This window comes from Sphingobium limneticum, from assembly GCF_008710165.1.
Taxonomy (GTDB): domain Bacteria; phylum Pseudomonadota; class Alphaproteobacteria; order Sphingomonadales; family Sphingomonadaceae; genus Sphingobium; species Sphingobium limneticum.
In genome coordinates, this window is the sequence record NZ_VYQA01000005.1 from 230687 (window position 1) to 275488 (window position 44802).

Annotated in this window: 54 protein-coding genes and 2 pseudogenes (1 of these 56 running past the window's edge); 27 read left to right on the forward strand and 29 right to left on the reverse strand. The window is 56.7% G+C overall.

Annotated features, from left to right (window positions below; genetic code table 11):
• From F4U95_RS09040 to F4U95_RS09055, 4 genes are all read right to left on the reverse strand, one after another.
• A protein-coding gene (locus F4U95_RS09040) for a tail tape measure protein (RefSeq protein WP_150425440.1) crosses the window boundary here: on the reverse strand, positions 1-371 show its 5' portion. 184 nt of this gene lie to the left of the window's left edge; the window shows 371 of its 555 coding nt (coding positions 1-371); it begins with the start codon at positions 369-371; its stop codon lies off the left edge, out of view.
• A gap of 86 nt (positions 372-457) precedes the next feature.
• Complete coding sequence (locus F4U95_RS09045; RefSeq protein WP_150425441.1) at positions 458-655, reverse strand: phage tail assembly chaperone; 198 nt, start codon at positions 653-655, stop codon at positions 458-460.
• Entirely contained in the window at positions 652-966 is a 315-nt protein-coding gene (locus tag F4U95_RS09050) for a gene transfer agent family protein (protein ID WP_150425442.1), read from the reverse strand. Before F4U95_RS09050 ends, F4U95_RS09045 begins: the two co-directional genes overlap by 4 nt.
• Entirely contained in the window at positions 963-1370 is a 408-nt protein-coding gene (locus tag F4U95_RS09055; RefSeq protein WP_150425443.1) for a phage major tail protein, TP901-1 family, read from the reverse strand. The genes F4U95_RS09050 and F4U95_RS09055 overlap by 4 nt, the downstream gene beginning before the upstream one ends.
• Before the next feature lie 137 nt (positions 1371-1507).
• Between F4U95_RS09055 and F4U95_RS09060 the strand changes: the two genes are divergently transcribed.
• Entirely contained in the window at positions 1508-1831 is a 324-nt protein-coding gene (locus tag F4U95_RS09060; protein WP_120250367.1) for a hypothetical protein, read from the forward strand.
• An 80-nt stretch (positions 1832-1911) separates the two neighbouring features.
• Here F4U95_RS09060 and F4U95_RS09065 read toward each other — a convergent pair whose 3' ends face one another.
• The 8 genes and pseudogenes from F4U95_RS09065 to F4U95_RS09090 form a co-directional block, all read right to left on the reverse strand.
• Positions 1912-2253, reverse strand: a complete 342-nt coding sequence (locus F4U95_RS09065) for an endonuclease domain-containing protein (RefSeq protein ID WP_150425444.1) — start codon at positions 2251-2253, stop codon at positions 1912-1914.
• 75 nt (positions 2254-2328) lie between these two features.
• Positions 2329-2745 (reverse strand): tail completion protein gp17, encoded by a 417-nt coding sequence (gene gp17, locus F4U95_RS09070; protein ID WP_150425445.1) that lies wholly within the window; start codon positions 2743-2745, stop codon positions 2329-2331.
• Positions 2742-2918 carry a hypothetical protein gene (locus tag F4U95_RS24580; protein WP_161600385.1) on the reverse strand — a complete coding sequence of 59 codons (177 nt, stop codon included), beginning with the start codon at positions 2916-2918 and terminating at the stop codon, positions 2742-2744. The genes gp17 and F4U95_RS24580 overlap by 4 nt, the downstream gene beginning before the upstream one ends.
• An 11-nt stretch (positions 2919-2929) precedes the next feature.
• The gene (locus F4U95_RS09075) at positions 2930-3466 is read right to left on the reverse strand and encodes a head-tail connector protein (RefSeq protein WP_150425446.1); all 537 of its coding nucleotides are present in this window, start codon (positions 3464-3466) and stop codon (positions 2930-2932) included.
• 5 nt (positions 3467-3471) lie between these two features.
• Positions 3472-3750: a phage fiber-tail adaptor protein gene (locus tag F4U95_RS09080; protein ID WP_150425447.1), complete on the reverse strand. Its 279-nt coding sequence runs from the start codon at positions 3748-3750 to the stop codon at positions 3472-3474.
• Entirely contained in the window at positions 3747-3911 is a 165-nt protein-coding gene (locus tag F4U95_RS24775) for a hypothetical protein (protein ID WP_170267483.1), read from the reverse strand. The genes F4U95_RS09080 and F4U95_RS24775 overlap by 4 nt, the downstream gene beginning before the upstream one ends.
• On the reverse strand, positions 3898-5526 hold the full coding sequence (locus F4U95_RS09085) for a tail fiber domain-containing protein (RefSeq protein WP_150425448.1): 1629 nt from the start codon (positions 5524-5526) through the stop codon (positions 3898-3900). The genes F4U95_RS24775 and F4U95_RS09085 overlap by 14 nt, the downstream gene beginning before the upstream one ends.
• A 139-nt stretch (positions 5527-5665) precedes the next feature.
• Positions 5666-5881: pseudogene (locus F4U95_RS09090) on the reverse strand (phage major capsid protein); the annotation flags it as partial.
• 55 nt (positions 5882-5936) lie between these two features.
• Between F4U95_RS09090 and F4U95_RS09095 the strand changes: the two are divergent.
• Positions 5937-7526 carry a recombinase family protein gene (locus tag F4U95_RS09095; RefSeq protein ID WP_150425449.1) on the forward strand — a complete coding sequence of 530 codons (1590 nt, stop codon included), beginning with the start codon at positions 5937-5939 and terminating at the stop codon, positions 7524-7526.
• A gap of 33 nt (positions 7527-7559) precedes the next feature.
• Here F4U95_RS09095 and F4U95_RS09100 read toward each other — a convergent pair whose 3' ends face one another.
• Positions 7560-8123: a hypothetical protein gene (locus F4U95_RS09100; protein ID WP_150425450.1), complete on the reverse strand. Its 564-nt coding sequence runs from the start codon at positions 8121-8123 to the stop codon at positions 7560-7562.
• Positions 8124-8140: 17 nt separating this feature from the next.
• On the reverse strand, positions 8141-8746 hold the full coding sequence (locus tag F4U95_RS09105) for a hypothetical protein (RefSeq protein ID WP_150425451.1): 606 nt from the start codon (positions 8744-8746) through the stop codon (positions 8141-8143).
• A 47-nt stretch (positions 8747-8793) separates the two neighbouring features.
• Here F4U95_RS09105 and F4U95_RS09110 point away from each other — a divergent pair, with 47 nt between their 5' ends.
• The 3 genes from F4U95_RS09110 (at position 8794) to F4U95_RS09120 (ending at position 10613) form a co-directional block, all read left to right on the forward strand.
• Positions 8794-9144, forward strand: a complete 351-nt coding sequence (locus F4U95_RS09110) for a hypothetical protein (protein ID WP_150425452.1) — start codon at positions 8794-8796, stop codon at positions 9142-9144.
• A 145-nt stretch (positions 9145-9289) separates the two neighbouring features.
• Complete coding sequence (locus F4U95_RS09115; protein WP_150443122.1) at positions 9290-9886, forward strand: terminase small subunit-like protein; 597 nt, start codon at positions 9290-9292, stop codon at positions 9884-9886.
• A 166-nt stretch (positions 9887-10052) separates the two neighbouring features.
• Positions 10053-10613: a recombinase family protein gene (locus tag F4U95_RS09120; protein ID WP_150425454.1), complete on the forward strand. Its 561-nt coding sequence runs from the start codon at positions 10053-10055 to the stop codon at positions 10611-10613.
• A 209-nt stretch (positions 10614-10822) separates the two neighbouring features.
• Here the strand turns inward: F4U95_RS09120 and F4U95_RS09125 are convergent, their stop codons facing one another.
• Positions 10823-11731, reverse strand: coding sequence for a hypothetical protein (locus F4U95_RS09125; protein ID WP_150425455.1), 909 nt, complete (start codon positions 11729-11731; stop codon positions 10823-10825).
• A gap of 103 nt (positions 11732-11834) precedes the next feature.
• Here F4U95_RS09125 and F4U95_RS09130 point away from each other — a divergent pair, with 103 nt between their 5' ends.
• Both F4U95_RS09130 and F4U95_RS09135 read left to right on the forward strand, forming a co-directional pair.
• On the forward strand, positions 11835-12212 hold the full coding sequence (locus F4U95_RS09130; protein WP_211364654.1) for a hypothetical protein: 378 nt from the start codon (positions 11835-11837) through the stop codon (positions 12210-12212).
• Positions 12205-12573: a hypothetical protein gene (locus tag F4U95_RS09135; RefSeq protein ID WP_150425457.1), complete on the forward strand. Its 369-nt coding sequence runs from the start codon at positions 12205-12207 to the stop codon at positions 12571-12573. Before F4U95_RS09130 ends, F4U95_RS09135 begins: the two co-directional genes overlap by 8 nt.
• 35 nt (positions 12574-12608) lie before the next feature.
• Here F4U95_RS09135 and F4U95_RS09140 read toward each other — a convergent pair whose 3' ends face one another.
• Positions 12609-12893 carry a hypothetical protein gene (locus F4U95_RS09140; RefSeq protein ID WP_150425458.1) on the reverse strand — a complete coding sequence of 95 codons (285 nt, stop codon included), beginning with the start codon at positions 12891-12893 and terminating at the stop codon, positions 12609-12611.
• A 4-nt stretch (positions 12894-12897) separates the two neighbouring features.
• Complete coding sequence (locus tag F4U95_RS09145) at positions 12898-13209, reverse strand: hypothetical protein (RefSeq protein WP_150425459.1); 312 nt, start codon at positions 13207-13209, stop codon at positions 12898-12900.
• 233 nt (positions 13210-13442) lie between these two features.
• Here F4U95_RS09145 and F4U95_RS09150 point away from each other — a divergent pair, with 233 nt between their 5' ends.
• Complete coding sequence (locus F4U95_RS09150; protein WP_150425460.1) at positions 13443-14090, forward strand: hypothetical protein; 648 nt, start codon at positions 13443-13445, stop codon at positions 14088-14090.
• A 30-nt stretch (positions 14091-14120) separates the two neighbouring features.
• Here the strand turns inward: F4U95_RS09150 and F4U95_RS09155 are convergent, their stop codons facing one another.
• On the reverse strand, positions 14121-14318 hold the full coding sequence (locus F4U95_RS09155; protein ID WP_150425461.1) for a hypothetical protein: 198 nt from the start codon (positions 14316-14318) through the stop codon (positions 14121-14123).
• A 65-nt stretch (positions 14319-14383) separates the two neighbouring features.
• Positions 14384-15154, reverse strand: a complete 771-nt coding sequence (locus F4U95_RS09160) for a hypothetical protein (protein WP_211364655.1) — start codon at positions 15152-15154, stop codon at positions 14384-14386.
• A 4-nt stretch (positions 15155-15158) separates the two neighbouring features.
• On the opposite strand from F4U95_RS09160, the gene F4U95_RS09165 reads away from it, so the two are divergent.
• Both F4U95_RS09165 and F4U95_RS09170 read left to right on the forward strand, forming a co-directional pair.
• Entirely contained in the window at positions 15159-15713 is a 555-nt protein-coding gene (locus F4U95_RS09165; protein ID WP_150425463.1) for a hypothetical protein, read from the forward strand.
• Positions 15714-15723: 10 nt separating this feature from the next.
• A complete protein-coding gene (locus F4U95_RS09170) occupies positions 15724-16098 on the forward strand; it encodes a hypothetical protein (protein WP_150425464.1) in 375 nt (124 codons plus the stop codon).
• A gap of 14 nt (positions 16099-16112) precedes the next feature.
• Here F4U95_RS09170 and F4U95_RS09175 read toward each other — a convergent pair whose 3' ends face one another.
• From F4U95_RS09175 to F4U95_RS09215, 9 genes are all read right to left on the reverse strand, one after another.
• Complete coding sequence (locus tag F4U95_RS09175) at positions 16113-16295, reverse strand: helix-turn-helix domain-containing protein (protein WP_150425465.1); 183 nt, start codon at positions 16293-16295, stop codon at positions 16113-16115.
• The gene (locus F4U95_RS09180) at positions 16292-17704 is read right to left on the reverse strand and encodes a DEAD/DEAH box helicase family protein (protein WP_150425466.1); all 1413 of its coding nucleotides are present in this window, start codon (positions 17702-17704) and stop codon (positions 16292-16294) included. The genes F4U95_RS09175 and F4U95_RS09180 overlap by 4 nt, the downstream gene beginning before the upstream one ends.
• 806 nt (positions 17705-18510) lie before the next feature.
• Complete coding sequence (locus tag F4U95_RS09185; protein WP_150425467.1) at positions 18511-19029, reverse strand: DUF6891 domain-containing protein; 519 nt, start codon at positions 19027-19029, stop codon at positions 18511-18513.
• Entirely contained in the window at positions 19026-19922 is an 897-nt protein-coding gene (locus F4U95_RS09190; protein ID WP_150425468.1) for a hypothetical protein, read from the reverse strand. Before F4U95_RS09190 ends, F4U95_RS09185 begins: the two co-directional genes overlap by 4 nt.
• On the reverse strand, positions 19919-20233 hold the full coding sequence (locus F4U95_RS09195; RefSeq protein WP_150425469.1) for a hypothetical protein: 315 nt from the start codon (positions 20231-20233) through the stop codon (positions 19919-19921). Before F4U95_RS09195 ends, F4U95_RS09190 begins: the two co-directional genes overlap by 4 nt.
• Positions 20230-20766 (reverse strand): hypothetical protein, encoded by a 537-nt coding sequence (locus tag F4U95_RS09200; RefSeq protein ID WP_150425470.1) that lies wholly within the window; start codon positions 20764-20766, stop codon positions 20230-20232. Before F4U95_RS09200 ends, F4U95_RS09195 begins: the two co-directional genes overlap by 4 nt.
• A 286-nt stretch (positions 20767-21052) precedes the next feature.
• The gene (locus F4U95_RS09205) at positions 21053-21385 is read right to left on the reverse strand and encodes a PDDEXK family nuclease (RefSeq protein WP_150425471.1); all 333 of its coding nucleotides are present in this window, start codon (positions 21383-21385) and stop codon (positions 21053-21055) included.
• A complete protein-coding gene (locus F4U95_RS09210; protein WP_150425472.1) occupies positions 21382-21807 on the reverse strand; it encodes a D-Ala-D-Ala carboxypeptidase family metallohydrolase in 426 nt (141 codons plus the stop codon). Before F4U95_RS09210 ends, F4U95_RS09205 begins: the two co-directional genes overlap by 4 nt.
• A 102-nt stretch (positions 21808-21909) precedes the next feature.
• Positions 21910-22269, reverse strand: a complete 360-nt coding sequence (locus tag F4U95_RS09215; RefSeq protein ID WP_150425473.1) for a hypothetical protein — start codon at positions 22267-22269, stop codon at positions 21910-21912.
• A gap of 168 nt (positions 22270-22437) precedes the next feature.
• Between F4U95_RS09215 and F4U95_RS09220 the strand changes: the two genes are divergently transcribed.
• From F4U95_RS09220 to F4U95_RS09300, 17 genes are all read left to right on the forward strand, one after another.
• Entirely contained in the window at positions 22438-23781 is a 1344-nt protein-coding gene (locus tag F4U95_RS09220; RefSeq protein WP_150425474.1) for a phage terminase large subunit, read from the forward strand.
• Positions 23782-23854: 73 nt separating this feature from the next.
• On the forward strand, positions 23855-24208 hold the full coding sequence (locus F4U95_RS09225; RefSeq protein ID WP_150425475.1) for a DUF2958 domain-containing protein: 354 nt from the start codon (positions 23855-23857) through the stop codon (positions 24206-24208).
• Positions 24209-24358: 150 nt separating this feature from the next.
• The gene (locus F4U95_RS09230) at positions 24359-25792 is read left to right on the forward strand and encodes a DUF4055 domain-containing protein (RefSeq protein WP_150425476.1); all 1434 of its coding nucleotides are present in this window, start codon (positions 24359-24361) and stop codon (positions 25790-25792) included.
• Positions 25792-26853, forward strand: a complete 1062-nt coding sequence (locus F4U95_RS09235) for a minor capsid protein (RefSeq protein WP_150425477.1) — start codon at positions 25792-25794, stop codon at positions 26851-26853. Before F4U95_RS09230 ends, F4U95_RS09235 begins: the two co-directional genes overlap by 1 nt.
• An 88-nt stretch (positions 26854-26941) precedes the next feature.
• Positions 26942-27562, forward strand: coding sequence for a hypothetical protein (locus F4U95_RS09240; protein ID WP_150425478.1), 621 nt, complete (start codon positions 26942-26944; stop codon positions 27560-27562).
• 115 nt (positions 27563-27677) lie between these two features.
• Positions 27678-28664 (forward strand): hypothetical protein, encoded by a 987-nt coding sequence (locus F4U95_RS09245; RefSeq protein ID WP_150425479.1) that lies wholly within the window; start codon positions 27678-27680, stop codon positions 28662-28664.
• Between the two features lie 77 nt (positions 28665-28741).
• Complete coding sequence (locus F4U95_RS09250) at positions 28742-29116, forward strand: hypothetical protein (RefSeq protein WP_150425480.1); 375 nt, start codon at positions 28742-28744, stop codon at positions 29114-29116.
• A complete protein-coding gene (locus tag F4U95_RS09255; RefSeq protein ID WP_150425481.1) occupies positions 29113-29469 on the forward strand; it encodes a hypothetical protein in 357 nt (118 codons plus the stop codon). The genes F4U95_RS09250 and F4U95_RS09255 overlap by 4 nt, the downstream gene beginning before the upstream one ends.
• A complete protein-coding gene (locus tag F4U95_RS09260; protein WP_150425482.1) occupies positions 29466-29777 on the forward strand; it encodes an HK97 gp10 family phage protein in 312 nt (103 codons plus the stop codon). The genes F4U95_RS09255 and F4U95_RS09260 overlap by 4 nt, the downstream gene beginning before the upstream one ends.
• Positions 29778-29812: 35 nt before the next feature.
• Positions 29813-30193 (forward strand): hypothetical protein, encoded by a 381-nt coding sequence (locus F4U95_RS09265; RefSeq protein ID WP_150443123.1) that lies wholly within the window; start codon positions 29813-29815, stop codon positions 30191-30193.
• Between the two features lie 90 nt (positions 30194-30283).
• The gene (locus tag F4U95_RS09270) at positions 30284-31195 is read left to right on the forward strand and encodes a phage tail tube protein (protein ID WP_150425484.1); all 912 of its coding nucleotides are present in this window, start codon (positions 30284-30286) and stop codon (positions 31193-31195) included.
• Positions 31196-31311: 116 nt separating this feature from the next.
• On the forward strand, positions 31312-31785 hold the full coding sequence (locus tag F4U95_RS09275) for a hypothetical protein (RefSeq protein ID WP_150425485.1): 474 nt from the start codon (positions 31312-31314) through the stop codon (positions 31783-31785).
• Positions 31786-31793: 8 nt separating this feature from the next.
• Positions 31794-32141: a phage tail assembly chaperone gene (locus F4U95_RS25535; RefSeq protein ID WP_425505050.1), complete on the forward strand. Its 348-nt coding sequence runs from the start codon at positions 31794-31796 to the stop codon at positions 32139-32141.
• A gap of 237 nt (positions 32142-32378) precedes the next feature.
• Positions 32379-36167 carry a tape measure protein gene (locus F4U95_RS09285; protein WP_150425487.1) on the forward strand — a complete coding sequence of 1263 codons (3789 nt, stop codon included), beginning with the start codon at positions 32379-32381 and terminating at the stop codon, positions 36165-36167.
• A gap of 26 nt (positions 36168-36193) precedes the next feature.
• Complete coding sequence (locus tag F4U95_RS09290; protein WP_150425488.1) at positions 36194-36547, forward strand: hypothetical protein; 354 nt, start codon at positions 36194-36196, stop codon at positions 36545-36547.
• Positions 36544-37293, forward strand: coding sequence for a hypothetical protein (locus F4U95_RS09295; protein WP_150425489.1), 750 nt, complete (start codon positions 36544-36546; stop codon positions 37291-37293). The genes F4U95_RS09290 and F4U95_RS09295 overlap by 4 nt, the downstream gene beginning before the upstream one ends.
• A 37-nt stretch (positions 37294-37330) precedes the next feature.
• Positions 37331-44680, forward strand: a complete 7350-nt coding sequence (locus tag F4U95_RS09300; RefSeq protein WP_211364656.1) for a hypothetical protein — start codon at positions 37331-37333, stop codon at positions 44678-44680.
• Here F4U95_RS09300 and F4U95_RS09305 read toward each other — a convergent pair.
• Positions 44672-44802: pseudogene (locus F4U95_RS09305) on the reverse strand (IS5/IS1182 family transposase); the annotation flags it as partial. The gene F4U95_RS09300 and the pseudogene F4U95_RS09305 sit on opposite strands and share 9 nt — an antisense overlap.

Genomic DNA, 44802 nt, shown 5'->3' on the forward strand with positions numbered 1-44802 from the left:
ACCATATAGGCCCGCCCCGGCGCCACCGGCCCACCGGTGGCCCGCCCCGGCAGACCCAGCGCCGACGTCAGCAACGACGCCCCCAGGCTCACCAGCCCACCGGCACCACTGCCGCCGCCACCCACCGCCGACCGCAAGGCACTGGCCGCAATCTCGTCCAGCACGCTGACGGCCATCCGCCGCAGATCCTCGAACCCGAACTTGCCGGTCCGCACCGCCCGCATCAGCCCCTGCTCGATCCGCCGCCCGGCCCGGTCCGCCCCCTCACCCAGCGGCCCCTCCAGCCCCGCGCGCATCGCCTCGACATCCCGGCTCAGCCCCTGCGTATCGGCCCGCACCCGCACCACCAAAGTCTCGATGTCCTCGTCCATATGACTGCCTCTCAACCTGAAAAGCCCCTCCCCATATGGGGAGGGGTTGGGGTGGGGGCGTGCCCCACACATTCACCGTCATGCCCTCAATCCGGCATTACCCCCATCAACCGCCCCAACTCCGCCCCATCCACCCCGGCCTCCACCGCTTCCTCCCCCCGCGCCGCGCGCAACACCGCCGCCAGTTCCGCCGGGGTCGCGCCCCAGAACTCATCGGGCCGCCAGCCCAGCAGCCACCCGGCCACCCCCGCCAGCCGCCCCGCCGCATCGGCAAAGCGCGTCATTTTCCCGCCAATATCTGTTGCAAAATGGCTTTCAGCACCGGCGTCACCTTCGCCAGCCCCACCGCGACGATCGCCTCGCCCAGCGCCTCGCGGCTCAGCGCGTCGCGATCCACCAGACAATGCCAGAACAGCGCAACCAGATCGGCCAGCGACAATTTCCCGTCCGCCGCCCGCTCGACCAGATCGAACAGCGGCCCCAATTCCTGTTCCGCCGCCACCAGCGCCCCGAAACTCGGCCGCAGCGCCAGCCGCTCCCCGCCCAGATCCAGCGCCGCTTCCCCGCGTTCGGGATTCGCTGCCCCGGCGCTCATTCGCTCACCACCGGACCTGAGCTTTCCAGGCTCAGCGCATAATTGCGCTCGCCATTATAATCGCCGGCATAGTCGAGCCGCGTGACCAGAAAGCGCCCGCGCATCCGCTCGCCGCTTTCGAAACTCAGCTCATATTGCTCGATCGTCCCGGCCAGCGCATGGCCGCGCACCCGCACCTCGGCCGCAGAGCCCGTGAACAACCCCGCCGCCGATACGCTGACCGACCGCACCCCTGCGCCCGACAGCAATTCGCGCCAGCCGCCCGAATCCTTGCTGGTGATGTTCACCGCCTCGCCATTGACGGACAGTTGCGTTGTCCGCATGCCGGCCACCGTCGCATATGTTGCAGGCATGTTGCCATCGCCCACTTTCAACAGAAACGCACTTCCCTTTTCGACGCCCATGGCGCATTCTCCCGACAAGCGATCCCGACACGCGGAACACCCTGTTCCCACCCGGAAAATCGCGAAAAATTAGGGGACTCGGCGCCGGCCCGACCATCAGGTCGCAACCGTCCTGCGCCGCTTATGGAGAGGTCTGTATGATTGTTGCTGCTTCGCTCATGATGATGCTGGCCACCGCGCCGTCCGCCGACGCGGTCGGCACCGGGCGCAAGGATTTTTCCAAATGCCTGAGCGCCCAGGTCCAGCCCGCCCTCGACAAGAAGCTGGCCGTCGGCGATTTCCAGTCGGCAGCCAAAAAGGCCTGCGCCGACAAGGAAGCCGCCTTCCGCTCGGCGATCGTCGCCTCCGACAAGGCCGACAAAATGTCGGACGCCGCCGCCAATTCGGACGCGGACGACCAGATCAGCGAATATGTCGACAAGATCACCAGCGAATATGAAGAAAGCAGCCAGCCCCGCTGACCTCGTTTCTCTCCCCGCCAAGAGGGGAGATTGCAAAGCCCTCTCCCGCCTTCGCGGGAGAGGGTTGGGTGAGGGTCTTCTTACTGGATCAGCGCCAGACGGATGGCCTCAATTGCGCCATCAAAATTCTGGATCGCATCGTGGTTCCAGATACGCAAAAGTCGATAACCCTGGGCCAGCAACCATGTCGATCGCGCTACATCCCTGTCTTCGTTATGTTGGCCACCATCGAGTTCGATGATCAATCGCCGCTCCACGCACAGAAAATCGACAATGAATGGACCGATTGTTGCCTGACGACGAAATTTGAAGCCATCCAATTGGCGATTGCGAAGAGCGGCCCAGAACTTTTGTTCGACATCCGTCGCGTCACGGCGCAGTCGCGCCGCGTGTGGGCTGATCTGACGTCGGACGGGCTGCATCCTTCTATCGTACAGGAAGAAAGACCCTCACCCAACCCTCTCCCGTGAAAAACGGGAGAGGGCCAGTATAAGCCCTCACCCCTCCCGCACCATCCGCAACCGATAGTCGATCACCGCCCGCCATCCCGCAGGCGCCCGTCCCCCGTCGCGCCCTTCATCCCGCGCCACCCGCGATCGCACCAGCCGGGCTGTGACGATCCGCCACCCGTTCTGCACGCTCAGCCCCGCCACCACCGCATCGATCCGCGCGATCATGTCGCCCAGCCGCCGCGCCACCTCATCCCCCACGCGCAGCGCGAGACTGATCCGCACCTCCCGCCCGTCCATATCCTTCCCGCCCCAGTCCGCCCCGATACAGGCGTCGACATAGGCATAGGGCACGCTCGCCCGCCCCGGATCGCCATCGAACAGGCCGTTCAGCCCATCCATCAGCGCCCCGTCCGCCCGCAATGCCGCGATCACCGCCGCCCGCGCCACCACTTCCGCGCTCATATCTGCCCTCTCCCCACATCCCGAAACGCCCGATCCCGCCACCAGCGCCCCATCAGCCCAGCCCCGGACGCCCGCACATCCTCCCCCTCCACCACAGCCTCGACGCCCATATCCCCCAGCACCGCCGCAATCCGCGCCCGCCGCGCCGCCGCCCGCGCCTCCAGCAAGGCCACCAATCGCCCCCTCACGCCAGCCGCATCCGCCGGAACGGCCGCCACAGCGCGCTCACCACCGCCGGCGGCGCCGCGCTCTCGGCCCCCCGCGCCGAAAAATGCTCCGCCGCCAGCCGCACGATCCCCTGCCGCAGCGGTTCCGGCAGCCCATTCATCTCCGCCGCCAGCCCGGCCCGGTATCGCACCTTCAACCGCTCGCCCGCCCGCGCCCGCGTCGATCGCACCCATCCGTCGCCCGCTGCGTCGATGTCGATCGCATAGGCCTCCACCGGCAACGCCAGCACCACGCCCTCGCCATCCACCGCCTCGACCTCGTCGATCGCCGCCACCGGCCGCGCCGCCAGCCTTTGCCAGCTGCCATCGCATGCCACCGTCTCGCCCACCGCGCGCCGCACCAGCCACTGCCCGGTAAACTGCTCGCACAAGGCCGCCGCACTGCGCAGCAACCCCGCCAGCACCGCATCCTCGCCCGCCGTCTCGATCCGCAAATAGGCTTTCAACTCCGCCAGCGATGCCGCCAGCGCCCCGCTCTCGCTCTCGTCCACCATCGCTTTCAGCGCTCCTCCACCCGCATCGTCACCGACCGTTCATCCACCTGCCCGTCGGACAAGGTGACGCGATTGGTCAGCCGATAGACGCGCCCGACAATTCCACCGTTCACCCGCGCGCTGCTGCGCTGCGCCTCGAACGCGCTCGCCTCGATCGCCAGCCCGCCTTCTTCCTGCGGCGCCACAGTCCACAGGCTCGCCACCAGGCTCTGCCCCGCCAGATAGGCGGACCAGTCGATCGCATGATCCACCCGCGCCTGCGGGTCTTTGACAGTCAGGCTCATCGCACCTTGCTCCCCTTATTCGCCTCCGGCCGCATCGCGCCGTCCCGCATGCCCACGCGCGCCTCCAACCCCGGCCGCACGCCCCATCCCCATGGCCCCCGCCATGTCTGCACCCGCACCTCGCCCAAGGGCCGCGCGCCGATCGCCTCACCCGCCAGCATGGCCGCTTGCCTCTTCCAGCAACGCCAATCTTGCCTCCAGCCGCGCGATCGCCCGCCGCTGCCACACCGCCTCCAGCGCGAAACATTCGTCGTAACGCAGTCCCCACCGGTCGCCCGCCGCTCGCGCCGGCACCCCGTCCTGCGCGGGCACGGCCTCCCAACTGTCGTGGCACACCAGCCCCCATCGCACCGCCGCCCCGTCGCCCAGCCGCTGGTCGATCGCATCGCGCACCTGCTGCGCCACCAGCCCCATATGCCAGCGCGCATCCTCGCCTTTCTCCGCCACTGCCTCGACGAAGCGATAGCGCTGCCATTCGACCGCCCCCCATGCCTCGATCAGCGCCGAGTCCGCCACGCCGACATCGCATTTGGCCCGCGCATCGGATGTATTGATCGTCCCGCTTGCGGCATAAATGGTGGACCATCGATGGGCCGCCGTGCCCCATGCCAGCCCATTATCCGTCAATGGCCGCCCGCCGCTGGCAAAGCTCGTCTCCACGCTCGCGCCGATGGCAAAGCTGGTCGCGCTCGCCGTCAGATAGGGCGACACCGCCAGGTTGCTGTTAGGCCCGATGGCAAAGCGCGTCCCATCCGCATTGCCGAAATAGAGCGTCCCCGCACTGGTCTGCGCCGCAAAGCAGCAATTGAAATTGCTCCCCGTCCGCGCCGCCGACAGGACGGGCGCGCTGCTCGCACTGCAACTGATGGCCCCGCTCGCCCGCGAAATCGCGATCGCCGTCCCCAGCGCCGCGCCGCCATCATCCATGCGCCGCAACGCGAAGTCGGACCCGGCATTGCCCCCGCTATTGGCGCTCGCCATGCGCTCGACCCGCCACATCTCCACGCCGCCCGTGCCCAGCGACAGCGCCGCACTCTGCCCGTTAACCGCACTCACCACCGCATGGGCAGGCCCCGCCGCCGGCGCCAGGCTGAAGGCGGACAGGCTCGCCGTCCCCCCGCTGATCGCCACCGCCCCGGCCTGCTGCCCCGCCATGCTGCCCAGCCCGCTGATGTCGCTCGCGGGGATGGTCGCGCTCGCGCTCATCGCCGCTGCGCCATTCCCCTTCACATAGCCGGTCAGGCTCGCCGCCCCGGTCCCGCCGCGCGCCACCGCCAACTGTCCCGACCAACTCACGCTGATCGACGCCGGCGTCAGCAACGCCGTCGCCGCCCCACCGCCCAGCGTCAGCCTGACATTGGCATCATCCACCTTCGTCAGCGCACCGCCAGCAGGGCCAGCCGCGATCGCCGCCGCCAAGCCCTCGATCGCGTCGATCCCATGGCCATGCCCCTCGACCCGCGCGACCCAGTCGGCATGCAGCGCCAACCCGACATGCTTCTCCCCCGCGACGAAATCCACCGCCGCCCCGCCCGCCGAAGAGGCATGCGGCACCCGCACCAGCCGCCCGCCCGGATCGATCGTCCCGCGTCCCGCCTCCCACTGCCCCGGATCGACCACCCCCTGAATCACATAAGGGAAAGTCGCACCGACACTGATCGCGGCCGCAAAGCCACGATAGCCCGGCAACGGTCCGCCCAGCATCAGCGGTCCCGCCCCCGCATCCAGACAGACCTCCCGCACCAGATCCGCCATCTCCCAATCCGTGATCGCCACAGCCACCCCCCATAAAAAGGGGGGAAAGCCCAAAAGCCTCCCCCCAAAGCTTCTCCCCTTGGGGGAGAAGGATACGAAGCCTTGCCAGCTTGCTGGCTAGGCGCAGTTGGATGAGGGGGCAGCACGCCCCCTCCCATCATCAAGAAGCCGCAAACTTCATCAATTTGATCGCCTCGCTGTTCGCCACCGCGCCGCCGATCCGCTTGACCGCATAGAAATGCACGAACGGCTTGTTGCTGAACGGATCGCGCAGGATGCTCGTGTCGCTGCGTTCGGCGATGACATAGCCGGCCTGGAAATTGCCGAAGGCGATCGACAGGCTGTTCGCGGCGATATCGGGCATGTCCTCGGCCTCCCTCAATGCAGGCATTGTAGAGGATGCGTTAACGTGGGCAATTTAGGCAGGACGCATGACGCAGAACGCAATCATATACGCGCGCTTTAGCACGATCGAACAAAGCAAGGGTTACTCGCTCGAACGCCAGATGAAGAATGGCCGGGAATATGTCGAGCGCAACGGCTGGCATGTCGAGTCGGAACTGAAGGATGAAGGCAAAAGCGCGTTCCACGGGAGCAACCGTCTTGAAGGAACTGCGCTTCATACGTTTGAGGCAGAAGCCCGAAACGGGCTGCATCGGGGCAAAATCCTGTGCGTCGAAAATATCGACCGATTAAGCCGCCAGGGAGCAAAAGCAGCCGCACAGCTTGTATGGGCGCTCAACGGCCACGGCGTTGATGTTGCGACATGGCACGACCGTTACATCTATCGAGCCGACGGTTCCGGCGACCTGATGGAATTGTTCAGCGTCATCATCAAAGCGCAGATGGCCTACGAAGAAAGCCTGAAAAAGAGCCAGCGCAGCAAAGACAACTGGGCGAAGAAATATGCCGATATCGAGAAAGGTGCTGGTGTCACGTTCGGCGGCAAGCCAGCTTGGATTGATACCGTCGATGGCAAGCATGTCATCAACGAGGATCGCGCCGCCGTTATCAACGAGATGTTCGATTGGTATATCGACGGACTGGGCTACATGGCCATTGTCCAGAAGCTGAACGACCGACAGGAGCCTGTTTGGCACACAAAGGAATATAAGAACGCCAAGGGTGGCTGGCAGTTCTCATACGTCTATCGCCTCATAAACGGACGCACCGTGATCGGCGAGTTTCAGCGGAATGGCACGGAAACAATCTCGACCGATTTTTACCCCGCTGCCGTCACATTAGAAAAATACAATCGCGCCCATGCCGTCATGATCGGTAAACCGAAACTAGCAGGCCGTGACAGCAAAAGGAAAAACAACCTGCTGTCAGGCATGGTCATTTGTTCCGAATGTCAGAAAGTGGCCGGATACGAGAATAAGGGCAATTCGAAGCACCGCTATGTCACCAAGAGCGGAGAAGTCCGTCTGTATGGAGTGACGACCGGCAATCACGAGACGCTGGTATGCGATGCCTACCGCCGCAAACATGGATGTCAGAACAAAGCCCGGCACTATTATCGGATCGTGGAAAAGGCTGTCCTTGATACCGTGCTGCAATTGACCGTCGATGATGAACAGGACACTGAGCAGCAGCGTGAAGCGCGAGATGCCATCGGGTCTATTGAACGCGACATAGCGCTGAAAACCCAGCAGATGAATAATCTCGTTGACGCCCTCGCCGACGGAGGCGCGAAGGCGATTGTAAGCAGGATTGCAATGCTTGAGACCGAGATTGACCTGCTCCAAGGCAGACTACAGGCAGCGAATGACCGCTACTTGATTGCCTCATCCGCCCCTTCAAAATCAGATGACACCGAGTTTATCCGTGGCCTACGCGACGAATTAAGCAGCGATGACCCGGACATTCGCTTCTACGCCCGGTCGAAAACCAATGCGGCCCTCAAGCGCGTTATCGAACAAATCTACATCTGCCCCGATAAGACATTCATCGTTGAGGCCGACGTTGCCGTATGGCACTTCGATGAAACGGGCAAAGTCATAGGTGGCCAAGCCCTATAAAAGAGCGCCCCCATGCGGGGCGCTCCATCACTGTTACAAAGCTGCCCGCGCAGCAATTGCCGTATCGACCAGCTTTGCATCTGCTCCGCGTTCCAGAAGCGCATTACGGGTATCTTCGACCGACAAACCGTTGACGTCGATGTAACGGGCAACGCTCTTCTTCATTGCGATCAAATCAGCAGGAGGGGCTTTCTTCGACTTGCTCGGCTTGCGGCTCCCTGATGCCTTGGGCGTGGATGAAACCGAACCGCCGGAACCCAAAGCAGCTTTGATCTGATCGTCGAATTCCCCCGCATTAATGTCCGCGATGATGGACTTTGCAAGATCGGCGAACTTCAAAGAGCTAACTGGGAAATGCTCTTCGCGACCGTCGATGTGGATGCGCTTATCGTTAAGCGTAGGACGAAATTGAATTTCGTTGTGATGGCCAATGGTGAAGTCTCTGCCACCGGGTCCAGCCTTTTCGCCGGCTACCTGCTTTGCCGCCCGTTCGATCCGCTTAACGAACTTAACCCGACCGGCCTCTGCATTATACGGTGCCACATGAAAAAGCGCAGCTTGTTCTTCTGAGCTTTTGAACTTCGAATAATCTGGCATGATGACCTCCTGTTGAATTAAACTGAACCACGCTTGCCAAGGATCGGCGGCATTTCGCTGGCCATCTGATCCTCAATGAACGGCAGTAGGATGCTCTGAACACCTGCCACCCCGATGACCTTCACGATCAGATTGCCCGGAATGTCATTGGGCCAATACTTCAAATGGATAGCGAAAGTCGCAGGGTTTGCCTCGATAAGATGCTGACGCAGCCGTTCAGCAGCCTTCTCCGATTTGCCGACGTAGAGGCACCGGCTACCGAGACAGCCCTTACGCTTATTGACGCGAGCAAATGCCCGACGATCCTGCACGGGCAATGTCTTGTTCGCTGCCTTGTTGCCATCTACGACCTGATAGACGCGCTCCAACGGCACATCGTCATCGAAGCAGATCGCATAAACGGCCAGATGCTTCTTGCCCAACCGAGCAGCGATGGCGTCGCAATGCTCTTCCATCCGCTCAGTGCCGATGTCAGCCATGGGGATAACCCATTCAACCGGATCGAGAAGCGTCCCCTCTTCAAGCTGACCAGCCAACGTCCTGAGTGTGTCAGCCGTTCGCGCTATCAGATCGGGAAGCGTCGTCTGATCTTCTACTTCCAAAGCCGCTGCTATGACCTGCAAATCCGGTTCCTTAAAATGTGACGTGATGCGTTCTGTAAATATGAATTATGAACCAGACCCTAAAGCCACCGAGCGCCAGTGACAATCCCCTCCCATTGCTGATCCTAAAGGTAGCCGACTGGATCGACATCAAACCCTCCTCGACATTCGACACTCTTAAACTGGTCATAAACGCAATCGATGATCCAGAAGAGAACGAAAGCCTGAGCGATATGATGGACGTGCTTTTAGATCATAAAGGTGGATACGAGTGGAAGTTCCTAGATGAAGAACTCGATGACCCAGATATGAAGATCGTTGTCACACGGCACATAGGCAACGTAAAGGCATATCGACACATAGCGGCACTGTATATCAGAACACCCATGCTGAAAGCTGCGCTGAAAGACATACTTTAGATTACCCACTAAGCCATAAGCCCTGATATTCATCCCAAGATAGCATGGAAAGCCGTCAAGATACGGGCTTATGGCTGACTACCAGATTGGATGACCGAGAGACGCTTAGGGGCAAGCGAAAACGCGGTTTGATTTAAATAGACAGATGGACACAACGACAACAACGGGAGAAACCGTGGCGAAAGAACCGAAACCGAATGGTGCGATAGCCCTCAGTGTGAACGCCAAGGCTGCTGGCAAGGACATGCAGGTTAAGGCTAAACGCAAGCGGAAGCAGCCATATAGGCGAACTGAGAAACTGACCGAGGAAATCTGGGCAAGGCTGGCTGCCGGTTATTCACTCATTGAGATATGCGAAGATGAGAAGATGCCTGCGCGTGTCACACTGAATAAGTGGATGGCTGCCGATCCTGACTTTGAGAAGTTCATTGACGACGCCTACAAATGGAAGGCCCGCTATTTCGGTGAAGCCATCGAGAATGTCGCGTCCGGTGGAAGTCTCAGCACAGGCGACATCCGCCGTGACGAATTGAAGGTGAAGGCGTTGATGTGGCTTGCAGGCAAATACAATCGCAAGGTCTTCGGTGATGCTGTGCAGCATGAGGTCACGGATACGAGGCCGGTCATCAACCTACCCGCGCAGTTTGCTGGGTTCGGCTTGCCGGTTATTGATGTCCCTCACAGCCCCGTAGATCAGTCAGAGCAAGTTCAGCTACCCAACACGCCCGCCCTGCCCGTCTAGTTCTCATAGACAGCCTGAGGGTGTCGTTGGCACACAGGCACAATCGTATATGACTACACTCTACAGCGAGCCATTTGACCCCGGTTATCTGGCTCGCTTTAGACTTGATTTCCAGCCCATAAGATACAATCGCACATGGTCTTAGAGGCTAATGAGGAAGTCCATCATGCTCGTAGGCTATGCCCGCGTATCCACAACAGACCAAAGCAACAGCATCCAGACTGACACGCTCACTCAACATGGTGTGGAGAGACTGTTTGAAGAGCAACAGTCAGGCAAGACCGCTGACAACCGCCCCATCCTGCAACAATGTCTGGACTTCGTGCGTGAGGGCGATGTTTTGGTTGTGACCCGACTGGACCGCATTGCCCGCTCTGCCCGTGACCTGCACAATGTCATCCATACCCTCAATGCCAAGGGTGTGGGGTTCAGGTGTTTACAGCAAGGGGAAATGGACACGACGACCAGTCACGGCAAACTGCTGCTCGGCGTCCTCGCGCTCATGGCGGAGTTCGAACTGGACATTCGGCAAGAGCGGCAGCGTGAGGGCATCGTGAAGGCGAAAGCTGCCGGGGTCTATAAAGGTCGCAAAGCCACGATCAACCGGGATGAAGTCGCGGCGTTAAAGGCTAGTGGGCTTGGCCCCCGTGCCATTGCAAAGCAATTGAAGTGCAGCGAAGCATCCATCTATCGCATCCTACAACCCAGCCCCGTAGAAGCCCTGTAAGCACCACAGCTCCGTAGAGCTAACCGACAGCCCCGCTGATCCCGATGGGCTGCGAGCGGGCTTCTACGGGCATCAGTGATAGCATGGAGGGCGAGTGGTCGGACCCTTGGGGTGTATATCGACCTGTGTGTGGGGCGCTGCATGGCTAAGAAACTAAATTCCTCACTTTCTGAAACGGACCTTGTAGGAGATTTTTTCAAGTCTTGTATTCAGCTAATCGTCATCTCGACCTTTTCAATTATTTCTCGAAGATGAGCTGGCATAGCGTTTAACAGGGTCTCAGTAGTCTTGACATCGAAGCTGTAGGAAGGATCCAGCTTTACTTCCAACATCAAATTGCCGTTTCGCGTATTGATAACCCCGGCGTTACATCTGTATCTTCGATGAAAATGATCTGAGAGCTCTTTCACTTGATCCATGGTTGTAGAAGGCTTGAATACGAAATTATATTCGACCAGTTCATCATTTTTTAGAACGGCACCATGAGCGCGTCGATTGATTTCCCTCATCATTTCAATCTCAGAGGGGCGAGATAACCTCGCTTCTATCTGCGTTAGCCGGTCCAAAATAAGCTGCTCTGCCGGAACGACCTTCTTCGTTGGCTCCAAAACCTCGAACGTCCCAAACTCTTCGATAAACGATGTAAACGTGTCAGATTTTTTCTGCTCGTGAAGTCTCTGGATCCGATCTGCGAGCTTCTCGATGAAATCAGTTGTGTGATGGATATGCAGGTCACGCGGATAACCCAGATGCTCAATTACCTTCGTATCGAAGGGAATTGTATCATAGTCGTCTGTGATGATGACCACGGGCTGCTTGAACGTGATCCGCATACCCAGTTCGAACATGACGTTCGGATTTACGCCAGAGACATCGCAGACCACCACGGGATTATCGTAGAGGTTATTGATGATCCTACGCTGTATGACATCGCCCTCGAAACTATCGGAGACAATCTGAGGCGTCATGTCCGCCTTGATGATCGCGGCGTCGATTACCCGGCGAACGTCGATCCAATGGGCAGCATCGTACTTTGGTGGCATCGCTGCAATCGGCATGATGATGCCGCAGACTGGCTTTGCTTCTGTCGCCGCTTCTGCCGTTGGTGCCTTCGCCATTCATACCCCCTACTGTCGCGATATCCTTAGCGCGTTCATTCGAAATATAAAATGGTCATCGGTGCGGATTGCCCCCGTAATGATAACATGTCATGTCTCGACCATGGGGCAACGACTATCGCAATTCGCCACGCTGGCATCTAAGATGACAACCAGCAGTGCTATGAACCCCGGCTTAGTGTTTTGCTGCATTGTCGTGCCTATAGGGTTGCTTGGTGGAATATCTTTCTTCCATGTTGGACTTCCGATCCCCGGCACGATCTTCACCCTAATCGGCTGCTACCCGATCTTGATCGTAGGATGGCAGCTTGTTCATTTTACCAAAAAAGAACCTGACCGCCTCCAGCGTGAGCAGCACGTTGAAAAGATGCAGGAAATTCGCCATGCGCTTGCCGTGAAAGATCACGGCCACATCACGGAGATCCCGATAACCGGAGATTTGACCGGCAATCCCCAGTTGGAGGATCGCAGCAGTGAATAACTACCTTCTGTCCTACAACACGCTTTCAGGTCGCCCTAGCGAGGGACAATTGCTGAACCATGTCCGTATCAGTCGGCATGTGGAGCAGTATTACCAGCCGTTTTTCGGCACCTATATCATAAAGAGCGAGCAGCCGATTTCCGTCGTCACGGAAGGGTTCAAGGGGCTTTTTGAAGATGCCCCGTTCATGATGACGCAGCTATTCCCGCATGTGTCGGGTGGGTCACTCCCGCCAGACATTTGGCACTGGATCAACCACGGCTTTATTCCTGCGCCGCCCCCTCCGACCGCGCCGCCACCAGCTAACACGCTTGGTGGGCTGTTAGGACTGGCAACTGGTCGCCAGGACTGGAAAGGGTGAAGACGGCTTTCATTGCTTGACGTGAAGGCAGTAGGTCAGGCGCTACAGGCCAGCTTAAACAGCATGGCTTCGTCCTCATACTCGAATGCGAAAATCAGGTCGTCCTTTTCCTGAACTCCATGGAAGATGGCGTTACGGGGGCCAGTGTTGAGGTCATCCTTTCCCACGACATTATAGGCACCCACTTGCCATGTGCGAGGTCGGTCCTCTTTGGTCGAAACCCGAATTTCGACTTGTCCGCGCGCATTTTTTGCCAGCCAATCATGCATCTTGGAAATCTGGCTGCCGTCCTCGTAGGGGATGTTGGTCTGATATGTCATGGGATCAAAAATCCAACTTGAAGCTGGCCTTGATCGCAGTGCCGGGTGGCAAGGTGGCGATTTCCAGATTTTTCTCGACCATCACGTTAAGCATGATGGCCTTCAACTGATCCGCCATCGGAACAGCTTTCTCGTCCTTGTGGACTGTCGCGTCGGTACGAACACGATGCAGTTCTTGCTCCGCGTGGGTTTTTGCAGGCTCCAGCAGCGTGTCAATAATAACCTGACGGGCAGCGGCCTCAGGATCAGCAGCCTTGGCAATTTCGGGATATTTCGAGAGATCGACGTTGAACGAGACGTTGAATTTGGACGACAAAATGGCCCCCTTTGATGGTACGACTGCTCTAAAAGGCTACTGGTTAAAGGACTGTTGCTTGCAGACGCTACTACGCTGAGAGGATGAAATTCATTGGATCGTCGGGCCACGATTGTCGCACGGCCGCAACTGAATTATTCCAGCGAATATCCTGTCTCGGACTGGACATACACAAGCCACGGCGTAAACGGTTCCAATTCAAATTCTGCGTACTCTTAAAGGTGATGTTACTCATGAATGATGTCGAACTGGCAGAGCATCAATTGCTCGTCTCGCTATTCATCGATTATCATGTCAATAATGGTCGATGGTTTGATCGCGCACTAGCAGCATCTGATTACAATGTATCAATTAGCGAGCATTTATTTTCATCTTTGTCGTACAGTTTTCAAAAACGCGGATGGACTGAAGTCACTGAATGGAATGACCAAGGTGATTTGAAAGCCGCGACAGCGATCCGGCCAGACGCTTATGCTGAAGTCCAGTCCCAAATACTTCGCTCGCTGGATGCCGACACATTCCTTGTTGATGCTGCAACGAAGCGCATAACTACCGACGCACAGGATATTGACGAGAAGCTAATCCCATGCAGTGAAGGCTGGTGGCTAGCGACAATTGGTCCAAAAGCTGTGAAAGCAGAGCCTTCGCCAGTAGCATCGCATCCGGCAGTCAATCACGCAGGGCGGGACATTTACAATGGGCCGGTCACGATGACCAACAAAGATGCGGCTCAGAGCGCCGATGGCTGGACGCGTTGGGGGGTATATATTGCAATAGCCGGATTAGCGCTCTCAGCAGCAGTCTGGTATTTCTCAGCCGATTTTCCACTGAAACTCAAACCTGCGGAAGCTCAAATAGATCCGGCGAATGTGCGACATTAGGTAGGCGTTTCGAGGCAGTTTGAATCCTAGTTAGTCAGGTATGAAATCATAACGCTCTGCCTCGATGATGACACCCTCACACTCGAACTGCACAACCTCATCGAACTTACGATAGAACAGCGCGTGATCTGCTACATGTATGAACCCCTCATCGCTGTCCCAGTGCTGGGCATCAAGCTCTACAAATCGGGTCAGGTCATCTACGAGGTCATCTAGGGCAACAAACATCTGCACAAACTCCACTGTGTCCGTGCCAGACTATTTGCGCTCACCTGACTGCCCGCGTCATCCACTCATTGACTATCTGGTGATTTTTCTGACTGTCGCTTTCTGCCATACGACCTGACCGGCTCTGTCATCGCTCTGTCCATCGTCCATCCCAGACGATTGATCCGGCCCAATAGGCAATCACTCGACATACCGGCTTGCGCTGCCCATTCGCTGACGTGACGCCTGACGCCCTGCCATTCGATGAAGTATTGCTTGGGGTAGCCTCTTGCTGCCGTGCGCGGTGTGTCGCCTAGCGCCTCGTCTAGCGTCCATCCGTAGGTCGTGAGACGATGCGACATCGCCGTAGGGCTGATGCCCTTATCGCTGGCCCATTCGCTCATCGTCTTGGTCACACCCCTGTATGTGATCGGCTCCATGCGGGGTTGATTGGGAGCAGGCTTGCGTATCATGTTGAGGTTCTGCTCGCTGCGCGTCGTCCATCGACAGTTGCCCACATGATAGCCCTTGCTATGATCAAGACGGCCTAGAACGTGATCCAGTGACGGGCGCTTGCCCATATCGTCTAAGAAGGTCTGGAAGCTATCATACCATTCGTCACTGACCGTGATGCCGCGTTCCCCATACTTGGGATAGAACGGATGCTTCTCGTTCCGGCAGCGGTGACGCATGTTGTTCCATGACTGCCATTCAGGTTTGTTGTCTCGGCATACGCCCTTTTCTGTTCTCGCCATTATACCCCTGAGCCGTTGACCAGCTTCCTCTATTTTTTGTTCGTATTGATATTTATAAAGCAGGGATAATTGGACTTGTGAAGTATTCGCGGAGCCACACATTGGCGTGGCAGAAGATGTGGGGGACAGAGTGATTAAGGCATTGAAATATGTCGGCGGAGCAATTTCGTCCACCGCCGGGAGCGTCGCATCAGGGGCGAAGTCCGTTCTTGTCGGAATCGGTAAGGCGATCCGTGAATCTGAGGATCGGAGAAAATCGGAACGGCTCGCTTCGCTTGGTTCTTTCAAGCAGGTCAAGAATGGCGTTGACTGTGATGTCAGTGCCGCTGAGTTCCTCGCCCATATCGATGTGAAGTGGATTTATGCTACCGGCGCGTATTCCAATCATCTTACCGGAGAGCGGTATCTGGTGCGAGAACGAACGTCCGCAGTTGATGCTTTTCAAGCATCCGAAGGAACAGTATTCGATCAGGATCGTGACAGTAACTTCACCCCCAGTGACTATTGCCATGGAATCCTGTTCAAAAATAAGGATGGGCGGCTATTTTTGATCACATTCAGGGGAACGCAAACTCTTACGACTTTTGCCGATGAAACTGAAGAGAGGCGTTGGTCCGAGGAACACATGAGCTACGAAGGATATAAGGCCCTTTACAGCTAGAGCGATAGACATGGCAATCGTCGCGATCATTGGCTTGGGTATCTTCTGGCTATATTTTTCGGCCTATTTTGCGGATCGTGGACTGCACATCAGATCAAGGGGATCGCTCAGGTATCAGCGCCGGAAAGCGCGCCGCATGGGCGTGGATGCCGATCAAGTCGATGTCCGGCCCCGAAACGCGAACAAACCAATTCCCGATCCACGGCACGGTAGCCATGTGGAAGGCGTGAACCGGATTTTGGCGTCAACGCTGCTGATGCTCGTAGGACTGCCCGCGATTGTGATCGCAGCGCTGCTTGTGAAGTACGTGCCGGATATTGGATGGCCGCTTGCGCTCGTATTGTTAGGCGCGACCGGATGGCTAATTTATCGGCGCAAAGCATGACGAGCGCCTAACCGTCAGATCGGAAAGCGCTCGTCGTCGTCGTAGCTAGCCAGCGTGACGAGCCGCATCTGTATGCTCGACCTTGCCCTGCCCATTTCGTTTGCGATTTGGGCCAGCGACAGGCCCGCTAGGCGCAATTTCTCAAGCTGGGCATCCTCGGCCTCGGTAAATCGTCGGCGGGGCTTAACGGGCTTCATAGACCGGCCTCCCGCTTTGCCTTCGCGCGAGCGCGGCTAGCCCTTGTGCGCTCTTTCGATGACGCGGCTTTGCTAGGCTTGTCGCCCAACGGAGGACGACCCGGCTTAATTGGTTCACTGATGCCGTGGTCCAACTTCTCGACCACGCAACCGGGGAACTTGCCCGCGATCCATTCGGCACCTTCCTTGCTGCCGACGATCACGCGCACAGGAGCGACCGCATTGGGATCGCGCAAGCTACAGCGCATCATGGCCTGATAGTCGTTCTGCCAAGATAGCGTGGCCTGTGCCTGCTCCGACGATATCCCCAGCTTGGCTAGAAAGCCGTATGCGGCAGTTTTACGGTTCATAGCGCTCAAGAGTGCGACATTATGGACCCGCTTGTAATGGGCCTTATCCAGCCCGTGAGATACACCGGGCAAGCGGGCATCATAGTCGAAGCCGCTCGGCATTGCGGTCGCATTCGCCTGCCACAGAAAAGGGATGCCTTCCCAATAGCGCGCAACGAAATCCGTGACCTGATCGAAAACTGTTTCGCCGCTGTCGTCCTCGCTTCCCAGATGACGGCGGCTCATCCTGCCATCGAACAAATAGCCGATGGTCAGACGCTTGCCGTTTTCATGGGTTTGGTAGCGCAGCTTGTCGCCCATGTCGGGATGAAGCTGCCACGCGACGTTCTGGATAGCTTCCCAAATGACGAACATCTCGGTTTCGGTGATGTTCGCGCCCATGAAGGTCGTGCTGGCGTAGCCCCGTGCAAACTCCGGCAGCAAAACGGCAAATACATCGATCCTACCGCGTGTGTCGGGGTTCTGTATGAGGTCCGTATAGGTGTCAGCCGCGACAAGGACGAGATGCTCGCCGGACAGCATGGTCGATACCAAGCGATTGAAAGACGCGATGTTCTGATCTTCTTTGGCGTTGATCTGGATGGCTTCGAGTGCCGCACGATTTCCCGGCGTCAGGACCAGCAGACCACCGGGCAATTCCTCGGTCGCGATGTGCTGGGTTGCATGGCTATGCGTGACCGCGATTTTTAGGTCGATGTGTTCCATAACCGACGGCACTTCGTCACAGACCATGTGCCAGAACTTCCTCATCGTCATCGGCAGGCGCTTGAGCGTTTCGTGCGTGACTAGTAGGATTTCGCCTTGGTGGGGCTTGGCATCATTCAGATGTTCAACGGTGCGCGCTGAAACGCGGTCATTGCGCTTCTTGCCATAGAGTGCAGTGACGTTCGCATCTGGATCGAGGCGCTTGATCTGCTTCACAGTGTCGCGGATCAGTTCTTTCGTGGGCTGCGCGATCAAGACCTTCTCGTTCACTGCGGCGCGCTCGATTGCCCAGTGGGCCAATTGATATGTTTTGCCTGATCCTGCAGGGCCGGGCTGATAGTAAAAAGTGTCCATAGTGTGATGCTCCAAATAAGAACCCCAGAGGGAGCATCACCAACCTCTGGGGTTCCACGAAATCCCCTCTGTTCGGGGAAGCCGATAAACTCGTTAGAAACGCTATCGTGTGATGCTCTGCGTCCCACATATTTAGCAAATTCGGTCGAGAAACGTCATTTAAGAAACGACGTGGGGACTGTCAGGATTTCCGTGTGTGACCGGGCATAATGGCAACAAGGAGTCCCACGACGTGTAACGACGCTCTGGCTCTAGATTGATGTAACACTAAACTCTTTATTAATAGATTTAATCGTTACACCTGAACTCCTGACTAAAAGAAAGGCATCTGGTTGGGGCTGGGTAGTTGAGCAACGCAGTGAGCGACAGCGATCAAGTGCGGAAGCTACCCATGACCAACTTGATGTAGGTATGTCCTACGCGAAGTCCTGAGCGTTGGACTACCTCAATCGCGTGGCCATATGTGTCGGCTATCTGCCCATGTGTCGGGGATCAGATATCGAAGGGATAAGTCGGAACTGATGGCATGACTGCTTCGCAGTCCTACCAGCAATTCAGATATAAGCCTCTGACCTACATGCTCACTCGTTCGCATTCCGGCAGGACTTATATCTGATTGCGACTTCTCGAATGAGATAGTTCTGAGCTGATAAGTTGATCGACCTACAACTCAGAACGCACGCCTTCCCATGTATCCCTACGAAGTAGGACCAGAGCGTCGTTACAGCCCCGTGTAAGCCCGCCCCGACACCACGGCACAGTGTTACCCCGATGCCATGATGTCGCTGAGACAGGCTCCTAGAACATCACAATCTGTCGAAACGAACCCTGATCCGTTGCTCAATCGTCCCGTCGTGAATGACAGTTATACCCTCGGCTTCCAAGGCGTCACGGATCATCGCGGCATCGCCTTGCCACATGAGCATCAGCTCGCCGGTCGCAACAGCGTCGGCTAAGTCCTGACCATGATACCAGACGCAAAGATCGGCATCTTCACATGGGATTGCGGCCCAACCGCAAGTGCGACAGCATTGCCAGTCCTGCTCGCACCTATAGCCGTTGATGCGGAGCCGATTGAATGCCCTCTCGACTGCTGCTGACTTGGGATGCCATGCCTCTTCCGCCTGAACCTCCATGAGCGCGATGTTGAGCACGTCGGTGAGGTGAGCCAGATTAAAGTCATCCGCCCCATGCTCTCGAAAATGAACCTCCGCGATGCTCATGATTGCCATATTGGCACTCTCTTGCGCCCGAACGTCAGCCGTCAGCCACATGGGATCGCCATCGTCAGGTTGGCTCGTGGGCATGATAATCATCTCGCTCATGCTTCGTCCTCCCCGTTGATCCGGTCCCGCAGTTCTGGGTTCAAGTCCGCAAGATCGGGAAAGGCCAGAAGCAAATCCGCCAAATCCTCCGTGGACGGCATTTCCAGCCAAGGCCCGCCATCAGGTGCGAGATTGATCCAGGTCCAATCTCCGGTCGCGTTCGCCTCGCACCATCGCCAGATTGCCCAGCCTTCCTCTGAACCCGCTTCGATGACCTCGTAGCCATCAGGGAACAGGTACGATCGACCAAGCGGCGGCACGTTGACTACCAGCAGATTGCCTTGAACGATTTGAAGCATCGCCTGACGCCGCAGCCCTTCCGGTCGCCAGACTGTGTTATGGCCATTGACCCACACGCCATTGCGCCGGTCGCGCAGCATCGCGCTGGTATCCTCGCTTGGACGCCAATCGTTGCCTAGATCGCGGAAAGCCCCTCCTGGCGGATCGAGCATGGTGATTTCCTCGCCGGTCGCACGATCACGAACCAGATAAGCAGACACGTCCTCATCGGCATCTTCGTCGGTGTCGTCCTCGTCCATTTCCTCGAAGGCTGACACTGCGTCATCAAACGCCTCGTCGGTGAGCAGCAAGGCGACCAGCGACGATTTGCCTTTCACCCTATCGACCATCAGCCCCAGACTATCCGGGGTGGAATAGAGATAGCGCAGCTTCCGCGACATCATCTCCCCACCAGCGACGCCAGTGAGATCAAACTGCGCTTGATCGCCCTCCGTCCTGATCGTGGCCTTCTTGCAAGGACCAAGGACGAGTGACCGCACATTCTTTTGATCGAAGGTCGGTTTGTCGGCTTCAAGCACCATAAAGAATATGGGACGACCGAGGCCGAGGCGAACTTCCTGCTGCGCGGGGACGCGAAACTGATCGAAGTTCATGGGAACACCTTTCGGAACGCCACGAGGTCGCTGGGCAGAGCCATCCGAACAAGCAATTGATCGCCGGTATCAAGTGTTTCGACGCCGAAGTTGAAAGGTCCACGGTTACATTTCATGATCCAGTCCACCTTGTCGGAAACCACATTGCCCGTTCCCTTGGGATAGGCTTGCGCTGCCACAAACTGACCGTTGATCGTGGCGTGACGAAATTCGACCACAGGGCCGAGGACTATGATCGGAGCCATCCACGCGGGTTTGGAAACCCATGGGGTAGTGCGGGGCTGGATGATGTCGCGCCATTCGATGCTCATGCGCCCGCTCCCCGGTTCGAGAGAAACGCGGCTTCATCAGCTTCCGACTGGAACGCTGCCAGCACGTCATATTCATCAAGCAAAATGCCGTCGCCTGTATCGCGACGTGACCACCAGATCGAATAGCCGTTACGACAATTGGCCGCGATCCAGTCGATGACTTCATTGACTTCAGAAAGGTAGTCGCCCCGCAGGCCGGTTGTGAAATAGCCGCCAAGGGGATCGACGCCCACTGCCAAGCAATCAACTGTGCCGATGACGTGAGACTTTGCTATGCGGCCATTGACCAGAACAACCGACCGGAGATGCCACTCTCGATACACCACAGTTGGGCATTCTGCTGGCATCCGGTTCAATGCCTCAAGCTCACCCTCGGCATCGCCGAAGATATCGTTCAAGGCTTCGACAAAATCCTCTGGATATGCCGACAGGGGAACTGCTGTGTCTGGACCGCCTTCGAAATCGTCACAAATGACGATATGCGGCTCAACAGGAATTTGAATTTGGGAATTGCCGTGCGAAATGTCGCTCATAAGAGCCTCCTTGGTCAGTTGCGGATACGTCACGGTGACGCACGAAGGCCGTGGACAAATGCCGATTGGCAGATGGCTCAGGGCCGTCGATCTCCGAACTGAGCAAGTGAATGCTGACTAAGCGTCGGCTTCGGCTCATTTCGTGACAGCCGTATAACCGCACCCTGCCAAAACGGCAAGAGAAATCTGTAATTAAATTGAATAAAATCATGCCGTTGGCGTGTGCCGCCCTAGTGTAAAGGAACGCGCACATACGCGCGCATATAAGACACACACACCACGCCGACTATTTCGCCGGTCCCTTTCGCCACGCGATACCGTGCCGGTCGCACCAATCCCCATAGGTCGTCTTGCTGCCCTTGCTGATTTTCAGGTTCGGGTTCTGGAAAAGGATTTCGATGCTGTAATCTGGATGCTCGGATTTGACGGCGAGTATCTTCCGGCGATCCGCCGCGTCGAATAAACCCTTCGCCTCCACGATCCGCTTATTCGCCACATCGACAAAATCTGGGAGGTAGCTGCATGTGAGGGTGTAGGTCAGCTTCAACGGCTCGTATGCGAAGCCCGGTCCAAGATCAGAAGCGCACCGGGCCTCATAGGAATTGCGATAGCTGCTCATTTCGACACCAGCCCAGATTTATACGGGCCGCCCCACCACGACAGCACCTGCTGCCTCATGCGTGGATCGAACGACAGGTGAACCCAGCGGTTCTTTTCCATTATAAGCTGATCGAACTTGATGCCCGATGCCACGATGGCACGGCAGATCGTCATCGGATCGCCGAACGCGGGGCAGACGAAATCGACGGCGTAGCCCTGAGCATGTGCCGATGTTGGTTTGCCACCGACTGCCTTATTGACGGCTGCGCTCCGAAACCCGCTGTTCACGCGGATCGGCGCGGCCAGCAACGCCCTGACGGGTTCCATGGCCTGCGCGGTGGCGGTCAGGCGAGCAAGCTGTTGAGGGTTGGGATTGTTAGCCAGGCCGCTTGTCGTCACGGTCATTTCGGCCAAAGTAAAATGCTTGGATAATTGGGTCATGCCCTATTTACCGAGCCTGTCGCACCCGCAGACGCCCGTGTGGCGCTGATACAAAGAGGGGCGCACACTGGCGCCCCTGTGTAGGTTTATGCTGTAGCGGGCTTATTTGCCGGGCTTGCGCCTGTTGCTGTAGTTGGCCGCGATCTTGTTGAGTTGCGTGTCGAAATCGCCCTTCTCGACATCGGCAATGACCGCCTCGATCACAGCGGCAAACTCCTTCTTCTCCATCACGACCTCGCGCTTACCGGGCAGCAGTTCTACGGCCATGTTACCCATGCGAGCGCTGAACTTCACCTTCTCGCCCTTGACCTCAAAGTGGCGCTTCCCGGCCTTGTTGTTATCTTTGAAAAGCGCAAGCTGTGAGCGCAGATTGCCGACAAAGCGTTCGCGGGGTGTGGCCTTGCTGGACGAGGAAAAGTCCGAACCCTCTACCGACTTAACGATCTGCTTCCAGTTGGTCATTTGATCTACTCCAATGTGTCAACAGCGCCTCGCTGTCCCACACTGTATTGCGTCGTTTGTTAGGCCAATCATCCACTTTATCACCTCTTCTGTGAACTCTTTGGCGTTGACAGACTGCGAGACATTGGAGGCAACCAGAACGGCTTACTGCCCTCGGTAAATACCGACATGGCACGAACAAAGAAGACCGCACAAGCGGCAGCACCATCAGCCCCGGCAGCACCCACATTCACGCTCAGGAAGCCTCAAGAGGGCTTGCTGGAACTTCTGCAAAGCAATGTCCCGAACGTCCTTGCTGCTGGCAGTTCGCGTGTAGGCAAAAGCTGGCTCTATATGATCTATATCCTGCTGCTCTGTGAAGAGTATCCGGGTAGCCGTCATGGGGTGTTCCGACGCAATCGAAACGCATGTGAACGCAACCTCTTCAAGCTGACGCTCTTTCAAGCCATGAACGCCCTTGGGCTATCCGGCTATCTCGCTAAGAGCATCGACAAGTCGGCACTATCTGTGACCTTCCCCAACGGCTCAGTCATATCCTTCGGTGGCCTTGATGAACACAACCGAGATCGCGAACTTGGAAGTGAATATCAGACCATATGGATGAACGAAGTCTCGGAGTTTGATTATCAGGACGTAGAGTTTCTAAGAGGTCGTCTCTATGGAGAGATACCTCACAAGACGACCGGCATTCCACTCCGCCATCGAATGCTCTTCGACTGTAACCCAGACACGTTCGATGACTGGGATTATAAGCTGTTCGTGCTGGGTATTCATCCCCTCACGAAGCACCGGATACAGCACTCTGAGGACTATGCCTATCATCGGATGATAACCGACGATCAGGAATATATCAGGCGAAACGCTGACCAGTCGCCGGAATGGAAAGAACGCTTCATCTATGCGAACTGGCAGTCCAGCAACCCCAATGCCCTGTTCCCGAAGAAGCATATCAATGACCACCGCTTTTATGGCGATCTATCCGAACTGCGCTTCAAGCATGTCGTTGTTGGCGTTGACCCTGCCGTGACCGCGCACGAGAATAGCGACTACACGGGTATCGTTGTCGCAGGCATCACCTTCGATGGCCACACCTATGTGTTGGCCGACCGATCAGTCCGAAAGCACGATTGGGAACAAGATGTGCTGCAAGCCTATGACGATTTCGAGGCGGACGAGATTGTCGCTGAACGAAACAACGGCGGTGATCTAGTTAAGAAAGTCATCTACCAAGCACGAAACAATGTGAGCGTCACGCCTGTCTGGGCATCCCGTAAGAAGCAGATGCGCGCCAAGCCAATCGCAGACAAATATCGAGAGGGCCGCGTCCATCACGTTGGCGGCGATATGAGTGAACTGGAAACCCAGATGTGCGCTTTCGACCCTGAGAAGAAAGATCGTTCCCCTGACCGTATGGACGCACTCGTATGGGCGCTTTGGGCGCTCTTCGAAATCGGCAACACCTCTGGTCCGGTGACCTACAAAGCGGTCCCACAAACTGGGTATTACCGATAAGTCTTTTCTTGATTTCCACTCCATATGGCTTCGTATGTCCTGAGGCACATAACCCAGAAAGGACGTGCCTAAAATGGAATGGACAAAGCATATTCGCCCCAATGATCTGCAACAGCTAATCATAAATTGGGAAGAGCAATTGCCCCTCAAAGGGACAAGCGGTGAACGGGATTATATGCCGGTCATCAAACTCTTTAATCCGGTTGGGGCTGGCACATGGCTCATCACAGAATGTGACAATGACGGGTTAGCTTTCGGGCTGTCCGATTTGGGCTATCCAGAGCTTGGATATATCTCACTTGAGGAAGTGTTCAGCGTTAGGCTGGCAGCCGGACTGATGATTGAACAGGACGTTCATTTTGCGGCGAAGCACACGCTCAGTGAATATGCTGCGCTGGCCCGCGAGAAGGGACACATCACAGCTTAAACGATAAAAGCCAGTGGACCCTACGCTGGTCCACTGGCTCTTAACACATAGTAGGAGGCCCTAAGCTCTTCGGGCATACATACTTATCCCTCCAGCCAACCACTAAAATAGCCACAGGTAAATAGCGGACACTCATTTTTAGGTGACCGCATGACAGAACAGAACATCCAGTGCGAAAGGCTCAGTCGCCACGCTCCACAAGTTAAGAAGGTCCGAGATTTCGTAGCCGGTGAAACTGCCGTCAAAGCTGCGCTAGACCTCTATATGCCCGTTCCGTCAGTCGGCATGAACCCCCTCAGTCAGTCGTTTAAGAACTTCCTGCGCAGGACATCATTCTTCCCTGCTGCTGCTCGCGTCCTTGATGGATGCTTGAGCCTCGTATTCCAGAAAGACCCGGTGCTGGTCAGCGAGACGGTCGCGCAGATCAAGGACAGCATCACATATGACATGGAGAGCCTAGAACTCTTCGCTGAAAAGCTGGTCAGTGAAACGCTGCAAACCAATTATACTGGTGTCCTTGTCGATGCTCCCTCAGATGATGAGCGCCCAGCAAACCTCAATGGGCAGAACGCCGTTGATCTTGGCTACCATCCCTTCCTGAGCCTCTATCCGTTCGAAGCCATTTTGGATCATCGCGTTGGTCGCGTCGGCAATAAGCAGGCATGGACATACGTTAAGCTGAGTGACGGCGAACACAAGTATCGCGAATTGCGTCTCACCGCAGGCATCTACAGCGTGACGGTTCACGAACGCATTGATGGTCAGGGCGAATATCAATCCACTACCGTTATTCCGAAGCGCGACGGCAAGCCTCTCGATTTCATTCCGTTTAAGCTGGTCACGACGAAGAAGGACCGCTGGCCGACGAAGGCGCTCATTGATGACGTTGTGAACGTCAACTGCAACCACTACATTCTAGAAGGCGATCACGCATCTGCGCTGTTCAATTGCGCCGGTCCACAGAAGGTCGTCGTTAATCCTGCGAAGCAGACCGACGCCGATGGCAATCCAATTGCGAATGAATACCCTGCTGGTTCTGACCATGTGTGGGAAATTCATGGCGCTGGTGGTGAAGGTCAGCAGGCCGGTGTCCACTTCCTAGAATTTACTGGCACAAGCGTTGTGGCAATCCGCGAACAGCTAAAGGAATTGAAGAGCCAAATGTCGGCTCTGGGTTCCCGCATCTTGCAAGACGAGAAAGCCGCGCCGGAAGCAGCCGAAGCCCTAGCAATCCGTCGCACCTCCGAAAATGCCACCATCGTCGGCCTAACCCGCTCCGTGGCGAAGGACTTGGAAGAGGTGCTGCGCTGGCTTGCATGGTGGATGGGCGCGGCGAACAAAACTGACCCGGCAACCCGCTTTACACTGAACGTCGATCTCGTTCCGGCAAAGCTGACGCCGCAGGAAGTTACCGAAATCCGCAATCTCAGGGTCGCCAGTGCATATACCGCCGAAGAGGAATTCTACGCGCTGCGCGATGGCGGTTGGCACGCCGACACCCTGACATGGGAAAAGCACAAGGCAGCGATCGACGCGGAGGTGATCGACCAGCCCCTAGCATTGCCGTCCATCGGGGCTGAGTAATGTCCAGCGTCAATGGCCGCTTGCAGGACATGGCAATCCGTCATGCCTATGATGCCCAGCGCTACAGCCGTGGGCTTGCGGCCGAAATCGTTGACCTGCTCAACAGCGCCGATCAGGATTTGCTCGATAAGCTGGCTGTTCGCCTTGTCCGCATTACCGAACGCGGACTGGATACAGGACCAGCCACGACCAAGCGCATCAATCAGATGCTGGCCGATCTGCGCGTCATCAACAGCACAGTTTATAAAAAAGTCGCTGCATCCCTGACCGACGAGCTGGTTGAGTTCGCCGGGGTGGAAGCAGAGTTTCAGGCGTCGTCGCTGGCGAAGGCTCTCCCGATCCAGATTGCGACTACAGTTCCTGCCCCTGCCCTGCTGCGCTCCCTTGTTACGACCTCCCCAATGGAAGGCCATCTGCTCAAGAGTTGGACTGACGGCATGGAAGTCGGGCGTATGCAGCGCATCGAGGCGGAAATCCGCATGGGCATGGTAGCCGGCGAAAGCACCGACAAGATCGTGCAGCGCCTAAGGGGAACCCGTGCCAACGGCTATGCTGACGGCATCCTGCAAAAGTCCCGTCGATCCGCGCAAACGGTCGTTCGCACCGCAACCGGGCATATCAGCAATGTCGCCGCGCAAGCGACATGGGAGGCCAATTCCAATGTCGTGAAGGGCTGGCAATTCCTTGCGACCTTCGACAGCCGCACGACTGTTACCTGCGCCGGTCTATCGGGCCAGGTCTTCCCTATCGGCAAAGGTCCGATGCCTCCGCGTCATCCAAACTGCCGATCCCATTCCCTCCCTGTCACCAAATCCTATCGTGAGATGGGCTTAGACCTAGACGATGTGCCTCCCGGTGATCGCGCCAGCATGGACGGCCAAGTTGCCGGTGATCTGCGCTTTGACGATTGGCTGACGAAAAAGGGCGACAAGATGCAGGACCAGATACTTGGTCCGACACGCGCCCAGATGTTTCGTGACGGCAAGCTGAAACTGGCAGACCTGATCCGTGATGACGGCAGTGTCCTGACCTTAGAGCAGCTACGCAAACGCCTCTCCTGACCCCGCCGGTAAATACATTGCTGGTTCGGCCAGCAAGAACGCGGTTCGGCCGCAACCACAACGGCTACGGGCCGGAGAGGATGACACAATGACAGAACAAACTACTACCACCACTGATGCTTTGGACGAAGATACTTCCGGTCTGAAAGCTAAGAACGCTGACCTAGTTAAGCGCCTCGCTGCTGCACAGAAGCGCGCAGAAGATGCAGAACGAGAGAAGACTGAGGCAGAAGAGAACGCAGCGAACGAAAAGCGCAGTGATCTTGAAAAGGCTAACAAGCAGATTGAGAAGCTGACAAAAGACCTAGCGACAGCAAATGGCGCAACCGCCGATGCCACCAAGGCACTCCATTCCTACAAAGCTGAGACTGAAATCGGCAAGCTGCTTGTCTCTCACAAAGTCCAGCCTGACGACGCCCCCATGGTGACTGCATACATCAAAAGCCTGATGGCAATTGATGACGACGGCAATCCCACTTTCGAGGGCAGTGACGCAGCTACGTTTGGGAAGGCCTACTTCACGGGAGCAGGCAAGCGATACACCGCAGCACCAGACAACAGCGGCGGCGGCTCAACCGGATTTGACGGCACTAAAGCGCCACGCATGACGGCTGATAATATGAATTGGTCTGAGTTAGCGAAAATCCATCTCAACAATCCAGAAGAGGCAAGAGCAATTGCAACAGCAGCGGGCAAGGACATTGGATGAAGTGCGTTCAAAAGAGGCAGTCTAGATGACGTGAATAAATACTGGGCGACAGGAAAACAGTTGTCGCCCGGTTCCACTGTTGGGCCGGAAAACCCAATAAGTGGAGACAACACATATGGTGAACACCCGCGATAACACGCTTACTCTAGACGACTTCGCAAAGCTGCCTACTGGCCTCGTCTGGGGTGCAATCGAAGAGCAGTATAATGCTGGCACCAACCCATTCCGTGCCGCAGGCGTCCTGACCAACTCGTCCGTAATTTCAAACTCACTGACAACCGGCACTGGCATCCGTACTGAGGTTCAGTCTTGGAACGACCTTCAGTATGTCGAAAGCAACGTCACTAACTCCAATCCTGAAGATCATGCAACTCCGCTGAAGATGGATACGGCCCTATGGTCGGCTGTTCGTCGCCACGCCTCGATGGGCGTTGCAGGTATGAACCTCACGCAGGATTTCACCGCACAAGACCCGCTCGCTGTTCTGACCGCTCGCGTTGCGAACTACAAGAACACTGACGAATTGACCCACGTTTTCGCGGTCCTTGATGGCCTGATCGCTGGCGACGCAACGGCCAAGAAGTTCACCTACCAGATGGACACGCAGTCCATCGATATCAAGCAGGTTCTTAGGGCTGTTCAGGCTAAGAAGGGCGACAATGCAGGCATTGTTACCGCTTTCGGTATGTCGTCCGCAAACTATCTGGACCTCCAGCTTGCAAACGTGATCGACAATGTGCCTGCAAGCCAGTCGGACGTGTCGTTCGCCACAATCGGCAACGGTCGCTTCAAGCTGACCATTGATGACCGTTTTGGCGATAACATCGTCGGCCTTGGCACCGGCATGTTCCATGTCGGCTCGGCTCCACAGGCGCGCAAGAGCGTTGAGGTCAACAGCGTGGGTAGCGCCGGTAAGGGTTCGGGCGTTGAAACCGCATGGTTCCGCTGGAAGAGCATCGTTCACCCAATGGGCTTCAAGTACACCGGCGAGTTCGAATCCGAAGGTGGTCCAGCGTTCGATGAACTAAGGGTAGCAGACGCTTACACTCTTGCGACCGACGCAAAGAAGCTGCCGCTGGTCATCATCAAGCCCGGCGCATAAAACAGGACAGCCCCGGCGCTACGGCGTTGGGGCTATCCCATGAGCGGTAAATACCTCGCGAACAGACGAGGTATGCAATGGCAATCACACTTGAACAGATTAACCCGGTCCTAGAGGCTCGCGGATTGCCCACTGCAACCGCACATCAGTTAGCCGCAGCGCAGGATTATGCGCTTGGCTATTACTCCATCCCCTATTCCGTCCTTAACGCGGATGAGCCAGCAGAGCGCCTGATCCTTGGTATCGCGTTGCTATCGGCTCAGGCACCCTTCACCCATGCAGCAACCGCGCCTCTGACGAGCAGCGAGATTAAATCGGCATCCGGCGCAAGCGTGAAGAAGGACTTTGCGGACGCCCCTACCGATCCCTACCCTGTAATTTCGGGCATTCTTGCCCCTTACAGCGCCAACACGCGCCCGTCGGGTATCTCTTTCGGGATTAGCACCCGATGAGCTTTTATGATGATCTGAGGGCCGGTGTAGGACCGGGCAGCGAAATTGAGGCGACATTCGGCGTCCCTGCCATTTTGACGCGAACGACTGGCGGCGTGAAAGACCCGGATAGCGGCAACGTATCCAGCAAGACGATCACTCCACATAATGTGAATGTCGCAAAGCGCACCGTCGAAATCACCGTCAAGGATGGCGGCAAGGCGGAAGCGACCGCATTCGACATTTGGTTCGAACCCCTCCCCGGCGATGTCATCACCTTAGCGGGTAAATCATATCGCGTGGCATCTGTTGAAGCTGACGAGCCTGACGGCATCCCGATTGGCTGGATAGCTGTAGTGGGGTCAGGGTCATGAAGATCGACTTTTCAGACATCGAGTTCAACATGGACGAGGACATTGAACTGACGGAAGCGCAGCTTCTTGAGTATGTCCAGAAGACCACGTTAGACGCACAACGCGACCTCATTCTCGCAACACCAATCAGGGACGGCACTGCGCGTCGTGGCTGGGTATCGACCACTCCATCCAAGCCATATGAAGAAGGCGTTATCGAGAACAATGTCGAATATATCAGCAGTCTGAATGACGGCTCATCGAAACAAGCCCCGGCCAATTTCGTTGAGAATGTGGTCGAGCGTTACAATCAAACCGGGGGAGAATAATGCTCAGTCAAGATCGTATAACACTTAATCGCAGGATGCGCCTTGCGTTGGCAGAAGATGCCCCATCACTGACGTTCCACATCGCAGATGACGACTACGAACTGAACGAGAATGAAATCTCTGCCGTGTTCGCGTTCAATCCAGATGCATCTACCCTACTGACTATCAGTAGTTCGAATGTCTGGCAGCAACTCGGCATCGCGACGTTGCAGATCATGCAGCCAAAGAGCCTCGTCATCGGTGCAGATGAATTGAACGCTTGGGACATTGCTGATCTAGGCATGTCTGCATTCAAAGGATGGCGTAGCGATGACTTCGCAACAGAGGTTTCCCAATTCTCAGTCCAGCGCATTCCAAATGACAAGTATCTGCAAGTGAATTTGCTCATCTACTGGCGCTCTAAGCGCGCTACATAAAGGCGTCCAAACCGCCTTCCGGTCCATCTCTCGGTAAATATCAGGAGGCCGATACAGCCTCCTAATTTACAATTATATGGAGAGATGTAGATGGCATTCACCAGTTCCACTGACGTTAAAGAGACAGTTCTGCCAGAAACCGTTTTTGGTCAGCTTCCAACCACCGGCCCGCGTTATGATCTGCCCCGCAAGTCCGGCGGCAGTCTTCCTGTAAAGGATGGCGGAAACGTCGATAGCGACACAATCATGCCGGGTCGCAACGCGAACGGCTCCCGCCGTGGCAACCAGTCCGTTAGCGGCACCTTTGAACTCAATGCGATCACTGCGCCTGTAGTTGATATGTTCATTGCGAGCGCAGCTAGCGGCAAGTTCGTAGGCAATGTCCTCAAGGCCGGAACAGAAGAGAGTTCGTTCAGCCACATTTCGCAATTCGGCGCTAATGACTACAAGGTCAGCACAGGTTGCATGGTGACTAACTTCACCCTGAACGCGACCGCTGCCGAAGCTGTCACTATGTCGTTCGAATATGCAGGCGTGAAGCAGGTTGCAGCTACAGCGATCACCGGCACCCACACTGCCACCCCTATCGACAACGCAGCTTATGAGTATCTGGGCCATGAGGTTCTGAACGTCACTGCCGGTGGATCGACCGCTCTCAAATACACCAGTCTGACCCTTACTGTCGGTCAGGCTCGTAATCCGCGCAATGTCCTATCCAGCAACTCGCCAGTCGGCCTTGCTGCTTCCGGCACCCGTTCCGCTGTCCTATCGCTGACGATCTACCGCGAGAGCGGCGTTGACTATGACGCGCTGTTCACTGGTGAGAAGCAGGAATTCAGCGTTGATCTTGGTATCACAGGCTATGGCCGCAAGTTCACTGTATTTGGTCAGGCATCGGTCCCAGAGGACGTTACCGAAGACGACATGATGCTGACCATTAATGTGACTGGCGCTTACGACGTGGACGCTGAAACCGCGCTCATGATCGAGAAGCTAGTTTAAGCTCTGACGTTCTCCTTCATCACAAACTCGGAGCAGTCGGACGGATCAGAAATGGTCCGTCCGACACCATGAGCAGCTGACTAAATAGTGACGATGACTAGAAGGAGAACACAATAATGGTCAATTTCGTTACCCCAAGCCGTTACGATCAGTCGCTTGCAGACAAGGGCATCAGCATCGCCGTTGAGGAAGCTGGCAATTACTACGGCACGTTCGATGTGAAGTGCTATGATGCTTTCAGCCCATTCTTTAAGGTCGCTCGCGAACGCTATGATCGCGTCCATAAGGCGGCAATCAAGCTGCTCAAGTCGGATCAGGAAAAGTCCATTCATCAGTTCGTGCATTTGGCCATGTTTGGTTGGAGCGACATCAACGATGAGAATGGTCCAGTGAAGTTCACCAAGGAACTTGCTTTTGAGTATCTGACCCAGACGGAAGTCGGTCTATATGTGTTCGCTGAACTGTATCATCAGGCCAGCAACATCGAGAACTTCAAGGCTGTTCCAGAAGAAGAACTGGTAGAGGCTCCAGAGGAAGACCCAGACGCGGTTGACCCCATGCTATCAGCGGACACAATCGCAAAAAACTGAGTAAGTTCCTGAGGTGGTTTCAGGCTCAAGGCGGCTCGCAGCTTTTAAAGGATGCAGCCGCCAATCCTGACGACGAGTTCTTCCAAACCCGTCTCAAAGATGCGCCGCAGCAGGAACATGACCTCTATTATGACGCATTCTGGGAATTACACTCAGAACGCCACGGCGGCATGGCTCACATGCCCATTCCAGTCAGCCAGATTGAAGCCTTCGCTGCAAAGCCTGTTCTGCGTCTCAGTGAACGCGAGCAGTGGGCCTTTAAGCACATCATCAGACAATTAGACGGCACGTTCCTCACTATCGAAGCCGAACGCTCAAAAGCCAGCGGCAAAGGTCGCGGCAGGGCCGGTAAATAATCAATAAAAATACGATAGTGGCGGGGTCTAGGGGTGCAAACTGCAAGAACAATTAGGGTAAGCATTGACAGTTCTTGCGCTCAAGACGGCGCTAAGAAGGTCAATGCTGCTCTCAGTAGCATCACAAGGGGTGGTAAAGCCACTGCCGCTGCTAACGATAATGTCGCTGGCTCATTCAATAAGATCGAGAAGGCATCCAATAGCGCAGCCAAAGCTGTCGATACATCGTCCAAAGCGATGGATCGTCTCAATACGGTCATCAAGGGCTTTGTTGCCGCTGCGACGATCAAGGCGATCGTCGGTCTAGCAGATAGCTATACCCGCTTTACCAACTCCCTGCGCGTTGCCGGTGTCGAGGGCGAGAAGCAGCGCTTCGTCATTGAGCGCCTATATGGATCAGCACAGAAATTCGGTGTCCAGCTTGAGGCCATGTCCGGTCTATATGGCAAGGCATCACAGGCGCAGAAGAGCCTCAACGCCTCACAGGGCGATCTCCTGAAATTCAGTAACGGTGTCGCGGCTGCGCTCAAGGTGCAGGGTGGATCGGTCAATGACGCTGCTGGTGCGCTCCATCAGTTGGGTCAGGCCATCACCGGCAATAAGATCCAAGCAGAAGAATATAACTCCATCCTCGATGGCGCATACCCGATCTTGCAGGCCGTTGCCGCTGGATCGGACAAGTTCAAAGGATCGGTCGCCGCGCTGACTGCCGCCGTCAAAGCCGGTAACGTCACATCCAAGCAGTTTTTCGAAGACTTCCTAAAGGGCAGCGATTCCCTTGAGGCTCGCGCTGCCAAGGCCAATTTCACCGTCGCGTCGTCGTGGCAGGTTCTAACCAACGCGGTCACGAAATATATCGGTGAAGCCGATCAGGCCAACGCCGTCACGGGCAGCTTGGGCGCTGCGATCCGTGGGCTTGGTAATAATCTCGACACCATCGTTCCCGTCGCGTTGTCGCTTGGCCTGGCACTCGGTGTCGGCTTCGTCACCCGTGCTGTTGCGGCCAGCGTAGCCGCATCCGGCGCTGCAACGACAATGGGCGCAATGGCCGTCGCTGCGCGCGGTGCCGGTGCAGCCCTCTTGGGGGCGTTTGGCGGTCCAATCGGCTTGGCCATCACCGGCATCAGCTTGCTGCTGGTCGGCCTATACACCGATAGTAAGAACATGACCGCTGCGTTCGACGCGAACGCGCTCGCCGCTGAGAAATTCGGCGTGAAGTTGAGCGAAGCGTCAAAGGCCGCAATGGCAGCATCTGGCGAAACAAGGGCAGTCGGGACCAGCGCTGCGAGCGCGGAGCCGGAAATCTGGTCCTTCGCAAATGCGTCGGGCAACCTGACCAAACAGCTATGGGAGCAGGCAAAGGCCGCTCGTGCCGCCCGCGTCGAAATGCTGCAAACCCAGCTTACCGAAGCGCAGGGTCGTATCGGCACAGGTCAGGACGCCACCTTTGAAGGTGCGCGCATGAACAGCCGCAACGCGTTCAACGCTTTTGGCAAGGGTGATATTCTCGCCGGTCTGGGCTTGGCTGGGAAGAGCCTGAAAGCGGACATCGCAAACGTGTTCTCGAATGGCCGCACAGGTCGTGATGGCCGCGCATTGGCCACAGACAGCGGAAGGGTCGCAGGCGCGATCCAGAAGCAGATCGACGCGCTGACCAGCACACCGATCGGCAAGAGCGATGTTCCCACTGGCGGCGGCGGCGCTGTCCCTATCCCTGATAAAATGGCAGGAAAGAGCAGCGCCGAGAAGGACGCTGAACGCCGCGCAAAGGCCCAAAAGGAATTCTGGGAAGGCATGGAGCAGGAACTTGTCCTGTCCAAGCAGACCGGCGCAGAGCGCGAGAAGCAGTCCAAGATATTTGACTATCAGGCTGTCGTCGGGCGCGACATCAACAAGGAAGAGCGCAAAAAGCTAGAAGGTCTGCTGGATCAGAAGGCCGCTGCTGAACTGACGCTCAGGGCCAACGAAGAGCATCTGATCGCTGCCCGTGACATCGCGGCACAGGAAAACCTCTATCGCATGAGGGCAACCGGCGCGACCGAAGAGCAGCTTACCGTTGAAAAAGCCGTCCTCGATTATCGCAATAATGCTCTGGCCACTGGCGAGAATATCCAGTCCGAAGCCTATAAGATCGCAGAAGCCCAATATCGCATGGACCAGCAGCGCAACGCTGAACTGGACAAGCAGAACAGGCTCCTAGCTGATGGTGCGGCTGCGGCTGCGAAATACTCGGCGGCATATGCTGCCCAGCAGCGCGACACCGCTTTCGCGGACGAACGCGCTTCGATCACGGCGCTCTACAACAATGGCCAGAACGCCAAGTTCAGCAAGGCGCAGTTCGATGAAGCAATCAAGGGTCTGGATAAGGCCATTGGTCAGGCGGCAATGGAAAGCGCGAATATCATGCGCGATCATTGGGGCGATACCATTGGCCAGCTAGGCGACGACATCGGCGGCAAATGGGGTTCCGCAATCTCGAACTTGGGCGACAAGATCAGGGACATGGTTGACGCGGCCAACGGCAATTTCAGCCGTGGCGGCATCCTTGGCGGCATCGCTGGCCTGCTCGGCAAGACCATGAAAAATGGCAAGCTGGTGAACAATACCTTTGGCGACGCCGTGCAGACTGGCGCAGGCAACTTCAACGATCAGCTTTTCGGCAATAGCAGCAAGGGCATCAAGTCCGTGTTCAGCGATCCGCTGAAATCCATGTCATCGTCGTTCTCGTCCTTCAAGGATGCTTTCGATCCTGCAAAGGGCGGCAGCTTCGTCAAGGGCATCGGCAGCGCAGTCGGCGGGGCAATGCAGGGCGCTCAGATGGGTAGCCAGATTGCAGGTGTCGGTAAGCAGCTATGGGGCAAGTTCAGCACAACCGGATCGCAGCTAGGCGGCGCGCTTGGTAGCGTTGGTGGTCCATTGGGATCGGCAATCGGCTCCCTGCTCGGCGGCACTATCGGCGGCCTGCTGAAAAAGACCAAGTATGGCACGGCTTCTATCGGTCAGCTTGCAGGCGGCGAACTCGGCGTCAACAGCATCAAGGGCAACAGTTCCTCGAGGAAGGACGGTGCCAACAGCGCAGCAGGCTCCGTTATCAGCGGACTGGAAAGCATCGCTGCTGAACTCGGCGCAACGCTCACCGGCTCCCCTTCCGTGTCCATCGGCATGTATAAAAAGGACTGGCGCGTTTCCGATACAGGCCGCACCGGCAAGCTCAAGGGCAAGTATGGCGACGTTAAGGACTTCGGCGACGATGCAGAGGCAGCAATCGCCTATGCAATTCAGGTCGCCCTCCAAGACGGTATCCTGACCGGCATCAGTGACTTCTCCAAGAAAGTCATTGCTGCAAACGGTGACGAAAAGGCACTGAGCCTCGCAAAGTCCTATGAGAGCATCCTAGATAGCCTCGCTAAGTTCAACAACCCGATCAAGGGCGCGGTTGAAGAGGCAGTCAAAGACATCGACACTCTGACCGCGCAGATGAAAGCCGCTGGCGCATCGGCAGCAGACTTAGCGAATGTCGAGCAGTATCGCAGCATTAAGCTGAAAGAGATACTGGACGACCAGCTTGCAGACTTCAACGATACCCTCAAGCTATTGAAGGGTGAAGGCTCTGGAAAGTCGCCTCTTGCTCTGTTGCAGGAGGATATGACGGCACTGGACAAGTATCGTCAGACCCTCACAAGCGGCGGCACAGTGGATAGCGCAGACTTCAACAAGCTCGTTCAGGAAATCCTTGGGCAAGCTGGCGACATCTACGGCAAGCAGACCTCTGCATATCAGGGCATCGTCGGTGATCTGACCAACCTGACACAGAGCGCAATCGGCAACGCAACAGGTGAGTTTGCGAAGGCTGCAACAGGCGCAGAAGGCACCACAGATGCAGTGTCCACGATGGATGAGAATGTCACCTCAGCGATCAACACAAGCAACCAGTTTCTAGAGATCATTGCGAACGCATTGACGAACGGACGCAACATCACATCGTCACTAACGGGACAGAACGGCGTCCTGCTCAAAGCGAACTGACGTAAATAACAAAAAGGGAGAGATTTATGTCAGTGGAAAATACAGACCATGCGCTGTTCGTCCAAAGCGAGTACCGCTACGCGCCAGCGAAAAACCCCGGTGTTCAAGCCCTGAATGATGGTGCGGCTGAGATCAGCATCGACACCTCATTGAATGAAGCAGCGGCTCAGGCACTGGCGAACAAGATACTCGCAGAGAACGAGCATCCGCGCATATTCAGTATGGATGTTGAGGATTTTGTCTGGCTGGACTTCTTCATCGACGGCCCTCCGCAGTGGCATACCGTTCTGGAGCATGACGCAGTTGATGAGCCTCTAAAGGGCATCAGCACATCAATCGACTTTAACGAGGGCTATTCAGTCATTGAGGTGCGCGGATGATCGACAAGGGAGCATTATTTGTCCTGCCCAAGAGCGTGTCTATCGCGCCCAGCAGCACGGGGTCCGCTACGAGCGCATCCAACTTGCTGCACGATGAGCGGGCGCTTGTGTGGCGCTCTACGGGGCTAACAGGGACATATCTGATCGTAACGCAAACCGGCGCTTGGGACACGATTGCGCTCGTCGGTACGAACCTGCGACCGACTGACACTATCCGTATTCGCGCAGCGGCCAACGCAACCGCCGTCACGACCAGCCCGGCGCTGGACCAGACGATTGTCGCTTATTCCGGCGTCGCGAAAGCAACCGGCAGTATGGTGATCTTCCGTCTACCCGTTGCCGTCTCCCATGCTGTCGTCCGCATCGACATTGTTTCGACCGACAATCCAGCGGGCTTCGTTCAGGTCAGCAATCTGATCCTTGGCACTGCCGTTGAATGGGACGGTATTGATACAGGGGCAGAGGTTTCATACGACAATCAGGGTCAAAGCTATCTGAGGAAGTTCCTCACGAAGCCGACATGGAAGATCAATCTGTCTGGCATGGACACGACTTCCTATTACAACGTCTGGGAAGACTTCTGCCTAGCTGCAAGCGACCGTCGCGGGTTCCTCTTTGTCCCGATCTACAATGATCCTCACATGCAGAAACGCTCTGCCTTTGTGTCGATGGTTGGCAGTCCTAAACTGACATTCATCACTGGTGACATCTACAGCCTAGAACTGACCGTTACGACGATCCAGTAAACCGCCATTTCTCCACATTCTGCGTCACGGTAAATAGGTGATGCAGAATTTCCTCATCGAAGTCACACCCGTCAAGCCAGACGGCACGATCAAAACAATCTGGATGTCGAGGCGTGGTGTCAGCAATGCTGGCGTTAATCTCGACAATAAGCAGTGGCTTCCTCTGTTGGAAACTCTGCCGACATTCAGCCTGAACCTGATGTCCAGCGGACAGCTTCAAATCCCACAGGTCAGTTATGGTGATCTAGAGTTCATTTGCTCCGACGCCTATGCGAATGAGGAATGGTCCACATATGATTGGAGCAATGCGCTAGCGACATGCTGGTGGGGAACAGACGGCGCTCCGTTCTCTGAATATCAGCAAGTCTTTGCCGGTCGCGTATCTGGCTTTAATCGCACGGGCATCTACGCAAAAGTCGCGCTGCTTGGCAGTGAAGCCGACCTACAGCGCCCTGCCCTCTATGCCGAGTATGCTGGCACAGGCGGCGTCGAAGGCGGCGCTGGGATCAAGGGCAATCTCAAGCCCCGCGCACATGGCTATTGCAGGAACGTCGCGCCGGTTCAGATCGACACAGTGTATCTGGTCTATCAGGTCCACGGCTACGGCCCGATTTCGGGCATCCCCAAGGTCTATGACTTCGCGCAGGAACTTGCCCCGGCGTCTGCGAACGTCTCCACATATAATGAACTGATCGCGATGGACCTACAGCCAGGCCAATGGGCGACATGCAACGCGCATGGCCTGTTCCGTCTCGGTGGTTCGACCGACAAGAAGCTAACCTGCGATGTTCAGGGCGCTCTTCATAACGGCGTTTACACCAACACCGTCAAAACAATTGTTCAGCAGCTTATCCGCGAAGTTCAGCCAAGTGCGACCTTCGGGACGTTCGGCGCTTTCGCTGATGCTGAATGGTGCTTTTATTCGACCGGCGCTGAAATGGTCGCGAACATCGCTTATGCAGCGGTCAAGGATGCCGGTGGTTATCTGATCGCCGATGGCATGGGCCGTTGGCAGGTGGGTGACTTCTACGCTCCTGTAAATCGCGGCCAGCTTCGTAGCGATCGCTCCACCCTCCCCCTCATCATCGACCATGAGGAAACGAGCAGCACTGGCCCGGTTTGGAAAGTCACCGTTGGTCATGACCGATGCTGGTCGGTCCATACGCCATCGGAAATTAGCCCGTCGATCTTCGACGCTGACGGCTATGTAACCGACGAGGCATTTCAGGATGCCCTAGACGAATTCAACGAAACGAAGGCCGAAGTCGAGGTTCAGCTATCGCGCCTTGATGCGATTGTCGCTGATGGCGTCCTTGATCGAGCCGAAAAGAAATACTGGGTCCAGCAATACGCGGTTGAGACTGCCGACTGGAACAAGCTGAACAGCGATGCCGCGCAATGGGACGTTTCCAGCCAGCTTTACCTATACAACGTCCGCTTCAATGACCTGAACAGCTACCTAAATAGCTTGTCCCCGGCATGGAACGACGGTTCGCAAGATACGCCAGTTGACCGTGCTGGATATCGCGCGGCGTGGGAAGGTCTGTACTCCGCTAAGATCGCGCTCACACAGGCAATGGCCGAAAGCGCCAAGTGGGAAAAGATCAACGGTCCCGGCAAGCCGGAAGACAATGCGACCGTTGGCGCCCCATCGGGAACGCCTGTCGGTGACAAGACAGCCGATGAGGTCGTGGACGCGATCACCGACGACAATGGCGTCATCATTCCGTCGAAGACGCTACATGACCGAATTGAGGAAGCGCAGGAAACTGCCGAAAATCTAAAGGCGACATACGGTGACACCGTATCGGCCGCAGCAGCCGCTAATTCAGCAGCGGCGCATGAGCAGATTGCCGCAGCCGCAGCCGCAAACGCACAGGGCGCGCTATCTGATGCACAGGCTGCGCGCGATGTAGCAGCCGGCAAAGCACAGGATAGTGAAGCTGCCCGCGCTGCCGCCGTCGCAGCACAGACAGCATCCGAATTGGCGCGTGGTCAATCTCAGGGATTTGCCGGAAACAGCGAGGCGTCCCGTGCTGCTTCCGACGCCGCAAAGACTGTCAGCGAACAGGCCCGCGATCAAGCCCAGCAGTTTGCATCAAATTCCTATGGGTCGCAGCAGGCCGCAGCAGGCAGCGCTTCGACGGCAACGACCAAAGCCGGTGAAGCCGGTCATTCTGCCACCGCAGCACAGGCAAGCGCGGTAACTGCAAAGGCGACCGTTGCTGCTCTTCTGCCAACCGACTTCTCAGAAGGCTGGACCTATTGGGCCGCAGAATGGTCGACCGGACAAGGCGCACCGCTTCCTGAATGGTCGCTGGTCGATACGTCGTCGGGCCGCGTTGCGCGCCTCACAAATTATAATGGCTACATGCGCGACCTCGCGAACGTGGGCCGCATCCCGGTCGTCGCTGGTCGTAAAATCCGCATAACCGTCAAATGGCGCGTCATCGACAGCGCCGGTGTCGATCCCGAAATCGAGTTGTTCCGCATCGGCATCCCGACTTCCGGTGGTCAGTTCAACAACGCCGCCACTCAGGGTCACATTGCCGTGAACGCACCCGGTTGGGGCGATAACAACGGCTGGGCGACTGCTACCTACAACATCAACACGGACGACTTCATAAATGTCGATCCGCGCTCCGCGTACATGCGCGTTCTCATCCGCATGTCCCGTCCTGGCGTTTATGATGTCCTCTCGGTTCGCGTTGATGATGTAACTAGCGAACAGGCCGCGAAGTCGTCGGCAGAAGCCGCAGCTTCCAGCCAGAGCGCCGCGTCGATCAGCGAAGGCAAAGCCGGTCAGAGCGCGTCGGCAGCAGAACTCAGCAGGACCAACGCCAGCACTCATGAGGGTGGAGCATGGCAGCATCGAGAAGCAGCAAACCAGTATCGCAGCGATGCAGAGACATTCCGTAATCAGGCCAGCCAGAGCGAGACTAACGCATCTGGTTCAGCCGCGACGGCAACTCAGCAAGCCGGTTTAGCAGCCGGGTCAGCTAATCAGGCAGGCCAGTCCGCTGGTGCGGCAGCCGGATCGGCATCGACAGCCACAAGCAAGGCTGGCGAGGCAAGCCAGTCCGCAAGTGCAGCACAGGCATCGTCTGTCAGTGCATCGACCGCTGCTCAGGCAATGATGCCTTCCACGTTTGGGGACATCAACAACTGGACGAGTGATTGGGGCAACGCCAACGGCGTTCTTGACGGCAGGTTCAACGCCTATGACCACGGCACTTACGGTCGCATTCTCGATGTCTATAATTCGCCGCACTTCTCGCCGCATATTGTGCCGAAGGGCCGTATCTCGCTCGTCCGCGATAAAGTCTATCGCATCACCGTCAAATGGGCGCTGACCGGCTATCAGCTTGGAACCCCCGTTAATGCGACCATCTTCGCGATCGGCATCCGCCCGAATAGCGCGCAGACCGGCGACTACTGGAATTCAAACAACGTCTCGGTTTCGATTTCCGAGGGTCAAATTGGTTGGGGTAGCTTCTGGGCAACCCATACCCTTGAAGTCCACAGTAATGGACTGATCGACAACGGCTGTCAGTGGACGCGCCCGCTTTTCCGTCTTGATAGTCAGGGCCATTTTGCCGTCCAGACAATCGAAATCCGCGACATCACTGGCGAATATCATGCCGCTGGCTCGGCCAATGCCGCTGCTGGCAGTGAGAGCGCCGCCGCAATCTACAAGGGACAGGCTGAACAAAGCGCCAGTGCTGCAAATACCAGCAGGACAAATGCCGCGACCAGCGAAGGCAACGCATGGGATCACCGCGTTGTTACCGATCAGCTAAAGAGCCAAGCAGAGACATTCCGTAACGAAGCCAGCCAGAGCAAGACCGATGCAGCCGGATCGGCCTCGACCGCAACTCAGCAGGCCAACTTAGCCGCAGGGTCGGCAAATCAGGCCGGTGGATCGGCCAGCGCCGCAGCCGGTAGCGCGTCGGGCGCGGCTTCAAGCGCATCACAGGCAGGTCAATCGGCTAGTGCCGCGCAACAGGCAGAAGTCTCCGCGACGACCAGAGCGCAGGCAATGATGCCCAGCACCTTCTTAAACATGAAGGACTGGACATGGGATTACCGCACCGGGACGAGCGATCTCTCAGGCGACAACCGCTGGTGGGCCTACGATCACGGCACCCTTGGTAGCATCGTCCAACTCCAGAACAATCCGCATATCAGCCCGCATACCGCACCGAAGGGCCGCGTCGCTCTCATTCGCGACCATGTATATCGCATCACCGTAAAGTGGGCATTATTCGGCCAGCAGAATGGGGATGTCCCACAGAACGCTGCGATCTTCGCTATCGGTATCAGGCCCGACCAGAGCGACTGGAATGACGTCAATATGGGCGTATCGGTCTCGCCGGGGCAAGCTGGTTGGGGTTCCGGCGGCTGGGCCACGCATTACATCGACGTTCATTCCAATACGCTTCTGGATCAGGGTTGCGCGTGGGTTCGTCCGCTATTTCGTATTGATAGTCCGGGCGTCTTTGGCATCCAGTCCATCGAAATTCGCGATATTACAGGCGAATATAATGCAGCGGGGTCGGCCAACGCAGCAGCCGGAAGCGCATCAACCGCTTCGATCAAGGCCAGTGAAGCTGGTCAATCGGCATCGTCGGCAAATACCAGCCAGACCAACGCATCAACGAACGAGTATAATAGTTGGCTCAACCGACAGGCGGCTGGCGCACATGAAGGCGCTGCGTGGGATCACCGACAAGGTGCTGCTGGTCATGAGAGCGCTGCTCAGACATATCGCAACGAGGCCAGCCAGAGCCGTTCGGACGCGGCAGGTTCTGCATCGACGGCATCGCAACAGGCAGGTCTAGCCAGCACTAGCGCAAGTCAGGCTGGTGGATCGGCGCAAGCCGCTGCCGGGTCTGCATCTACGGCCAGCAGCAAGGCCAGCGAAGCCCAGCAATCGGCCTCTGCTGCGTCGTCCAGTCAGGTCACGGCCAGCAACGCGGCCACTGGCGCACAACAACAATTCGCAAACACCTTCCCCAACTTCGTCGGCCCGGTCGGAAAGGCTGGCTATGATTACATGGGTGACAACGGGAACGGCTTTAGCTGGGAAAACGGACCCGATCAGAATTGGCCACAGCCCTACATCACGGCCCAAGCTGGTGGTCAGGGCGGCCAATACAACCGCATTGGGTTCAAGCAGAGTGTCGATAAGGTCGTAGGCCGCCGATACCGTGTCACAGGCTGGTTCTACACACACGGCAATAACTGCCAGATCGTTTCGCTTTGGCTGCTGACGACTAACAACAATCAGTGGGATGGAAACGCCTCGTCGCGTGGCAGCGACAATACGCCGCCCGGTTGTGTCAACAACATCGCTATCAACTCCCCCGGTTTTAACAAATTCGGCATCGAGTTCACCGTTGATGGCAGTTGGCCGTCGAAGTGGAAGCCGATTTTCGAGTTCCAGACCACAGGAGGCACACCAAACGGCCTGTGGCACATGACCGGCCTGACCATCGAGGACATTACGTCCGAGAAGGCCGCAGCCGATAGCGCCAGCGCGGCGTCGTCCAGTTACAGCAATGCCTTATATGAGGCCGGTCTTGCCGGTCAGCGCGCAGAAGCCGCTTCGGGAAGCGCGAACACCGCAAACATCAGGGCCGGTGATGCAGCGGGGTCGGCCAACGCAGCAGCCGGATCGGCAGCGCAAGCATCAGGTAGTGCCAGCGCGGCGTCCACCAGTGCCATTACAGCGGCTTCATTCTCGACTGGTGGCGGAAATCTCATTCCTGAGACGACTTTTGCTACAAGTTCAGTTGGATGGAACTTCTACAGCCCATTCGACAATAACTGGTTTGCTTTTAGCCGCGATCAGTCCGGCGACGATTGGCGACCCACCAATGAACACAACATCGGCATCAATCAGCGCAACAATGATGGTGGTGCTTGGTCCCAATGGCACTCCGATCAAATCTCGGTCACTGGCTCTACATGGTATGAGTTCAGCGCATATACCGGCGCACATCGCTGTAACGCATATATCCGTGTTGATTGGCTCGATGCCAATGGCAGCGGAATTACCTCGAATTATACGAACACCAATGCCGCCTCTGCTCAGGGTGGTCGCGATATCAATGCGTGGTATCGAAATTGGGGCAAAGTCCAGTCGCCTTGGAACGCTGCTCGCGCACATGTGGTGTTCGTCAAAGATCCAACACTCGGCGGCTATTCGGACAGCTACGCTTGGTTCTGCCGTCCGATGCTGCGCCAGTCTAACGAACTGGCCAATGGCCCAAGTCCATATTCACCCGGTTCCGGCGCCCTAACGGCTGTATCTCAGCAGGCCAGCATCACTCAGACCGCCCTCGCTCTTGCTACTGCTACTGACCAACTCGCAAGCCTGAAAACCATCGTTCAGTCTGGTAGTCCAAATCTGCTGAGGAACGGCGGCTTCAATAGCGGCATGTCTAACTGGGGGCAGACGCACGGCGGATGGAACCCTCATGTTTCGGGTGGCTGGGGTCAAGTCGCTAATCGAGGCGGCGATTGGGAAGGCAACCACACATATATCGAGAGCGCAAAGCTGCCGATCTTCGGCGGTGCGACATATACGCTGGCTGCTGACAGCCTGTATTACCTCCATTGGGGCGACGGCCATTGCTACACCGAAATCGTCTGGTTCGATGGCGCGGGCAACTGGATCACTCAAAATAGCGGGACCGTGAATTACGCCAACCACGATTATTCCAACAGTGATGTGAACCGCAACATCCATCGTCTTACGGCAGTAGCGCCGGGTAACGCAACTCACTGCGTTGCGCGCCTCGTCCATTACAAGGGCAACGCATCGGTCAACGCAATCGGCTGGCGTCAGGTTAAGCTAGAGCAGAATAACCAGATGACGGCCTATTCCAACGAGGCATCGGTTACGACGCTCGCTGAATCGGTAACTCAATTGAATGGCAAAACAGCAGCATATTGGCAGGTAGAAAGTGTCGCAGGCAGTGGCCGCGCTCAGTTGCGCGTTGTAGCCGATAGCAATGGCGGCGGCGGCGTTGACATCGTTGGCGACCTCCGCGTCACAGGCAATGCGCTCATCAGTGGAACAGTCAATCCAGAAGCGCTTGCACTCGACCGATTTGTGAAGCGTATTTCGGGAAGCGGAGGTGGCAATCCTAATGCCGGTCAATCACTGCTGCTCTATGCTCAGGACATTGGTGTAACGTCAGCACATGGTTCGTATCTCATTGAACTTAACGGCTCCATGACAACGACCGTTGGACGAAACACAACAACTGTCAACAACAAGCCGTTCTATACTAACCATAACCCCGACGGCGGATTGCTGGTCCGCATCGTGAAGAATGGCAGCACCATCTATGAGAGTCGGTTTCGAAACTCACGCTGACCGAGCCAAACGGCGTAGCATGAGCATGGCGGCGGCGGCGTAGAGGAAGGCTGCGGCGGATTTGAGGGTGGCTTCCACGTCCTTGGCCAGACGGCGGTTTCGATTGACCCAAGCGAAGAACC

Bases quoted from the DNA above. Each gene is read 5' to 3' on its own strand.
- F4U95_RS09155 (WP_150425461.1), bottom strand. From the start codon at position 14,318: ATGTTTGTTGCCCTAGATGACCTCGTAGATGACCTGACCCGATTTGTA.
- F4U95_RS09115 (WP_150443122.1), top strand. From the start codon at position 9,290: ATGGACACAACGACAACAACGGGAGAAACCGTGGCGAAAGAACCGAAA.
- F4U95_RS09295 (WP_150425489.1), top strand. From the start codon at position 36,544: ATGATCGACAAGGGAGCATTATTTGTCCTGCCCAAGAGCGTGTCTATC.
- F4U95_RS09205 (WP_150425471.1), bottom strand. From the start codon at position 21,385: ATGAGCAGCTATCGCAATTCCTATGAGGCCCGGTGCGCTTCTGATCTT.
- F4U95_RS09285 (WP_150425487.1), top strand. From the start codon at position 32,379: ATGGATCGTCTCAATACGGTCATCAAGGGCTTTGTTGCCGCTGCGACG.
- F4U95_RS09170 (WP_150425464.1), top strand. From the start codon at position 15,724: ATGGCAATCGTCGCGATCATTGGCTTGGGTATCTTCTGGCTATATTTT.
- F4U95_RS09075 (WP_150425446.1), bottom strand. From the start codon at position 3,466: ATGGTGGACGAGAGCGAGAGCGGGGCGCTGGCGGCATCGCTGGCGGAG.
- gp17 (WP_150425445.1), bottom strand. From the start codon at position 2,745: ATGAGCGCGGAAGTGGTGGCGCGGGCGGCGGTGATCGCGGCATTGCGG.
- F4U95_RS09245 (WP_150425479.1), top strand. From the start codon at position 27,678: ATGGTGAACACCCGCGATAACACGCTTACTCTAGACGACTTCGCAAAG.
- F4U95_RS09225 (WP_150425475.1), top strand. From the start codon at position 23,855: ATGGAATGGACAAAGCATATTCGCCCCAATGATCTGCAACAGCTAATC.
- F4U95_RS09200 (WP_150425470.1), bottom strand. From the start codon at position 20,766: ATGAGCGACATTTCGCACGGCAATTCCCAAATTCAAATTCCTGTTGAG.
- F4U95_RS09195 (WP_150425469.1), bottom strand. From the start codon at position 20,233: ATGAGCATCGAATGGCGCGACATCATCCAGCCCCGCACTACCCCATGG.
- F4U95_RS09140 (WP_150425458.1), bottom strand. From the start codon at position 12,893: ATGACATATCAGACCAACATCCCCTACGAGGACGGCAGCCAGATTTCC.
- F4U95_RS09095 (WP_150425449.1), top strand. From the start codon at position 5,937: ATGACGCAGAACGCAATCATATACGCGCGCTTTAGCACGATCGAACAA.
- F4U95_RS09100 (WP_150425450.1), bottom strand. From the start codon at position 8,123: ATGCCAGATTATTCGAAGTTCAAAAGCTCAGAAGAACAAGCTGCGCTT.
- F4U95_RS09265 (WP_150443123.1), top strand. From the start codon at position 29,813: ATGCGCCTTGCGTTGGCAGAAGATGCCCCATCACTGACGTTCCACATC.
- F4U95_RS09180 (WP_150425466.1), bottom strand. From the start codon at position 17,704: ATGGACACTTTTTACTATCAGCCCGGCCCTGCAGGATCAGGCAAAACA.
- F4U95_RS09080 (WP_150425447.1), bottom strand. From the start codon at position 3,750: ATGAGCCTGACTGTCAAAGACCCGCAGGCGCGGGTGGATCATGCGATC.
- F4U95_RS09050 (WP_150425442.1), bottom strand. From the start codon at position 966: ATGAGCGCCGGGGCAGCGAATCCCGAACGCGGGGAAGCGGCGCTGGAT.
- F4U95_RS09190 (WP_150425468.1), bottom strand. From the start codon at position 19,922: ATGAACTTCGATCAGTTTCGCGTCCCCGCGCAGCAGGAAGTTCGCCTC.
- F4U95_RS09255 (WP_150425481.1), top strand. From the start codon at position 29,113: ATGAGCTTTTATGATGATCTGAGGGCCGGTGTAGGACCGGGCAGCGAA.
- F4U95_RS09275 (WP_150425485.1), top strand. From the start codon at position 31,312: ATGGTCAATTTCGTTACCCCAAGCCGTTACGATCAGTCGCTTGCAGAC.
- F4U95_RS09260 (WP_150425482.1), top strand. From the start codon at position 29,466: ATGAAGATCGACTTTTCAGACATCGAGTTCAACATGGACGAGGACATT.
- F4U95_RS09270 (WP_150425484.1), top strand. From the start codon at position 30,284: ATGGCATTCACCAGTTCCACTGACGTTAAAGAGACAGTTCTGCCAGAA.
- F4U95_RS09060 (WP_120250367.1), top strand. From the start codon at position 1,508: ATGATTGTTGCTGCTTCGCTCATGATGATGCTGGCCACCGCGCCGTCC.
- F4U95_RS09210 (WP_150425472.1), bottom strand. From the start codon at position 21,807: ATGACCCAATTATCCAAGCATTTTACTTTGGCCGAAATGACCGTGACG.
- F4U95_RS09150 (WP_150425460.1), top strand. From the start codon at position 13,443: ATGAATGATGTCGAACTGGCAGAGCATCAATTGCTCGTCTCGCTATTC.
- F4U95_RS24775 (WP_170267483.1), bottom strand. From the start codon at position 3,911: ATGCTGGCGGGTGAGGCGATCGGCGCGCGGCCCTTGGGCGAGGTGCGG.
- F4U95_RS09055 (WP_150425443.1), bottom strand. From the start codon at position 1,370: ATGGGCGTCGAAAAGGGAAGTGCGTTTCTGTTGAAAGTGGGCGATGGC.
- F4U95_RS09065 (WP_150425444.1), bottom strand. From the start codon at position 2,253: ATGCAGCCCGTCCGACGTCAGATCAGCCCACACGCGGCGCGACTGCGC.
- F4U95_RS09220 (WP_150425474.1), top strand. From the start codon at position 22,438: ATGGCACGAACAAAGAAGACCGCACAAGCGGCAGCACCATCAGCCCCG.
- F4U95_RS09185 (WP_150425467.1), bottom strand. From the start codon at position 19,029: ATGAGCGAGATGATTATCATGCCCACGAGCCAACCTGACGATGGCGAT.
- F4U95_RS09125 (WP_150425455.1), bottom strand. From the start codon at position 11,731: ATGGCGAAGGCACCAACGGCAGAAGCGGCGACAGAAGCAAAGCCAGTC.
- F4U95_RS09175 (WP_150425465.1), bottom strand. From the start codon at position 16,295: ATGAAGCCCGTTAAGCCCCGCCGACGATTTACCGAGGCCGAGGATGCC.
- F4U95_RS09250 (WP_150425480.1), top strand. From the start codon at position 28,742: ATGGCAATCACACTTGAACAGATTAACCCGGTCCTAGAGGCTCGCGGA.
- F4U95_RS09160 (WP_211364655.1), bottom strand. From the start codon at position 15,154: ATGTGTGGCTCCGCGAATACTTCACAAGTCCAATTATCCCTGCTTTAT.
- F4U95_RS09215 (WP_150425473.1), bottom strand. From the start codon at position 22,269: ATGACCAACTGGAAGCAGATCGTTAAGTCGGTAGAGGGTTCGGACTTT.
- F4U95_RS09130 (WP_211364654.1), top strand. From the start codon at position 11,835: ATGGGGCAACGACTATCGCAATTCGCCACGCTGGCATCTAAGATGACA.
- F4U95_RS09290 (WP_150425488.1), top strand. From the start codon at position 36,194: ATGTCAGTGGAAAATACAGACCATGCGCTGTTCGTCCAAAGCGAGTAC.
- F4U95_RS09230 (WP_150425476.1), top strand. From the start codon at position 24,359: ATGACAGAACAGAACATCCAGTGCGAAAGGCTCAGTCGCCACGCTCCA.
- F4U95_RS09120 (WP_150425454.1), top strand. From the start codon at position 10,053: ATGCTCGTAGGCTATGCCCGCGTATCCACAACAGACCAAAGCAACAGC.
- F4U95_RS09235 (WP_150425477.1), top strand. From the start codon at position 25,792: ATGTCCAGCGTCAATGGCCGCTTGCAGGACATGGCAATCCGTCATGCC.
- F4U95_RS09045 (WP_150425441.1), bottom strand. From the start codon at position 655: ATGACGCGCTTTGCCGATGCGGCGGGGCGGCTGGCGGGGGTGGCCGGG.
- F4U95_RS09240 (WP_150425478.1), top strand. From the start codon at position 26,942: ATGACAGAACAAACTACTACCACCACTGATGCTTTGGACGAAGATACT.
- F4U95_RS09110 (WP_150425452.1), top strand. From the start codon at position 8,794: ATGAACCAGACCCTAAAGCCACCGAGCGCCAGTGACAATCCCCTCCCA.